Origin of the sequence: Streptomyces sp. NBC_00461 (assembly GCF_036013935.1) — a bacterium.
Classification (GTDB): Bacteria; Actinomycetota; Actinomycetes; order Streptomycetales; family Streptomycetaceae; genus Streptomyces.
Window position 1 is genome coordinate 5,352,539 of record NZ_CP107902.1, and the last position, 55,941, is coordinate 5,408,479.

At 71.3% G+C, this 55,941-nt stretch carries 57 protein-coding genes (2 of these 57 only partly in view); 36 read left to right on the forward strand and 21 right to left on the reverse strand.

What is annotated here, in order from left to right; genetic code table 11:
- The 5 genes from dnaK to OG870_RS25080 form a co-directional block, all read left to right on the forward strand.
- Positions 1-437: the final stretch of a molecular chaperone DnaK gene (dnaK, locus tag OG870_RS25060; protein WP_266518518.1), read on the forward strand. Its footprint begins 1,408 nt before the window's first position; 437 of the gene's 1,845 nt are visible here — the last part of the coding sequence; the start codon falls outside the window, past its left edge; the stop codon is at positions 435-437.
- Entirely contained in the window at positions 434-1,096 is a 663-nt protein-coding gene (gene grpE / locus OG870_RS25065; protein WP_266518521.1) for a nucleotide exchange factor GrpE, read from the forward strand. Before dnaK ends, grpE begins: the two co-directional genes overlap by 4 nt.
- A gap of 33 nt (positions 1,097-1,129) precedes the next feature.
- The gene (gene dnaJ, locus OG870_RS25070; protein WP_266925576.1) at positions 1,130-2,308 is read left to right on the forward strand and encodes a molecular chaperone DnaJ; all 1,179 of its coding nucleotides are present in this window, start codon (positions 1,130-1,132) and stop codon (positions 2,306-2,308) included.
- A gap of 5 nt (positions 2,309-2,313) precedes the next feature.
- Positions 2,314-2,763 (forward strand): heat shock protein transcriptional repressor HspR, encoded by a 450-nt coding sequence (locus OG870_RS25075; protein ID WP_266518527.1) that lies wholly within the window; start codon positions 2,314-2,316, stop codon positions 2,761-2,763.
- Positions 2,764-2,981: 218 nt separating this feature from the next.
- Positions 2,982-4,100, forward strand: a complete 1,119-nt coding sequence (locus OG870_RS25080) for a substrate-binding domain-containing protein (RefSeq protein ID WP_266518530.1) — start codon at positions 2,982-2,984, stop codon at positions 4,098-4,100.
- Between the two features lie 99 nt (positions 4,101-4,199).
- Here OG870_RS25080 and OG870_RS25085 read toward each other — a convergent pair whose 3' ends face one another.
- The 3 genes from OG870_RS25085 to OG870_RS25095 are packed head-to-tail and all read right to left on the reverse strand — an operon-like array spanning position 4,200 to position 7,517.
- The gene (locus tag OG870_RS25085; RefSeq protein WP_266518533.1) at positions 4,200-5,042 is read right to left on the reverse strand and encodes a transglutaminase family protein; all 843 of its coding nucleotides are present in this window, start codon (positions 5,040-5,042) and stop codon (positions 4,200-4,202) included.
- A 1-nt stretch (position 5,043) separates the two neighbouring features.
- Positions 5,044-5,976 (reverse strand): alpha-E domain-containing protein, encoded by a 933-nt coding sequence (locus tag OG870_RS25090; protein ID WP_266518536.1) that lies wholly within the window; start codon positions 5,974-5,976, stop codon positions 5,044-5,046.
- Positions 5,973-7,517, reverse strand: coding sequence for a circularly permuted type 2 ATP-grasp protein (locus OG870_RS25095; protein WP_266518539.1), 1,545 nt, complete (start codon positions 7,515-7,517; stop codon positions 5,973-5,975). The genes OG870_RS25090 and OG870_RS25095 overlap by 4 nt, the downstream gene beginning before the upstream one ends.
- A gap of 253 nt (positions 7,518-7,770) precedes the next feature.
- Between OG870_RS25095 and OG870_RS25100 the strand changes: the two genes are divergently transcribed.
- Positions 7,771-8,814, forward strand: a complete 1,044-nt coding sequence (locus OG870_RS25100) for a helix-turn-helix transcriptional regulator (RefSeq protein WP_266518542.1) — start codon at positions 7,771-7,773, stop codon at positions 8,812-8,814.
- On the opposite strand, the gene OG870_RS25105 is transcribed toward OG870_RS25100, so the two are convergent.
- Positions 8,777-9,754, reverse strand: a complete 978-nt coding sequence (locus tag OG870_RS25105) for a helix-turn-helix transcriptional regulator (protein WP_266588810.1) — start codon at positions 9,752-9,754, stop codon at positions 8,777-8,779. The genes OG870_RS25100 and OG870_RS25105 overlap by 38 nt on opposite strands.
- 82 nt (positions 9,755-9,836) lie before the next feature.
- Positions 9,837-10,817: a helix-turn-helix transcriptional regulator gene (locus tag OG870_RS25110; RefSeq protein WP_266588812.1), complete on the reverse strand. Its 981-nt coding sequence runs from the start codon at positions 10,815-10,817 to the stop codon at positions 9,837-9,839.
- Between the two features lie 146 nt (positions 10,818-10,963).
- On the opposite strand from OG870_RS25110, the gene OG870_RS25115 reads away from it, so the two are divergent.
- Together OG870_RS25115 and OG870_RS25120 are read left to right on the forward strand one after the other, a co-directional pair.
- Positions 10,964-11,209: a hypothetical protein gene (locus OG870_RS25115; protein WP_266518548.1), complete on the forward strand. Its 246-nt coding sequence runs from the start codon at positions 10,964-10,966 to the stop codon at positions 11,207-11,209.
- The gene (locus tag OG870_RS25120; protein ID WP_266518551.1) at positions 11,206-11,541 is read left to right on the forward strand and encodes a hypothetical protein; all 336 of its coding nucleotides are present in this window, start codon (positions 11,206-11,208) and stop codon (positions 11,539-11,541) included. The genes OG870_RS25115 and OG870_RS25120 overlap by 4 nt, the downstream gene beginning before the upstream one ends.
- A gap of 157 nt (positions 11,542-11,698) precedes the next feature.
- On the opposite strand, the gene OG870_RS25125 is transcribed toward OG870_RS25120, so the two are convergent.
- Positions 11,699-12,112, reverse strand: coding sequence for a pyridoxamine 5'-phosphate oxidase family protein (locus OG870_RS25125; RefSeq protein WP_266518554.1), 414 nt, complete (start codon positions 12,110-12,112; stop codon positions 11,699-11,701).
- A gap of 131 nt (positions 12,113-12,243) precedes the next feature.
- Here OG870_RS25125 and clpB point away from each other — a divergent pair, with 131 nt between their 5' ends.
- Positions 12,244-14,850, forward strand: coding sequence for an ATP-dependent chaperone ClpB (gene clpB / locus OG870_RS25130; protein ID WP_266518557.1), 2,607 nt, complete (start codon positions 12,244-12,246; stop codon positions 14,848-14,850).
- Between the two features lie 48 nt (positions 14,851-14,898).
- Here the strand turns inward: clpB and OG870_RS25135 are convergent, their stop codons facing one another.
- Positions 14,899-15,033: a hypothetical protein gene (locus OG870_RS25135; protein ID WP_266518560.1), complete on the reverse strand. Its 135-nt coding sequence runs from the start codon at positions 15,031-15,033 to the stop codon at positions 14,899-14,901.
- A gap of 148 nt (positions 15,034-15,181) precedes the next feature.
- On the opposite strand from OG870_RS25135, the gene OG870_RS25140 reads away from it, so the two are divergent.
- On the forward strand, positions 15,182-15,712 hold the full coding sequence (locus OG870_RS25140) for a YbjN domain-containing protein (protein WP_266518564.1): 531 nt from the start codon (positions 15,182-15,184) through the stop codon (positions 15,710-15,712).
- Between the two features lie 110 nt (positions 15,713-15,822).
- On the opposite strand, the gene OG870_RS25145 is transcribed toward OG870_RS25140, so the two are convergent.
- On the reverse strand, positions 15,823-17,013 hold the full coding sequence (locus OG870_RS25145; RefSeq protein ID WP_327691471.1) for a pyridoxal phosphate-dependent aminotransferase: 1,191 nt from the start codon (positions 17,011-17,013) through the stop codon (positions 15,823-15,825).
- Between the two features lie 106 nt (positions 17,014-17,119).
- Here OG870_RS25145 and OG870_RS25150 point away from each other — a divergent pair, with 106 nt between their 5' ends.
- From OG870_RS25150 to OG870_RS25240, 19 genes are all read left to right on the forward strand, one after another.
- The gene (locus tag OG870_RS25150) at positions 17,120-17,356 is read left to right on the forward strand and encodes a hypothetical protein (RefSeq protein ID WP_266588816.1); all 237 of its coding nucleotides are present in this window, start codon (positions 17,120-17,122) and stop codon (positions 17,354-17,356) included.
- Between the two features lie 171 nt (positions 17,357-17,527).
- A complete protein-coding gene (locus OG870_RS25155; RefSeq protein ID WP_266518575.1) occupies positions 17,528-17,815 on the forward strand; it encodes a hypothetical protein in 288 nt (95 codons plus the stop codon).
- A gap of 372 nt (positions 17,816-18,187) precedes the next feature.
- Positions 18,188-18,724: a DUF2617 family protein gene (locus tag OG870_RS25160; RefSeq protein WP_266588818.1), complete on the forward strand. Its 537-nt coding sequence runs from the start codon at positions 18,188-18,190 to the stop codon at positions 18,722-18,724.
- A gap of 99 nt (positions 18,725-18,823) precedes the next feature.
- Entirely contained in the window at positions 18,824-20,455 is a 1,632-nt protein-coding gene (locus tag OG870_RS25165) for a polyamine aminopropyltransferase (protein WP_266839056.1), read from the forward strand.
- A gap of 142 nt (positions 20,456-20,597) precedes the next feature.
- Positions 20,598-21,575 carry an SRPBCC domain-containing protein gene (locus OG870_RS25170; RefSeq protein ID WP_266588822.1) on the forward strand — a complete coding sequence of 326 codons (978 nt, stop codon included), beginning with the start codon at positions 20,598-20,600 and terminating at the stop codon, positions 21,573-21,575.
- A 42-nt stretch (positions 21,576-21,617) separates the two neighbouring features.
- Positions 21,618-22,406 carry an aldose epimerase family protein gene (locus OG870_RS25175; RefSeq protein WP_266518587.1) on the forward strand — a complete coding sequence of 263 codons (789 nt, stop codon included), beginning with the start codon at positions 21,618-21,620 and terminating at the stop codon, positions 22,404-22,406.
- A gap of 10 nt (positions 22,407-22,416) precedes the next feature.
- A complete protein-coding gene (gene pyrE / locus OG870_RS25180) occupies positions 22,417-22,965 on the forward strand; it encodes an orotate phosphoribosyltransferase (protein ID WP_327691473.1) in 549 nt (182 codons plus the stop codon).
- A 187-nt stretch (positions 22,966-23,152) separates the two neighbouring features.
- Positions 23,153-24,175 carry a class II fructose-bisphosphate aldolase gene (gene fbaA / locus OG870_RS25185; RefSeq protein WP_266518593.1) on the forward strand — a complete coding sequence of 341 codons (1,023 nt, stop codon included), beginning with the start codon at positions 23,153-23,155 and terminating at the stop codon, positions 24,173-24,175.
- A gap of 107 nt (positions 24,176-24,282) precedes the next feature.
- The gene (locus tag OG870_RS25190; RefSeq protein WP_266518596.1) at positions 24,283-25,749 is read left to right on the forward strand and encodes an MFS transporter; all 1,467 of its coding nucleotides are present in this window, start codon (positions 24,283-24,285) and stop codon (positions 25,747-25,749) included.
- Positions 25,750-25,928: 179 nt separating this feature from the next.
- A complete protein-coding gene (locus OG870_RS25195) occupies positions 25,929-26,342 on the forward strand; it encodes a DUF3151 domain-containing protein (protein ID WP_266518599.1) in 414 nt (137 codons plus the stop codon).
- Positions 26,343-26,492: 150 nt separating this feature from the next.
- The gene (locus OG870_RS25200) at positions 26,493-27,338 is read left to right on the forward strand and encodes a tryptophan 2,3-dioxygenase family protein (RefSeq protein ID WP_266588824.1); all 846 of its coding nucleotides are present in this window, start codon (positions 26,493-26,495) and stop codon (positions 27,336-27,338) included.
- Positions 27,331-28,554, forward strand: coding sequence for a kynureninase (kynU, locus tag OG870_RS25205; RefSeq protein WP_327691475.1), 1,224 nt, complete (start codon positions 27,331-27,333; stop codon positions 28,552-28,554). Before OG870_RS25200 ends, kynU begins: the two co-directional genes overlap by 8 nt.
- A gap of 234 nt (positions 28,555-28,788) precedes the next feature.
- Positions 28,789-29,676, forward strand: a complete 888-nt coding sequence (locus OG870_RS25210; protein ID WP_266588828.1) for an alpha/beta hydrolase — start codon at positions 28,789-28,791, stop codon at positions 29,674-29,676.
- Positions 29,677-29,908: 232 nt separating this feature from the next.
- Positions 29,909-30,946: an alpha/beta hydrolase gene (locus OG870_RS25215; protein ID WP_266588830.1), complete on the forward strand. Its 1,038-nt coding sequence runs from the start codon at positions 29,909-29,911 to the stop codon at positions 30,944-30,946.
- A 193-nt stretch (positions 30,947-31,139) separates the two neighbouring features.
- Positions 31,140-32,378, forward strand: coding sequence for an acyltransferase family protein (locus OG870_RS25220; RefSeq protein WP_406348977.1), 1,239 nt, complete (start codon positions 31,140-31,142; stop codon positions 32,376-32,378).
- A 40-nt stretch (positions 32,379-32,418) separates the two neighbouring features.
- Positions 32,419-33,855, forward strand: a complete 1,437-nt coding sequence (locus OG870_RS25225) for a sensor histidine kinase (RefSeq protein WP_266592412.1) — start codon at positions 32,419-32,421, stop codon at positions 33,853-33,855.
- Positions 33,852-34,532 (forward strand): response regulator, encoded by a 681-nt coding sequence (locus tag OG870_RS25230; protein WP_266518613.1) that lies wholly within the window; start codon positions 33,852-33,854, stop codon positions 34,530-34,532. The genes OG870_RS25225 and OG870_RS25230 overlap by 4 nt, the downstream gene beginning before the upstream one ends.
- Positions 34,533-34,666: 134 nt before the next feature.
- Positions 34,667-36,034 carry a sensor histidine kinase gene (locus tag OG870_RS25235; RefSeq protein WP_266588832.1) on the forward strand — a complete coding sequence of 456 codons (1,368 nt, stop codon included), beginning with the start codon at positions 34,667-34,669 and terminating at the stop codon, positions 36,032-36,034.
- Positions 36,031-36,696, forward strand: a complete 666-nt coding sequence (locus OG870_RS25240; RefSeq protein ID WP_266518618.1) for a response regulator — start codon at positions 36,031-36,033, stop codon at positions 36,694-36,696. Before OG870_RS25235 ends, OG870_RS25240 begins: the two co-directional genes overlap by 4 nt.
- A 57-nt stretch (positions 36,697-36,753) precedes the next feature.
- Here OG870_RS25240 and OG870_RS25245 read toward each other — a convergent pair whose 3' ends face one another.
- The 5 genes from OG870_RS25245 to OG870_RS25265 form a co-directional block, all read right to left on the reverse strand.
- Entirely contained in the window at positions 36,754-38,349 is a 1,596-nt protein-coding gene (locus OG870_RS25245) for a carboxylesterase/lipase family protein (protein WP_266839039.1), read from the reverse strand.
- A 102-nt stretch (positions 38,350-38,451) separates the two neighbouring features.
- The gene (locus tag OG870_RS25250; RefSeq protein WP_266839037.1) at positions 38,452-39,090 is read right to left on the reverse strand and encodes a GOLPH3/VPS74 family protein; all 639 of its coding nucleotides are present in this window, start codon (positions 39,088-39,090) and stop codon (positions 38,452-38,454) included.
- Between the two features lie 162 nt (positions 39,091-39,252).
- Positions 39,253-39,912, reverse strand: coding sequence for a response regulator (locus tag OG870_RS25255; RefSeq protein ID WP_266588838.1), 660 nt, complete (start codon positions 39,910-39,912; stop codon positions 39,253-39,255).
- Positions 39,909-41,087, reverse strand: a complete 1,179-nt coding sequence (locus tag OG870_RS25260) for a sensor histidine kinase (protein WP_266839033.1) — start codon at positions 41,085-41,087, stop codon at positions 39,909-39,911. The genes OG870_RS25255 and OG870_RS25260 overlap by 4 nt, the downstream gene beginning before the upstream one ends.
- Positions 41,084-41,503 carry an ATP-binding protein gene (locus OG870_RS25265; RefSeq protein ID WP_266588842.1) on the reverse strand — a complete coding sequence of 140 codons (420 nt, stop codon included), beginning with the start codon at positions 41,501-41,503 and terminating at the stop codon, positions 41,084-41,086. Before OG870_RS25265 ends, OG870_RS25260 begins: the two co-directional genes overlap by 4 nt.
- A 223-nt stretch (positions 41,504-41,726) precedes the next feature.
- Between OG870_RS25265 and OG870_RS25270 the strand changes: the two genes are divergently transcribed.
- Genes OG870_RS25270 through OG870_RS25280 form a run of 3 tightly spaced genes read left to right on the forward strand, consistent with a single transcriptional unit; the run spans position 41,727 to position 43,990 of the window.
- Positions 41,727-42,578 (forward strand): helix-turn-helix domain-containing protein, encoded by an 852-nt coding sequence (locus tag OG870_RS25270; RefSeq protein WP_266839028.1) that lies wholly within the window; start codon positions 41,727-41,729, stop codon positions 42,576-42,578.
- Positions 42,578-42,778: a DUF397 domain-containing protein gene (locus OG870_RS25275; RefSeq protein WP_266518632.1), complete on the forward strand. Its 201-nt coding sequence runs from the start codon at positions 42,578-42,580 to the stop codon at positions 42,776-42,778. The genes OG870_RS25270 and OG870_RS25275 overlap by 1 nt, the downstream gene beginning before the upstream one ends.
- A gap of 9 nt (positions 42,779-42,787) precedes the next feature.
- Complete coding sequence (locus OG870_RS25280; protein ID WP_266518634.1) at positions 42,788-43,990, forward strand: cytochrome P450; 1,203 nt, start codon at positions 42,788-42,790, stop codon at positions 43,988-43,990.
- Between the two features lies 1 nt (position 43,991).
- Here the strand turns inward: OG870_RS25280 and OG870_RS25285 are convergent, their stop codons facing one another.
- The 3 genes from OG870_RS25285 to OG870_RS25295 all read right to left on the reverse strand — a co-directional run bounded on the left by OG870_RS25285 (position 43,992) and on the right by OG870_RS25295 (position 46,791).
- On the reverse strand, positions 43,992-44,210 hold the full coding sequence (locus OG870_RS25285; RefSeq protein ID WP_266518636.1) for a hypothetical protein: 219 nt from the start codon (positions 44,208-44,210) through the stop codon (positions 43,992-43,994).
- Positions 44,211-44,281: 71 nt separating this feature from the next.
- A complete protein-coding gene (locus OG870_RS25290; protein WP_266839023.1) occupies positions 44,282-45,889 on the reverse strand; it encodes an ABC transporter permease in 1,608 nt (535 codons plus the stop codon).
- Complete coding sequence (locus tag OG870_RS25295) at positions 45,886-46,791, reverse strand: ABC transporter ATP-binding protein (protein WP_266588848.1); 906 nt, start codon at positions 46,789-46,791, stop codon at positions 45,886-45,888. The genes OG870_RS25290 and OG870_RS25295 overlap by 4 nt, the downstream gene beginning before the upstream one ends.
- A gap of 74 nt (positions 46,792-46,865) precedes the next feature.
- Here OG870_RS25295 and OG870_RS25300 point away from each other — a divergent pair, with 74 nt between their 5' ends.
- A complete protein-coding gene (locus tag OG870_RS25300) occupies positions 46,866-47,351 on the forward strand; it encodes a GbsR/MarR family transcriptional regulator (protein ID WP_266588850.1) in 486 nt (161 codons plus the stop codon).
- 12 nt (positions 47,352-47,363) lie between these two features.
- Here OG870_RS25300 and OG870_RS25305 read toward each other — a convergent pair whose 3' ends face one another.
- Both OG870_RS25305 and OG870_RS25310 read right to left on the reverse strand, forming a co-directional pair.
- On the reverse strand, positions 47,364-49,619 hold the full coding sequence (locus OG870_RS25305; RefSeq protein WP_266588852.1) for an NACHT domain-containing protein: 2,256 nt from the start codon (positions 49,617-49,619) through the stop codon (positions 47,364-47,366).
- Entirely contained in the window at positions 49,616-50,719 is a 1,104-nt protein-coding gene (locus OG870_RS25310) for an alpha/beta hydrolase (RefSeq protein WP_266588869.1), read from the reverse strand. Before OG870_RS25310 ends, OG870_RS25305 begins: the two co-directional genes overlap by 4 nt.
- A 268-nt stretch (positions 50,720-50,987) precedes the next feature.
- On the opposite strand from OG870_RS25310, the gene OG870_RS25315 reads away from it, so the two are divergent.
- Positions 50,988-51,377 carry a hypothetical protein gene (locus tag OG870_RS25315; RefSeq protein ID WP_266588871.1) on the forward strand — a complete coding sequence of 130 codons (390 nt, stop codon included), beginning with the start codon at positions 50,988-50,990 and terminating at the stop codon, positions 51,375-51,377.
- A 23-nt stretch (positions 51,378-51,400) separates the two neighbouring features.
- Here the strand turns inward: OG870_RS25315 and OG870_RS25320 are convergent, their stop codons facing one another.
- Together OG870_RS25320 and OG870_RS25325 are read right to left on the reverse strand one after the other, a co-directional pair.
- Positions 51,401-52,372, reverse strand: coding sequence for a DUF6801 domain-containing protein (locus OG870_RS25320; protein ID WP_266588873.1), 972 nt, complete (start codon positions 52,370-52,372; stop codon positions 51,401-51,403).
- A gap of 186 nt (positions 52,373-52,558) precedes the next feature.
- Positions 52,559-54,067, reverse strand: a complete 1,509-nt coding sequence (locus OG870_RS25325) for an APC family permease (RefSeq protein ID WP_266518652.1) — start codon at positions 54,065-54,067, stop codon at positions 52,559-52,561.
- Positions 54,068-54,246: 179 nt separating this feature from the next.
- Here OG870_RS25325 and OG870_RS25330 point away from each other — a divergent pair, with 179 nt between their 5' ends.
- The gene (locus OG870_RS25330; RefSeq protein WP_266518654.1) at positions 54,247-54,849 is read left to right on the forward strand and encodes a Uma2 family endonuclease; all 603 of its coding nucleotides are present in this window, start codon (positions 54,247-54,249) and stop codon (positions 54,847-54,849) included.
- On the opposite strand, the gene OG870_RS25335 is transcribed toward OG870_RS25330, so the two are convergent.
- Entirely contained in the window at positions 54,841-55,692 is an 852-nt protein-coding gene (locus tag OG870_RS25335; RefSeq protein WP_266588875.1) for a diacylglycerol kinase family protein, read from the reverse strand. The two genes, OG870_RS25330 and OG870_RS25335, sit on opposite strands and share 9 nt — an antisense overlap.
- 195 nt (positions 55,693-55,887) lie before the next feature.
- On the opposite strand from OG870_RS25335, the gene OG870_RS25340 reads away from it, so the two are divergent.
- A protein-coding gene (locus OG870_RS25340; RefSeq protein WP_266588878.1) for an adenylosuccinate synthase crosses the window boundary here: on the forward strand, positions 55,888-55,941 show its 5' portion. 1,230 nt of this gene lie beyond the right edge of the window; the window shows 54 of its 1,284 coding nt (coding positions 1-54); its start codon is at positions 55,888-55,890; its stop codon lies beyond the right edge, outside the window.

Genomic DNA, 55,941 nt, shown 5'->3' on the forward strand with positions numbered 1-55,941 from the left:
TGACCGTCACCGGCGGCTCCTCGCTGCCGAAGGACGAGGTCGACCGGATGCGCCAGGAGGCCGAGAAGTACGCGGAGGAGGACCACGCCCGCCGCGAGGCCGCCGAGTCCCGCAACCAGGGCGAGCAGCTCGTCTACCAGACGGAGAAGTTCCTCAAGGACAACGAGGACAAGGTCCCGGGCGAGATCAAGACCGAGGTCGAGGCGTCCGTCGAGGAGCTGAAGGCCGCGCTCAAGGGCGAGGACACCGCCGAGATCCGCACCGCCACCGAGAAGGTCGCGGCCGTCTCGCAGAAGCTGGGCCAGGCCATGTACGCCGACGCCCAGGCCTCGCAGGCCGCGGGCGGCGACGCTCCCGGTGCCGAGGCCCCCAAGGCCGACGACGACGTCGTCGACGCCGAGATCGTCGACGAGGACCGTAAGGACGGTGCCGCGTGACGGAGGAGACCCCGGGTTTCGACGAGAAGCCTGACGTCCCCTCCGGCGCCACCCCCGACGACGCCGAGCCGCAGGCCGCCTCCTCCTCTTCGGGGGAGGGGGCGGCCCCGGCCGGGGACGCAGCACAGATCGTCGGCCTGACGGCGCAGCTGGACCAGTCGCGCAAGGCGCTCGAAGAGCGCACCGCGGACCTCCAGCGGCTCCAGGCCGAGTTCCAGAACTACCGCCGCCGGGTCGAGCGGGACCGGATCACGGTCAAGGAGATCGCCATCGCGAACCTCCTGACCGAGCTCCTGCCCGTGGTCGACGACATCGGCCGCGCGCGGGAACACGGCGAACTCGTCGGCGGATTCAAGTCCGTCGCGGAGTCGCTGGAGACCGTCGCGGCGAAGATGGGACTGCAGGCGTTCGGCAAGGAGGGCGAGCCCTTCGACCCGACGATCCACGAGGCCCTCATGCACTCGTACGCGCCGGACGTCACCGAGACGACCTGCGTGGCGATCCTGCAGCCCGGGTATCGCATCGGCGAGCGCACCATCCGCCCCGCGCGGGTGGCCGTGGCCGAACCCCAGCCGGGGGCGCAGACCGTCAAGGCGGACTCCCCGGAGTCCGGCGAGGCGGCCGACGACAAGGAGAGCGGTGGCCCGGACGAGGGCTGAGCTTGAACCGATGAGAAAGGAGGGGCGTCGAGGATGAGCACCAAGGACTTCATCGAGAAGGACTACTACAAGGTCCTCGGCGTCCCCAAGGACGCCACCGAGGCCGAGATCAAGAAGGCGTACCGGAAGCTCGCCCGCGAGTTCCACCCGGACGCCAACAAGGGCAACGCCAAGGCCGAGGAGCGCTTCAAGGAGATCTCCGAGGCCAACGACATCCTCGGAGACCCCAAGAAGCGCAAGGAGTACGACGAGGCCCGCACCCTCTTCGGCAACGGCGGCTACCGCCCGGGGCCGGGCGGCGCGGGCGGCTCGTTCAACTTCGACCTGGGCGACCTCTTCGGAGGCAACCCCCAGGGCGCCGGGGGTTCCGGGGGCTTCGGCGGCGGAATCGGTGACGTCTTCGGGGGCCTGTTCAACCGCGGCAGCTCCGGCACCACGCGGGTGCAGCCCAGGCGCGGCCAGGACATCGACACCGAGGTCAGCCTCAGCTTCACCGAGGCGATCGAGGGGGCGACGGTCCCGCTGCGCATGTCCTCGCAGTCACCCTGCAAGGCCTGCTCCGGCACCGGCGACGCGAACGGCAACCCGCGGGTGTGCCCGACGTGCGTCGGCACCGGCCAGGTGGCGCGGGGCTCCGGCGGCGGCTTCTCGCTGACCGACCCCTGCCCGGACTGCAAGGGCCGCGGCCTGATCGCGGAGAACCCCTGCGAGGTCTGCAAGGGCAGCGGCCGCGCCAAGTCGTCCAGGACCATGCAGGTCCGCATCCCGGCCGGGGTGTCGGACGGCCAGCGCATCCGCCTGCGCGGCAAGGGCGCCCCGGGCGAACGGGGCGGCCCGGCGGGCGACTTGTACGTCACCGTGCACGTCGAAGCGCACCCGGTGTTCGGCCGCAGGGACGACAACCTCACCGTCACCGTCCCGGTGACGTTCGCGGAGGCGGCCCTCGGCGGCGAGGTCAGGGTTCCCACCCTGGGCGGCCCTCCCGTCACCCTGAAGCTGCCTCCGGGCACGCCCAACGGCCGCACCATGCGTGCCCGGGGCAAGGGCGCGGTCCGCAAGGACGGCACCCGCGGCGACCTCCTGGTCACCGTCGAGGTGAGTGTTCCGGTGGACCTGACGGGGAAGGCTCGTGACGCGCTGGAGGCGTATCGCGAGGCGACCGCGGGCGAGGACCCGCGGGCGGAGCTGTTCCAGGCCGCGAAGGGAGCTTGACAGAGATGGACGGCCGTCGACGCAACCCGTACGAACTGACCGAGGAAACCCCGGTCTACGTCATTTCGGTGGCGGCCCAGCTCTCCGGCCTGCACCCGCAGACCCTGCGCCAGTACGACCGCCTCGGCCTGGTCTCCCCGGACCGCACGCCCGGCCGCGGCCGCCGCTACTCGGCCCGCGACATCGAACTGCTGCGCACCGTGCAGCAGTTGTCGCAGGACGAGGGCATCAACCTGGCCGGCATCAAGCGGATCATCGAACTGGAGAACCAGGTCGCCGCGCTCCAGCAGCGCGTCGCCGAACTCCAGTCGGCGGTCGAGGGCGCGGCGGCGGCGATGCAGCAGCGTGAGGCGGCGGTGCACGCGTCGTACCGCCGCGATCTGGTCCCGTACCAGGAGGTGCAGCAGACCAGTGCGTTGGTGGTGTGGCGGCCGAAGCGGCAGCAGTCCGACTGACGTCCTCGCGGCAGGTCGTGGAAGGGGCTCGGAGACATTCCGGGCCCCTTCGCCATGTTCGGGCCTTCGGGTGACAGACCGACACGTAGTGGCCTGACTCTAACGTTGACGTCTCATTACCCGGTTATTCCTTGACGATCGTGTGAAGAAAGCGTTGGCTTCCTTCACCTGGGCCGCGTGAAGCACCCTGGTTCGGAAGGTGTCGGAAGGTAAGCGCAGTGAACACCCGTAGCCGTCGTATCGCCCTGTGCGTGGCAGTCGCCACGACCGCCCTCTCGCTCTCCTCCTGCGGGGTGCTGAACGTGTCGGGGGACGGCAAGTCGGCGAGCCCCACGAAGGGCAACGACGTCACCATCGGGCTGCTGCTGCCGGAGACGGCCAACACCCGGTACGAGAACTTCGACTACCCGATCATCAAGGAGCAGGTCGCCTCGCTCACCAAGAACCAGGGCAAGGTCGACTACGTCAACGCCGGCCAGAGCGCGGACAAGCAGGCGTCCCAGATGCAGAAGATGATCGATGACGGGGTCGACACCATCCTGCTGGACGCGGTGGACGCGCACGCCATCGCCGGTGAGGTGAAGAAGGCGAAGGACGCCGGTATCCCGGTCATCGCCTACGACCGGCTGGCCGAGGGCCCCATCGACGCGTACATCTCCTTCGACAACGAACTCGTCGGCGAGGTCCAGGCCCGCTCCCTGCTCGACGCGCTGGGCAGCGGCGTCGACACCTCCGACAAGATCGTCATGATGAACGGCTCGCCCACCGACCCGAACGCCAAGCAGTTCAAGGCGGGCGCCCTGTCCGAACTCAACGGCAAGGTGACGATCGCCGAGTCGTACGACACCAAGGACTGGGACCCGAAGAACGCCGAGTCCAACATGACCGAGGCGATCAACGCGATCGGCAAGGACAACATCGCGGGCGTCTACTCCGCCAACGACGGCATGGCCGGCGGCATCGTCAAGGCCATGGAGGACGCCGGCATCACCAGCCTGCCGCCGCTCACCGGTCAGGACGCGGAACTGGCTGCCGTGCAGCGGATCGTGGCAGGCCAGCAGTACATGAGCGTGTACAAGTCGTACCCGCAGGAGGCCCAGGCCGCCGCGCAGATGGCCGTGGCCAAGGTGCAGGGCAAGGACATCGAGTTCGACGCCCTCACCCAGGACACGGTCGACAGCCCCACGGACAAGGGCATCCCCGCGCAGCTCGTCACCGTGACCGCCCTGACGAAGAAGAACATCAAGGCGACGGTCGTCGCCGACGGCATCTACAAGATCTCCCAGATCTGCACGTCGAAGTACGCCTCGAAGTGCGCGGCGATCGGCCTCAAGTAGGCCGGTTGTCGACCGTCTCCCTCGTGTGCCGCGCGGACGACGCGAACCCGGTGCCGGCCAGGTTCGCGTCGTACGTGGAGCAGCCGCCCGAGCCTGGGTTCACGCCACCCGGGTGAACTCCACCGACACCTCCGGCGGCCCGCCGGCCACACCCCGGTAGATGCCCTTGTGCGGGGTGACGTCGTCGTAGTCGCGGCCTCGGGCCACCACGACGTGGGACTCGTCGGCCCGGGTGCTGTTGGTGGGGTCGTAGCCGCACCAGTCGCCCGCCCAGTACTCGATCCAGGCGTGGCTCTGCCCGGCGACGGGACGGTGGAGTTCGGCCTCGCGGTCGGGGTGGAGGTAGCCGGAGACATAGCGGGCCGGCAGTCCCACGCCCCGCAGCAGGGCGACGGTGAGGTGGGTGATGTCCTGGCAGACGCCCGCGCCCTGCTCCCAGGCCTCCGCGGGGGACGTGTTCACGCTGGTGGCGCCGGGCAGGTAGGACACCCGGCCGGCGACCAGCGCGGACACGGCCGTCGCCGTGTCGTGCGGGTCGAGGCCGGCCGCCGCCTTGCGCGCCTTCTTGACGAGCTTCGCCGGGACCGTCGTACGGACCGTCGGGCTCGTGAACTCCAACAGGCGTGAGTTGACCGTGAGTTCGGCCAGTTTCGCCCAAGTGGGCGCCGCCGGGAGCGCGTCGGCAGGTGACGTCTCGACCAGGCTGGAGGCGGTGATGGTGAGGTTGCCGTGCGGGTCCATCAGGTCGAAGCCGGTGACCTGGGTGCCCCAGTAATCCCAGTACGACCAGGTGGCCGTCGCGGGGCTCACGGTGACGCGGGCGTCCAGGGTGGTCTGGCCGGGCAGCGTCAGCGGGGTCATACGGACCTCGTTGTGCGAGGAGGCCGCGGGCTGGGCGTAGGAGACCCGGGTGGTGTGCTTGATACGAAGGCGACGAGCCATCTCAGGCTCCTTCCTGGGCCCACTCGACGGGCCCCTGGTACGGGAAGAACCGCTCCGCCACCGCGTCCGCGGACGCCAGACAGGCCTGCTGCAGATCCCGCAGCAGGACCGGGAGCTGGTCTTCGAGGGCGTGCCTGTCCAGGTATTCGAGACGGGTGCGCAGCCGGCCGATGGGGCGGCGCGCCGGGTCCTGGCGGGGGCGGCCGAGCGCGGTGAGGCACTCCTCCGCCGTGGTCAGCGCGTGCAGCGCCGAGCGCGGGAAGTCCCGGTCCAGGAGCAGGAATTCGGCCACCCGAGGGGTGTCGCCGAAACCGCCGTACACGCGCGCGTACGCCTCGTCGGCGCCGGACGCGCTCAGCAGCGTCGGCCAGTCGGGCGCGTGCGCGGCGTCCAGCACCCGCACCGACAGCAGCCGTACGGTCATGTCGACCCGCTCCAGGCTGCGGCCCAGGACGACGAACCGCCAGCTGTCGTCCCGGCTCATGGTCGAGTCCGCGAGGCCGAAGAAGAGGGCGGCCCGGCGCCGTACCAGTTCCAGATAGGCGTACGGGCCCGTACGCCGCGCCGCGAGCCGCTGGTCGGCGAGCGCGTGCCATGTCGAGTTGAGGCACTCCCACATCTCGGAGGAGACGGCCTCACGGGCACTGCGCGCGTTCAACCGGGCGGCGCCCAGCGCCCCTTCGATGGAGCCCGTGGAGCGGGCGTCGAAGGCCAGCTGGTCCAGGACCTGCTGCATGTCCACGCGCTCGTCCCCGGCGTCCATGCCGAGGATCGCGTACAGCGACCGGCAGGCGGCGTCCTCGTCGCGCCAGGGGTCCTCCAGCATGCGGTGCAGATACGCGTCGAGGATGCGGCCGGTGGCGTCCGCCCGCTCGACGTAGCGGCCGGTCCAGCTCAGGGCCTCGGCTATCCGGGAGAGGATCACGTCGTTCACTGCTGCTGGGCCCCTTCCTGTACGACGGCACGGGTGCCGTCGGGTCCGAGCCGGCGCGGGGCGACGGCGGGGATCGCGGCGGCCGGCTCGGGCGCCGGCTGCTCGGACTGGCCCTCGGCGAGCACCCAGGTGTCCTTGGAGCCGCCGCCCTGGCTGGAGTTGACGATCAGGTTGCCCTCCTGGAGGGCGACGCGGGTCAGCCCGCCGGGCAGCACCCAGACGTCGTTGCCGTCGTTCACCGCGAACGGCCTGAGGTCGATGTGGCGCGGTGCCATCCGCTCGCCCGCGAGGGTGGGGGAGGTGGACAGGGCGACGGGCCGCTGCGCGATGTAGCCGCGCGGGTCGGCGATGACGGCTTTGCGAGTGCGTTCGAGAGTGTCCTTGTCGGCCTTCGGGCCGATGACGATGCCCTGGCCGCCCGCGCCGTCCACGGGTTTGATGACGAGCTGGTCGATCTGGTCGAGGACGGCCTCCAACTGTCCTGGCTCGTCGGGCCGGTAGGACTCCACATTGGGGAGAATCGGTTCCTCGGAGAGGTAGTAGCGGATCAGGTCCGGGACGTAGGTGTAAAGCAGCTTGTCGTCCGCGATCCCGTTGCCGACGGCGTTCGCGAGTGTGACGTTGCCCGCCATGGCCGCGCCCATGATGCCGGGGCAGCCGATCACCGAGTCGGGGCGGCAGTGGAGCGGGTCGAGGAAGTCGTCGTCCAGGCGCCGGTATACGACGTGGACGGGCACCTCGCCGCGCGTGGTGCGCATCCACACCCGGTTGCCGCGGCAGACCAGGTCGTGCCCCTCGACCAGCTGCACACCCATCAGGCGGGCGAGCAGGGCGTGTTCGAAGTAGGCGGCGTTGCTGGGGCCGGGGGTCAGGACGACGACCCTCGGGTCCTGCACCCCGTCGGGCGCGGCGGCGCGCAGGGCGGCCAGGAGCCGGTGGCAGTAGCCGTCGACGGGCAGGACGTGCTGTTCGGTGAAGAGGGACGGGAAGATCCGGGTCATGGCCCGGCGGTTCTCGATGACGTACGAAACCCCGCTGGGCACCCGCACGTTGTCCTCAAGCACCCGGAAGTCCCCGGCCTCGTCGCGTACGAGGTCGATGCCGGCGACGTGGATGCGTACGCCGCCCGGTGGTTCGACCCCCTGCGCGGATCGGTGGAAGTGGGGGGAGTTGAGCAGCAGCCGCCAGGGCACGACACCGTCCTCGAAGGCGCGGCAGTGCCCGTAGGCGTCGGCGAGATAGGCCTCCAGGGCTCTGACCCGCTGGCTCACCCCGCGTTGTATGAGATCCCATTCGAGGGCGTCGAGGATGCGGGGCACGAGGTCCAGCGGCCAGGGCCGCTCCTCGCCCGCGAAGGCGTACGTCACGCCGCGGTCCGTGAAGGCACGGGCCATCTGATCCGCCCGGAACCTGAGTTCACTCGGTTCGATCGGCTGCAGCGCCGCCAGCACCGGCTCATAGGCGGTCCTGACCTCACCCGGCCGCTCAAACATCTCGTCCCACGCATCGGCCAACGCGTATGCGTCAAATATGTCCGCCATGAGGGGACGTTAGAGGCGGGGTGTAACGCGACGATCACTCCGGTATTTCCGGGAGCTTGCGTGCCCGGACGGGGCGGGCGGGGTGCCCGGGACCACCCCCAGCTTGTTGCAGGACGACGGCAGGAGGACGGTAGGAAACGGGAGTTATAGGTGGTTAACCACCGGGACCTTTGGTCGAGCCGTGTTGCGGAGCCGGTCGCGTCCGCGCATAGTTGCGCTGCGGAAGGCGGCGAAACCGGGGGTGGGATGGGCGATGGCCGGGCACGGGACGGATGAGCATCCACACGGTGCTGACCGACTGTGCGAGGCCGGGGATCGCGTGTATTCCCGGGCCGTACGGCGGGGCCGCGTGCCGCGCCTGGACGCCGGACCGGTGCCGTGTCTGCTGGAGTTGGCCCTGCTGCACCCGGACCCCGACGACATGGACTGGCTGGTCCCGACGTCCCCGCAGGAGGTCATGACCCGGCTGCTGCGCGGGGTGTACGACGAGGTCAGCGCGAGCCAGCGGAAGGTGGGCGCGGCGGTCACCGCCGTCGAGCGGTACGCCGGCCTCGGGCCCGCCACACAGGCGGCCTCCGGCCCGGCGGAGGGTGCCGCGATCCGTGTCCTGGACGGGCTGTCCCGTATCCAGGCCGCGATGGACGCGGCGACCCAGGCGTGCACGACGGAGGTCCTGACGGTGCAGCCGGGCGGCATCCGCCCCGAGCACGAGCTGACGGAGGGGCTGCACCGGGCGCTGGCCCTGCGAGGGCGCGGCGTGCGCATGCGCGACCTGTACACGCATGTGGCCCGGCACGGGCAGGGCCTGCTCAACTACCTGGAGCTGATGGGCGGTTCGGTCGAGGCGCGCACCCTCGACGAGGTGATCGACCGCCTCATCCTCTTCGACCGCACGGTGGCCTTCATCCCCGCGAACGCGGACCGCACCCTCGCGCTGGAGCTGCGCCACCCCGCCCTGGTCGAGTATCTGGTCACCGTCTTCGACCGGCTGTGGCGGCTGGCGATCCCACTGACCGCGCCGCTGCCCGACACCGGCATCGAGGGCATCTCCCACCGCGAGCAGTCCATCGCGGCGCTGCTGGCGGAGGGCCACCAGGACGCGGTGATCGCGGAGCGGCTCGGCATAAGCGTCCGCACCTGCCGCGCCCACATCGCCCGGCTCTCCGAGACCCTCGGCGCGGCCAGCCGCACCCAACTCGGCGTCCGCATCGCCCAGGTGGGCCTCGACGGCCCGCGTCATTCCGCCGACGTCGCCCCGGTCACTCTTCCCGGTCAAGAATCCCCGACCGTCCGATGAGATAGCCGAGCTGGGCCCGGCTCTCGCTGCCCAGGGTGGCCGCCAGCTTGGCGATGTGCACCCGGGCGGTGCGGACGTTCATGCCGAGGCGCTCGGCGATGACGGTGTCGGTGTGGCCCTCGACGAGGAGGGCGGCTATGGCGTGTTGGCGGGGGGTGATGCCGTTGAAGGCGACGCGGGTGGGGGCCATGGGGTGCATGGGCGTGGCCATGTGCCACAGGCGGTCGAAGGTGATGGCGAAGTATTCGATCAGGACCGGGTGCCGGACTTCGAGGGCGAGCGTGCGGTCCGCGTTCGCGGGGATGAAGGCCACCGCATGGTCGATCACGATGAGGCGCTCGGTGATCTGGTCGAGGGTGCGCGCCTCGGCGTCACCGGTCAGCTGCTCGTAGCGGGCGATCACGGCGGGGGAGTGGCGCTGCGTGTGCTGGTAGAGCGTGCGGATACGGCCGCCGCGGTCCAGCAGGTCCTGGTCGCGGCCCAGGCTCTTGGCCAGGCGGGCGGCCGGACTGCGGCCGTCGTAGGGCTGGATGGCGAGCAGTTCGCGGGAGGCGTCGGCCATGGCCGCGGCGATGGCCTCGTTGATCCGGTCGAGTCCGCCGAGGACGCTGATGGTCGGCGGGCCGGGTGCCGCGGTGAGCTGCCCGTCGATGTGCATGAGAGGCGCGAACGTCTCGGCGAGCCGCTGCTCGCGCCGGCGTTCGGCGGCGATGCGGTCCGCCGACGTACGCAGCAGGCGGTGGAGTGCGAGGGCCGGGGCGACGGGCTCCAGACGGCCCGGGTCGGTGACGGCGGGGTGCAGCAGGCCGGAGTCGGTGAGGCAGGGGGCCGCTTCGGCCTCCGTGCCGCTCAGACGGCCTTCGCGCAGAGCGCGGCCGTACAGTTCCAGGCCCGCTTCGCACAGCTCCTCCGGGCCGTGCGGGTGCGCCTGCGTCGTCACGAATGACCCTTTTCTTCCGGGTGGGTTCAGCGTTTCTGCCTCAGCGTTCCTGCTTCAGGACTCCTGCCTCAGCGTTCCTGCCTCAGGGTTCCTGTTTCAGGATCCCCGACTGCGCGATGAGGAAGCCGAGCTGGGCGCGGCTGCCGCTGCCCAGGGACGTGGCGAGCTTGGCGATGTGGGCGCGGCAGGTGCGGACGTTCATGCCCAGGCGCCGGGCGATCGCCTCGTCGACGTGCCCCTCGATGAGGAGCTTGGCGATGGAGTGCTGGATCTCCGTGATGCCGTCGGGGGCGGTCTCGTAGGGGGCGCCGGCGCTCAGCGGGACCGCACGCGTCCACATGAACTCGAAGACCTTGATCAGATAGCGCACGAGCCCCGGATGGCGGAGTTCCAGGGCCACCGCCCCGTCGTCGCGCGTCGGGATGAAGGCCACGGTCTCGTCGCAGATGATCAGCCGCTCGACGAGTTCGTCGATGGTGCGGTACTCCACCTTGCCGTCGGTGAACTGAGCCACGTAGGCGAGCGTTTCCGGGCTGTAGCGGGCCGGGTGCTGGTAGAGCGTCCGGATGCGGCAGCCCCGTTCGATCAGGGGCCGGTCGCGGTTGAGTCCCTGGGCGAGGGTGTGCTCCAGGCGGCGGCGGCTCGGCTGGACGGTGAGCATCTCCGTCCGGCACTGGGTGGTGGCCAGATCGAGTGCCGAGTTGATCCGGTCGAGGCCCTCCAGCACGGTGATCGAGTGGGTGTTCGCCGTCGACTGGGCGCTGAGGGTCATGAACGGCTCGAAAGCGTCGGCGAGTTCGATGGACTGCCGTCGGCGCTGGGTGATCTCGTTCTCGATCGGGTTGAGCCGCTGGGCCAGAGCGATCGAAGGGGGTACGGGACGCAGCCAGGTCGGGTCGTCGGGATCGGGATGAAGGAGGGCGAACTCCATCAAGCAGGGCGCGGGCTCGACATCCGCACGGGCGATGCGGCCCGTCCGGAGAGCGTTGCCGTAGAGGCGGCGTCCGTCCTCGCACAGGTCGGTCAACCCATGGGGATGTGTCCGCTTAGTCTCATTTATCACCAGATCTCCACCCCCCAGGGTCCTGAACGTGCAGGAACATGATGCATCGTTTGTGTGGCCATGACGTGCCGGAATGGGCCATCGTCGTATTCGGACGGGGGAGAGGTGACCTTCAAATGAGGACGAAGCCGACTATGCATAAGAGAATGCTTCGCTCGGCGCTTGTCGCCGCCTTCTCCGCGGCCTTGGCTTTCGGAGCGCTGGGCGGCCTCGCGGGGGCCAAGGGCGATGCCGCGCAGGACAGCACCTGGAACAAGACGACTTCCGTGTCTGCCGCCGGCGCCGGTGACAGTACGTGGATCGTCACGGCGTCCGGCGTCACGGCGTCCGGCGTCCCGGGTGACAGCACATGGCTTGCTCCGACCGACAGCACGTGGGTCGCCGAGTCATGACCACCCCACCCGACGACCGCTCCTTCCGCCGCGAAATGGCCACCGCCTACCGCTCCGGCTGGCACTTCATCGATCTGGTCACCGCGATCCCCCACACCGGTGACTCGTTGATGGTGACTGTCTTCGGTGAGCCGGTCGTCGTCACGCGCGACGAGGACGAGGACGTACGGGCGTACCGGTGTCTGCGGCGGCCTCGGGGGGCGCCGCAGCCCGTGCGATGTGCCATCCGGTACGGAATGATCTTTGTGAACCTTGACCAGCGAGACCATCGGCTGGTGGAACCGGAAACCCCCCAAGTTCGGACCATCTCAGCCACCCCCCGCAGTGCCTGACGCGATTCCCCCGTCGCAACAGATCGCTCAGGTGCTTCCCCCCGCAGCGGCGTCACCGTGACCTGAACACGGTGACGCCGCTGCAGTTTTACGGGACATTTCCGGGTATCGGCCTATTCGGCCACAGTCGAGCACTGGCCGAAAATCATCGGTGCCGTCATCCGAGCCCCATCGCCCGCGTCAGCTCGATCTCGATCACCACGCGTGACGGGTTCGGCGCCGGCGTCCGCTCGTAACGCTCGGCATAGCGCCGCTCCGCCTCCGCGACCCGCTCCCGGTCGGTCCGTACGAAGGCCCGGCCCTCCAACGTCGCCCAGCGCCGGCCGTCCACCTGGCACACCGCCACGCGGGCGCCCTCCGGCCCGGCGGCCAGCACGTTCGCCACCTTCGTGCTCGTCTTGTTCGTGATGACCCGGGCCAGTCGGGCGCCGGGATCGTAGGTCACCCCGACGGGCACGACGTGCGGGCTGCCGTCCGGGCGCGGGGTCGTCAGCGTGCACAGGTGCCGCTCCCGCCAGAAGCTGAGGTACGTGGCGTCGGGGGCGCCGGGATCCTGCGAATAGGTCGCCATACCCACGGGAACTTAGCCGCCGGACCGCCCCCGCTCCCGCCTTGAGTGGAATAGACTCAACTTTGTGTACGCTGATTGAGTCAGCAATGGGAGACGTGGCGGAGAGCTGACATCAGGAGGAGAAAGCGAACGTGGACGCCGAGCTGACCAACCGGAGCCGGGACGCGATCAGGGCGGCCGAGCAGCGGGCCGTGACCGACGGGCACGCCGACCTGACCCCCGCGCACCTGCTGCTGGCCCTGCTCCAGGGCCGGGGCCAACAAGGGAACGAGAACATCACCGACCTGCTGGCCGCGGTCGACGCCGACCAGGCGGCCGTGCGCGCCGGTGCGGAGAAGATCCTCGCCGGGCTGCCCAGCGTGACCGGCTCGACCGTCGCGCCCCCGCAGCCCAGCCGCGAGCTGCTCGCCGTGATCGCGGACGCCGGCGAGCGTGCCGCGGCCCTGGGCGACGAGTACCTCTCCACCGAGCACCTGCTCATCGGCATCGCCGCGAAGGGCGGCGCCGCCGGTGACGTACTGTCCGGGCAGGGGGCCGGTGCGAAGAAGCTGCAGGACGCGTTCCAGCAGGCGAGGGGAGGACGCCGGGTGACCACACCCGACCCGGAGGGTCAGTACAAGGCACTGGAGAAGTTCGGCACGGACTTCACGGCCGCGGCGCGCGAGGGCCGGCTCGACCCGGTCATCGGCCGGGACCAGGAGATCCGCCGCGTCGTACAGGTGCTGTCGCGCCGTACGAAGAACAACCCCGTCCTCATCGGCGAGCCCGGCGTCGGCAAGACCGCCGTCGTCGAGGGACTCGCCCAGCGCATCGTCAAGGGCGACGTGCCGGAGTCCCTCAAGAACAAGCGGCTGGTCGCGCTGGACCTGGGTGCGATGGTCGCGGGTGCGAAGTACCGCGGCGAGTTCGAGGAGCGGCTCAAGACCGTCCTGGCCGAGATCAAGGACTCCGACGGCCAGATCATCACCTTCATCGACGAACTGCACACCGTCGTGGGCGCGGGCGCCGGCGGCGACTCCGCGATGGACGCCGGCAACATGCTGAAGCCGATGCTCGCCCGCGGCGAGCTGCGCATGGTCGGTGCGACGACGCTGGACGAGTACCGCGAGCGGATCGAGAAGGACCCGGCGCTGGAGCGCCGCTTCCAGCAGGTGCTGGTGGCGGAGCCCACGGTCGAGGACTCGATCGCGATCCTGCGCGGGCTCAAGGGCCGCTACGAGGCCCACCACAAGGTCCAGATCGCCGACAGCGCGCTGGTGGCGGCCGCGACCCTCTCCGACCGCTACATCACCTCCCGCTTCCTGCCCGACAAGGCCATCGACCTCGTCGACGAGGCGGCCTCCCGCCTGCGCATGGAGATCGACTCGTCCCCCGTCGAGATCGACGAACTCCAGCGCGCCGTCGACCGGTTCAAGATGGAGGAGCTGGCGCTGGAGAAGGAGACGGACCCCGCCTCCCGGCAGCGCCTGGAGAAGCTGCGCCGCGACCTCGCCGACCGGGAGGAGGAGCTGCGGGGCCTGACCGCCCGCTGGGAGAAGGAGAAGCAGTCCCTCAACCGCGTCGGTGAGCTCAAGGAGAAGCTGGACGAGCTGCGCGGCACGGCCGAACGCGCGCAGCGCGACGGCGACTTCGACACCGCCTCCAAGCTTCTCTACGCCGAGATCCCGGAGCTGGAGAAGGAGTTGGAGGCCGCCTCGGAGGCCGAGGAGGAGGTCTCCAAGGACACCATGGTCAAGGACGAGGTCGGCTCCGACGACATCGCGGACGTCGTCGCCGCCTGGACCGGCATCCCCGCCGGCCGCCTGCTGGAGGGCGAGACGCAGAAACTCCTGCGCATGGAGGACGAGTTGGGCAAGCGCCTGATCGGCCAGCAGGAGGCCGTGCAGGCGGTGTCCGACGCGGTACGGCGCACCCGCGCCGGCATCGCCGACCCGGACCGCCCCACCGGCTCCTTCCTCTTCCTCGGCCCGACGGGCGTCGGCAAGACCGAACTAGCCAAGGCCCTGGCCGACTTCCTCTTCGACGACGAGCGGGCGATGGTCCGCATCGACATGTCGGAGTACGGCGAGAAGCACAGCGTGTCCCGCCTGGTCGGCGCCCCGCCCGGCTACGTCGGCTACGAGGAGGGCGGCCAGCTCACGGAGGCGGTGCGCAGGCGCCCGTACAGCGTGGTCCTGCTGGACGAGGTGGAGAAGGCACACCCCGAGGTCTTCGACGTCCTCCTCCAGGTGCTGGACGACGGCCGCCTGACGGACGGTCAGGGTCGTACCGTCGACTTCCGCAACACGATCCTGGTGCTGACGTCGAACCTGGGCAGCCAGTTCCTGGTGGACCCGCTGACCGGCGAGGAGGAGAAGAAGGAGCAGGTCCTGGAGGTCGTCCGGACCTCCTTCAAGCCGGAGTTCCTCAACCGGCTCGACGACCTGGTCGTCTTCTCGGCCCTGAGCAAGGACGAGCTGAGCCGTATCGCCCGCCTGCAGATCGGCCGCCTCGCGAAGCGGCTCGCGGAACGCCGGCTCACCCTGGAGATCACCGACGAGGCCCTGGCCTGGCTCGCCGACGAGGGCAACGACCCGGCCTACGGCGCCCGCCCGCTGCGCCGCCTCGTCCAGACCGCCATCGGCGACCGCCTCGCCAAGGAGATCCTCTCCGGCGAGGTCAAGGACGGCGACACGGTCCGGGTGGACGCCTTCGGGGACGGGCTGATCGTGGGACCGGCGACCGGCAAGACGCTGTAACCGGACACATGCCGCACGGGCCCGCCACCCTTTCGGTGACGGGCCCGTTCAGTTCTGCAACTGGTTGAGCTGCATGCCGTCCACCCACAGCATGATCACGGCCACGACGAACCAGACGGCGACCACCAGGCACACCAGCCACAGACCCCACAGCAGCCACCGCAGCTCTTTCCTCATCCGCATGCCGTGATCATGCCGCCCGCTGGTCATGGCACCGTCACTCCCAGGTGACCGGATCGTGTCAGCCGGCGGCTGACAGGGCCGACCGGGCTTGCCACCCCCCTCCCCGGATGAGGGAGGATGACTGAATCCGTACGAAGGGAAAATCACGGTGAGCATCGACCCGTCCTCGATTCCGAACTTCGGGGGCCAGCCCGAGCCGCAGCCCGGCGGACCGGCGGGCCCCGTCGTCCCGGATCAGGACCTCGTGAAGCAGCTCCTCGACCAGATGGAGCTCAAGTATGTCGTCGACGACGAGGGTGACCTCGCGGCGCCGTGGGAGCAGTTCCGTACGTACTTCATGTTCCGTGGCGAAGGGGACCAGCAGGTCTTCTCCGTTCGGACGTTCTACGACCGCCCCCACCAGATCGACGAGAAGCCCACGCTGCTGGAGTCCATCGACGACTGGAACCGGCGGACGCTGTGGCCCAAGGTCTACAGCCACACCCACGACGACGGCACCGTCCGCCTGATCGGCGAGGCGCAGATGCTGATCGGCACCGGCGTCGCCCTGGAGCACTTCGTGTCCTCCACGGTCAGCTGGGTGCGCGCCGCCATCGAGTTCGACAAGTGGCTCGTCGAGCAGCTCGGCATCGAGCAGGAGATCAACGAGGCGGACAAGCCCGAGGACGACGAGGAGTAGTCCTCGCCCCGTAGCCGCACGAGAGCCCGGCCAGGGCACCGACCCCAGGGTCGAGTGCCGGGGCCGGGCTCTCGCCGTCCACAGCCTGTGGAAACCTCCGACGCCGCGCCTCAGCCGGCCAGCGCCTTGAGCCGCTGCACCGCCTCCTGCAGCACCCCTGTCTGCTTGCAGAACGCGAACCGCACGAAGGGGGCGCCCGCCTCCCGGTGGTCGTAGAAGACCGCGTTGGGGATGGCGACGACGCCGGCGCGCTCCGGCAGGGCGCGGCAGAAGGCGAAGCCGTCGCTCTCGCCCAGGGGCCGGATGTCGGTGGTGATGAAGTACGTGCCGGCCGGCTTGAAGACGGTGAATCCCGCGTCCGCCAGACCGGCCGCGAGCAGGTCACGCTTGGCGAGCATGTCCTCCCGGAAGTCGGCGAAGTAGCTGTCGGGCAGGGCGAGCGCCTCCGCGACCGCGTACTGGAACGGTCCCGAGGCGACGTACGTCAGGAACTGCTTCGCCGAGCGCACCGCCGTGACCAGCTCGGGCGCCGCCGTCACCCAGCCCACCTTCCAGCCGGTGAAGGAGAAGGTCTTGCCGGCCGAGCCGATCGTGACCGTCCGCTCCCGCATCCCCGGGAAGGTCGCGAGCGGCAGGTGCGCGGCCTCGTCGAAGACCAGGTGCTCGTACACCTCGTCCGTGACGACGAGCAGGTCCCGCTCGACGGCCAGCTCGGCGATCGCGGTCAGCTCCTCGCGGGTGAGGACCGTGCCGGTGGGGTTGTGCGGGGTGTTGATGAGCAGCAGGCGGGTGCGGTCGGTGACGGCCGCGCGCAGCTCGTCGAGGTCCAGGCGGAAGGAACCCTCGTGCGGGCGCAGGGTCACCGGCACCCGGGTCCCGCCCGCCATCGCGATGCAGGCCGCGTACGAGTCGTAGTACGGCTCCAGGGCGATCACCTCGTCGCCCGGCTCCAGCAGGGCGAGCAGCGACGCGGCGATGGCCTCCGTGGCGCCGGCGGTGACCAGGACCTCGGCGTCGGGGTCGTACGACAGCCCGTACCGCCGCTCCTGGTGCGCGGCGATCGCGGTGCGCAGCTCGGGGACGCCGGGGCCCGGCGGGTACTGGTTGCCACGCCCGTCACGCAGCGCCCGCACGGCCGCCTCCCGGACCTCCTCCGGGCCGTCCGTGTCGGGAAAGCCCTGGCCCAGGTTGATGGAGCCCGTCTGCAGCGCCAGTGCCGACATCTCGGCGAAGATCGTCGTCCCGAACTCGGTGAGGCGGCGGTTGAGGAGGGGGCGGTTACTGGAGGTCATGCGGCTCATCCTGCGCCGAAGCCGCGGAGTTCCTCAACCTGCGTCCGGGGGTCGGCAACTGCGGCGGCACCTCGCGCACCGGATGGGCACAGGCGTGGGTGGGCATCGTCATCTCATGTCTCAGTTGCTCACAGCAGGCCTCGCCATAGCCGCCGTGATCCTCTCGGGGCTGGTCGTCGTGGTCCTGGCGCTGACTGTCAGAGCGTGGGACGCCTGGTGGGCCAGATCGGCCCACGCCTTGGTCGTCCTGGCGGCCGCGGCAGCCGTGGCGTTCGGGATCCACTGGGGAATCCATGCCCTGCCGCGGGACGGATGCGCGCACCATGCATGCGTGACCGCGCCCGGCGACTAGCGGCCCCTGACCTGCCATTCTGTGCAGGTCAGGGGCTTTTTTTCGGGGAGAACCCTCTGAAGTTCCTCAACTCTGCTTTGGCCGGGCGGGCGGCAGGGCATTCCCCGTTCACGCAAGACGCGAGGCACCCACGGGGGGCTGCTTCGGGAAACCCGAAAGGACGGTGACGCCATGTTCACAGGCTTCATCGTGGCGGCGGTCGTGATCGTGTTCGTGGCGATCGTCGTATCGGCAGTACGCAACGGCGGCTCGAAGTCGTACGGCGCGGGGAGCCGCAGCAGTGGGACCAGCAGCTGGTGGGCCGGCGGGGGAGACGGCGGCTCGTCGGGCGGGCATCACGGCGGGCACCACGGGGGCCACTCCTGCGGCGGCGGCCACTCCTCCTGCGGCGGGGGCTCGTCCTGCGGTGGCGGAGGGGGATGCGGTGGTGGCGGTGGCGGATGCGGTGGAGGCAGCTGACACGGGGCAGCCGAGCTCCACAAGGGGGAACCGCATCCCCTTCCGTCACTCCGGTCGAGCACCCGTCGGGGCCCACGCCCCGACGGGTGCTCGCACGCTCCGGCGTACGCCATGGCCGCCGTGGCGCACGCCCTGGTTGAACAATTGAGCAGGGGAGCCCTCTGAGGGATGGAAACCCCACGAACTTGGGTAAAAACGCTGTGGCGGCGCCAGAGTTCATGATTCCCTCTAAATCGCCAAGGCAGCTCCTCGGGCGTCCTGCGGAACCTTCCTGACCTCCCGACTGGGCTGACCGGGCCGATCCCCCGGCATCGCCGGGGTGTGCCGGACCCCCACACCTCCCTTCTTTGCGTGCCAGCGGAGAGCCGACCCATGCTCACGACCCTGAACACCTCATACACCGACACGCGCGCGGCCGACCTCGCCTGGGCCCTGGGGCGCGAGCCGCTTCCCGCGCTGGCCACGCTCGATTTCGAACTGGCCGGGGCCAAGCTGCAGTTGAGACTCCTCGGGGCGTCCCACCAGGTACTCCTGGAGGAGGAGCGGGGCACTTGTTCGGAGACGGTGGCGTGCATCTCCGGCAGCAGCACCCCGCTGCCGCTGGGCGTCGCCAAACGGGCGGGCGACTGGGAGTACGAGTTCGCGGCCCGCGTGGAAGTCCTCTCGCCGGGGTTGTTCGCGGGGCGCGCGCAGGAGTTGCTCGCGCTGGTCTCCGACCATCCGCACGGACTGGCGGGCGTCTTCCCGGGCAGCCCGCACGCCTTCACCGCGCTGCTGGCCCAGCGGCACGAGGGCCAGGTCCACTGGCGGACCTGGCACGCCTACCCGCAGGACGGGCAGTTGGTGGCGACGCGGACCCGGGTGGGAGTCCGGATGCCGGTGGCGCACGGCAGACTGCTGGACGTCTGACCGGGACGCGTGATCTCAAACACGGGACGCCGAACTGCCCGACAGTTCCACACGTGTGGGTGACGAAGGGTGACTCAGGAGTGACGTAACGTCGCAGTCGTGATCGAACCGCACGCGCCGGCACCACCCGCCCCCTCGCCCCCTTGGGCGGCCCCGGCGCCGCTGCCCGTGCAGCCGGACACCGGACGGTTCCTCGTGCTCGCCTGCGTCTTCGTATGCGCGGCCTGCGGACTCGTGTACGAACTCGAACTCGTCGCCCTGGCCTCGTACTTGATCGGCGACTCGGTCACCCAGGCCTCCGTCGTCCTGTCGGTCATGGTCTTCGCCATGGGCATCGGCTCGCTGGCCGCGAAACGCCTGCGCTGGCGGGCCGCGGCCGGCTTCGGCGCGATCGAGGCGACACTCGCGCTCGTCGGCGGCTGCAGCGCGATGGCCCTGTACGCCGTCTTCGCCTGGACCGGCGACTGGGGCGGCCTGTGGGGTCCGCGCTGGCTCCTGGTCGCCTTCTCCCTGACGATCGGCCTGCTGATCGGCGCGGAGGTTCCCCTCCTGATGGAGCTGATCCAGCGCATCCGGCGCCAGGACGCGGGCGGCGCGGTGGCCGACCTGTTCGCGGCGGACTACGTCGGCGCGCTCGTCGGCGGCCTAGCCTTCCCCTTCCTTCTCCTGCCCCTCCTGGGCCAGTTGACCGGCGCCCTGATCACCGGCACCGTCAACGCGATCGCGGGCGGCACCCTCGTCCTCGGCCTGTTCCGCCGCGATCTCACCCCCCGCGCCCGCTGGCTGCTCCTGATCGCCAACCTCACCGTCCTCACCGTCCTCGCTTCCGCGGCCGTCCTGGTCGACGACTTCGAGCGGGCCGCACGGCACGCGGTGTACGGCAAGGACGTCCGCGTGGCGCTGCAGACCGGCATCCAGGAGATCGTCCTCACCGGAGGCACCGACGGCCGTCCCCTGTCCCTCTACCTGGACGGCCGCCTCAGGGTGAGCGGCCGCGACGAACACCGCTACCACGAAGCCCTGGTCCACCCCGCGATGAACGGCCCCCACGCGCGCGTACTCATCCTCGGCGGCGGTGACGGACTCGCCGCCCGCGAAGTGCTGCGCCACCCGGGCGTGCGACGCGTGGACATCGTCGAACTCGACCCGGAAGTCGTGCGGCTGGCCCGCCGCGACCCGGCCCTGTCGAAGCTGAACGGCCACGCCCACGGCGACCCACGCGTGCACGTGACCACGGACGACGCCTTCCGCCGACTGCGCACGGCGCCCGCCTCGACGTACGACGTCGTCATCTCGGACCTGCCCGACCCGGGCATCACGGCCAGCACCAAGCTGTACTCCCAGGAGTTCTACGGCCTCGCCCGACGTGCCCTCGCACCCGGTGGCCGGCTCGTCGTGCACGCGGGCCCGTTCGCCACCCGCCCGCGCGTGTTCTGGACGGTCGAGGCGACCATGCGCGCCGCCGGTCTGCACACCGCGCCCTACCGCGTGGGCGGGCGGGACGCCGGCTTCGCCGCGGGCCCCGACCGCACCGCCGGCTCGTCCCGGGCCCCGCGCGACTGGGGCTTCGTCCTGGCCTGTGCCGACGCCCGCCCGCGGCTTCGCCTGGACCCGCATGAGCCACGCCTGCGCACCCTCACCCAGACGGTCCTGACGGCGGACGCCGAAGCCGTGACCGCCGGGCGCATCGACGGGCTGCCGGCGTCGACGCTGGTGCACCCGCGCTACTGACGTGCCCTGCTGGTGCACCCGCGCGCACCCGCGTCGCTGACGTGCCGTACCTACGTGCCTTCGTCGTCGGCCGGCGCCGACGCGCGGTCACTTTCGACCAACCGGGGTGCATGACCCGGCCTCCTGGGTAGGCTCGGCCGACATGGAGCATGAGGTGTTCGTTCCGGTTCCGGCCCGGCGGCTGAAGGAGACCCTCGCCGACCCCGCGAGGGTGGCCCGGGCTGTCCCCGGGCTCCAGCAGGACGCGGGCGCCGAGCCCGTCACCGGACGGCTGAAGGTGCGCGTCGGCAGTCACTCCGTCACCTATCGGGGGACCGTCCGTGTCACCCCGCAGGACGACGGTTCGTACGCCGCCGAGGGGGACGTCACCGAGACCCGTGGCGCCGGCTCGGTCAAGCTCGCCCTCACGCTCCGCGTCGAGGAGACGGACGGCGGCTCCCGGCTCGCCTTCGAGGGCACGGCCTCCGCGACCGGCCGGCTCACGGAGCTGCCGGCCGAGCAGGTCGCCTCGGCCGCGACCCGCCTGCTGAACCGTTTCGCGGAGAACCTGGCCGCGGCGCCGGAACCCGAAAGGTCTGCCGAACGCGCGACGCCCGGGGAATCCGAGCCCCTCGTCACCCAGGAGTTCGAGCCCAAGGCGACCAGCGACTTCGAGACGACGCCCGACGCCGACGACGCTCCCGCTCCCTCTCCCGCCGCCGAGTCGGGTTCCGAGTCCACGGAGCACACCTCGGTCTTCGACACCGAGGTCCCGCCACCGTCCCTCGACCCGCTCGCCGACCAGGAAGACGAGGAAGAGGGAAAGGGAGAAGCAGAGGCGGAGTCCGAGGCCGCGCCTGCGTCCCGGCCGGAGGGCGCCGCCCCCGCCGACCGCGCCCCCGCCGACCTCACCCCGCCCGCCGAACCCCCCGCCCCCGCCGAAGCCGCGCACGCGCGCCGCACGATGATCGGCCGCAGCGCGGAGGAGGTCGACCACGCCCCGCCCCGTGGCCGCTACGCCCCGGTCCCCGCCCCGCAGACGGTGTCCGCCGGTTCCCCCCTGCGCTGGGCGGCCCCGGCGGCGGCCCTCGTACTCGCGTCGGCGATCGTCGTCGGCCGTGCGCTGCGCAGGCGCCACTGAGCGAGGGGCCTGGGGGCTTGATCGCCCCAGTAGGGTCGTCCCGTGAGTAACGAAGACATCACGCTGACCGCGGGCGACGCGGAGGTGACCGTACAGCCGGGCAACGGCGGCCGGGTCTCAGGGCTGCGCGTCGGCGGCACGGAACTGCTCCGCCAGGGCGAACGCTTCGGCTGCTTCCCGATGGTTCCCTGGTGCGGGCGGACCAGGGACGGCCGCTTCCGGGACGGCGCGGCCGTTCACCAGATGCCGCTCAACTCCCCGCCGCACGCCATCCACGGCACCGTCCGCGACGGCGCCTGGCGCACCGCGCGCGTGAACACCGACGAGGCGGTCATCACCTACGAACTGGTGGAGCCCTGGCCCTACACCGGCCTCGTCACCCAGCAGATCGCCCTCACGCCGGGCGGGTTGACGCTGACGATGTCCGTGGAGACGTACGACTCCTCCTTCCCGGCGCAGATCGGCTGGCACCCCTGGTTCAACCGCAACCTGGGCGGCGAGGACGCGACGCTCGCCTTCACTCCCGCCTGGCAGGAGGAGCGCGGCGACGACCATCTGCCCACCGGCAACCGGATCGACCCCCGCCCCGGCCCCTGGGACGACTGCTTCGGCATGCCCGGCGGCGTCGACGTCACCCTCACCTGGCCCGGCCAGCTGCAGTTGAAGGTGACCAGCCGTGAGGAGTGGGTCGTGGTGTACGACGAGCAGGAGGCGGCCGTGTGCGTGGAACCGCAGACCGGGCCGCCCGACGGCCTGAACAGCCTGCCCCGCACGGTCACCCCGCTGGAGCCCCTCGAAGCGACGACCACGTGGACTTGGCACCCCCTTTAAGCTGACTGGCATGACGGACGTACGTGGCGCACTGCTGCAGCAGATCAAGGACAAGGCCGTGGTGCACGGCAAGGTGACCCTGTCGTCGGGGCTGGAGGCCGACTACTACGTCGACCTGCGCCGCATCACCCTCGACGGCGAGGCCGCCCCGCTGGTCGGCCAGGTGCTCCTGGACCTGACCGCCGACCTCGACTTCGACGCGGTCGGCGGTCTGACCATGGGCGCCGACCCGGTCGCGGCCAGCATGCTGCACGCGGCCGCCGCGCGGGGGAAGAAGGTGGACGCCTTCGTCGTACGCAAGGCGGCGAAGGCGCACGGGCTGCAGCGGCGGGTCGAGGGGCCGGAGATCGCGGGCCGCCGCGTCCTGGTCGTCGAGGACACCTCCACCACCGGCGGTTCCCCGCTGGAGGCCGTCCAGGCGGTGCGTGAGGCGGGCGCGGAGGTCGTCGCCGTGGCGACGATCGTGGACCGGACGACCGGTGCCGCCGAGAAGATCCAGGAGGGGGCCGGGGTGCCGTACCTCTACGCGTACTCCAAGGACGACCTGGGCCTCGACTGAGCTTCGACGGAACCTGGGGCGAGCCTCAACCGCCTTGTCCACAGGCCGTTGTCCACAAGCCGGACAGGACGGGCAAAGCATCCGGCCGAGTCTGGGAGGATGGCGCCGACGACGACGTCACCCCCAAGGTCTAGGTCAGGGCCGTAGTACGCAGAAAGCCAACCCGCAGATACCAAGGAGCGGACAGATGCCCATCGCAACTCCCGAGGTCTACAACGAGATGCTGGACCGGGCGAAGGCAGGCAAGTTCGCCTACCCGGCGATCAACGTGACCTCGACCCAGACCCTGCACGCGGCCCTGCGCGGTTTCGCTGAGGCGGAGAGCGACGGCATCATCCAGATCTCCACGGGTGGCGCCGAGTTCCTGGGCGGTCAGTACAGCAAGGAAATGGTGACGGGTTCCGTCGCCCTGGCCGAGTTCGCGCACATCGTCGCCGAGAAGTACCCGGTCACGGTCGCCCTGCACACGGACCACTGCCCGAAGGACAAGCTCGACGGGTACGTACGTCCGCTGCTCGCGATCTCCGAGAAGCGCGTCGAGGCCGGCCTCACCCCGCTCTTCCAGTCGCACATGTGGGACGGCTCCGCCGAGACCCTCGCCGACAACCTGTCCATCGCGCAGGAGCTCCTCGCGCAGGCCCGCCGGGCGAACATCATCCTTGAGGTGGAGATCACCCCGACCGGTGGCGAGGAGGACGGCGTCTCGCACGAGATCAACGACTCCCTCTACACGACGGTCGACGACGCGATCCGTACCGCGGAGGCCCTGGGCCTGGGCGAGAAGGGCCGCTACCTCCTGGCCGCGTCCTTCGGCAACGTGCACGGCGTGTACAAGCCGGGCAACGTAGTGCTGCGCCCGGAGCTGCTGAAGGAGCTGAACGAAGGCGTGGGCGCCAAGTTCGGCAAGCAGTCCCCGTTCGACTTCGTCTTCCACGGCGGCTCCGGCTCCACCGAGCAGGAGATCCGCACCGCGCTGGAGAACGGCGTGGTCAAGATGAACATCGACACGGACACCCAGTACGCCTTCACGCGTCCCGTCGCCGACCACATGTTCCGGAACTACGACGGCGTCCTGAAGGTCGACGGCGAGGTCGGCTCCAAGAAGACCTACGACCCGCGCACCTGGGGCAAGCTGGCCGAGGCGAGCATGGCGGCGCGCGTGACGGAGGCCTGCGGCAACCTGCGCTCGACCGGCACCAGGATCAAGTAACGCCTCGGAGATCTCACGAGCGGGAACGCACGAGCGGGAACTCCCGAGCGGGAACGCACGAGCCCGGCGTCTGTCGACGGCGCCGGGCTCGCTGTATACCTGGGGACATGCCCGACGTCCGGATCTCCTCCCCGCAGGGTAAGTGGATCCTGCTGACCACGGTGCTCGGCTCCAGCATGGCCATGCTGGACTCGACCGTCGTCAATGTGGCCCTCCCGCGCATCGGCCGTGACCTGGACGCGAACCTCGCCGCGCTGCAGTGGACGGCCAACGCGTACATGGTGACGCTGGCCGGCCTGATCCTGCTGGGCGGCTCCCTGGGCGACCACTACGGCCGCCGCAAGGTCTTCGTGATCGGTGTGGTGTGGTTCGCGGCGGCCTCCCTGCTGTGCGGGGTGGCGCCCAGCGCCGGTGTGCTCGTCGCGGCCCGCGCCCTGCAGGGCATCGGCGGTGCCCTGCTCACGCCGGGTTCCCTGGCGTTGATCCAGGCGTCCTTCCACCCGGACGACCGCGGTCGGGCGGTCGGCCTCTGGTCCGGTTTCGGCGGGATCGGTGCGGCGGTCGGGCCGTTCCTGGGCGGCTGGCTGGTGGACGGCCCCGGCTGGCGCTGGGTCTTCCTCCTCAACGTGCCGCTGGCGCTGCTGTGCGCCCCCATCGCCGTGCGTCACGTCCCCGAGTCGGCGGACGGCCGCGCCCACGGCCGCTTCGACGTGCTGGGCGCGGTGCTCGGCGCCGCGGCCCTGGCCCTGGTCACCTACGCCCTGATCGAGGCCCACCAGGGCTCGCTGGTCGTCGTCGTCACCGCGCTGGCCGGCCTGGCGGCGGGCGTCGCCTTCGTCTACGTCGAGAAGCACCGCCCGGACCCGATGCTGCCGCTGGACATCTTCGCCTCCCGCCAGTTCACGGCGGTCAACCTCGTCACCCTGTGCGTGTACGCGGCCTTCGGCGGCTTCTTCTTCCTCACCGCCCTCCAACTGCAGGTCGCCGTCGGCTGGTCCCCCCTCGCCGCGGGTACGGCGCTGCTGCCGACGACCATCCTGATGCTGCTGTTCTCGGCCCGCTCGGGCGCCCTCGCCGACCGCATCGGCCCGCGCATCCCGCTCACCGTCGGCCCGCTGCTGTGCGCGGCCGGCATGCTGCTGATGCTGCGGGTCGGTCCGGGCGCCTCGTACGTGGCCGACGTCCTGCCCGCCGTACTGGTCCTCGGCACCGGCATGGTCACCCTGGTGGCACCGCTGACGGCCACCGTCCTGGCCTCCGTGGACACCTCGCGGGCGGGCCTGGCCAGCGGCATCAACAACGCGGCGGCCCGCGCGGCCGGCCTGATCGCGGTGGCCGCGCTGCCGCTGCTCGCCGGAATGGGCCCGGAGGCCTACCGCTCCCCGGACGCCTTCGACGACGCCTTCCACCGGGCGATGCTCCTGTGCGCGGGCATCCTGGCACTCGGCTCGGCGGTCGCTTTCACGACGGTACGTTCCCTCCCACCGGGCTGCCGCCGCCCGGAGTGCCGCACACACGGATCGATCACGACTCCGCCGCTGGAGGGAGAACGGGCCCGGGGCCGAATCGCGTAGCGACCCCTCGCCCAGGACACCCCCTCGCCCAGGACACCCGTCCGGCACCCCTCACCCGGTCCCGCATCTCAGCCGGACCCGCATTTCTCAGCCCGTCCGGCGTTTGAGGACAAGGCCCCTTCAGGGCCGATGGGGGGGCCTGGGGGCGGCGGCAGCCGGTACGCGGGACACTGGTTCACATGTCGATTCACGAGAACCTCCTCGGGGGCCCGCCCCCGACCCACCTCCCCGACGACCCCGCGCCCCGCGAGCTCCTGGCGAACGGCACCGCGCCGGCGGACGTCGCCGCCAAGTACCCGACGTCCTCGCTGGCCTGGGCCCAGCTGGCCGACGATGCGTTCGAGCGGGGCAGCGTCGTGGAGTCGTACGCCTATGCCCGTACGGGCTACCACCGTGGCCTGGACTCCCTGCGCCGCAGCGGCTGGAAGGGCCACGGCCCGGTGCCCTGGGAGCACGAGCCCAATCGCGGTTTTCTGCGCGCCCTGCACGCCCTCGCCCGCGCCGCGCAGGCGATCGGCGAGCAGGAGGAGTACGAGCGCTGCAGCCAGTTCCTGAAGGACTCCTCGCCGGCGGCGGCCCAGACACTGGGCTGACCGGGGCGCGTGTGTGCAGGTCCGCCTGGTGTGACCGGGCGGACCTTGCGGTTTCGGGGGACGATTGTGGAAGATGCCGTTGGGGACCGGGGCCACCGTGTCGATAACGGCAGGGGCGGACCGCTACCCGGAGTACAGCAGGAGACAGCGATGTCCCTTCAGGCTCAGCCCAACGAGGCTTCGGAGCCCGAGACCCCGCATCTCGACTTCCAGGGCACCACCCCGTACGAGGACTACGTCCAGGCGGACGTGCTCACCCACCTCCAGCACACCCTCTCCGACGACCCCGGAGAGATGGTCTTCCTGGTCACGACCCAGGTGATGGAGTTGTGGTTCACCGTCATCGTCCACGAGTGGGAGACCGCGGCGCGGGCCCTGCGCGAGGACCGGGTGCCGGTGGCGGTCGACGCGCTGAAGCGGTCGGTACGGGAGCTGGAGGCGCTGAACGCCTCCTGGAAGCCCCTCGGCCAGCTCACCCCGGCCCAGTTCAACTCCTACCGCTCGGCGCTCGGTGAGGGCTCCGGCTTCCAGTCGGCGATGTACCGCCGCATGGAGTTCCTGCTCGCCGAGAAGTCCGCGTCCATGCTCGTCCCGCACCGCGGCGCCCCGCGTGTCCACGCCGAGCTGGAGAAGGCGCTGCACGAGCCGAGCCTGTACGACGAGGTGCTGCGCCTGCTCGCCCGGCGCGGCCACGCGATCCCCGCCTCGGTCCTGCGGCGCGACGTCTCCGGGCGCTACGAGCCGAGCGAGGCGGTCGAGGCCGTTTGGACCGCGATCTACTCCGGCGACGAGAACGCCGAACTCGCCCGCCTGGGCGAGGCGTTGACGGACGTCGCCGAGCTGGTGTGGCGATGGCGCAACGACCATCTGGTCGCCACCCGGCGCGCGATGGGCGCCAAGACCGGCACCGGCGGCTCGGCGGGCGTCGCCTGGCTGGAGAAGCGTGCGCAGAAGAACGTGTTCCCGGAGCTGTGGACGGCGCGGTCCCATGTCTGAACTCATCGTGCGTGCAGGGGAGTTGGACGCCTCCGACGAACTGGCCGGTTCGCGCAAGCAGTTCGTGCTCGACGAGGTGGTCTACCTGGACGGGAACTCCCTCGGCGCGCTGCCGACGGCGGTCCCGGGGCGGGTGGACGACGTCGTACGGCGTCAGTGGGGCGAGCTGCGTATCCGGTCCTGGGACGAGAGCGGCTGGTGGACGGCGCCCGAGCGGATCGGCGACCGGATCGCACCGCTGGTCGGCGCGGCGGCCGGGCAGATCGTCGTCGGCGACTCGACAAGTGTCAATGTTTTCAAGGCACTTGTGGGCGCGGTACGGCTCTCGGGGCCGTCGGAGACGTCGGAGCAGTCCTCGGGTGGCCGGGACGAGATCCTCGTGGACGCGACGACCTTCCCCACGGACGGGTACATCGCCGGATCGGCGGCCCGGATGACGGGGTGCACGCTGCGTCCGGTGACCCCGGCCGAGGTGCCGGGCGCGCTGTCCGGCCGTACGGCTGCCGTCCTGCTGAACCACGTCGACTACCGCACCGGCCGGCTGCACGACCTGCCGGGCCTGACCGCCGCCGTGCACGCGGCGGGCGCGGTGGCCGTCTGGGACCTGTGCCACAGCGCGGGCGCGCTGCCGGTCGGGCTGGACGAGCACGGGGTCGACCTGGCGGTCGGCTGCACGTACAAGTACCTGAACGGCGGCCCTGGTTCACCGGCGTACCTCTACGTCCGCGGCGATCTGCAGGACCGCTTCGACTCCCCGCTGCCCGGCTGGAACTCCCACGCGGAGCCCTTCGGGATGCGGTCCGAGTACGCACCGGCCGGCGGCGCGCTGCGCGGGCGCGTCGGCACCCCGGACATCCTGTCCATGCTCGCCCTGGAAGCGGCGCTCGACGTCTGGGACGGCGTCCCGATCGAGGCGGTGCGCGCCAAGTCCCTCGCCCTGACGGACTTCTTCCTGGAGTGCGTGCGGGAGTACGTGCCGGCGGGGCGCGTGGAGTCGCTGACTCCGGTGGCCCATGAGGAGCGCGGCAGCCAGGTGGCGCTCCGGTGCGCGGACGCCGCGGACGCCGCGGACGTCATGAAGCGGCTGATCGAACGGGGCGTGGTCGGGGACTTCCGGCGCCCGGACGTCCTCCGGTTCGGTTTCACACCGTTGTACGTCGGGTTCGCGGACGTGGAGCGGGCGGCCCGGGTGTTGGGAGAGACGCTCGCCGGATAGCCCCGGCGGGCCCCGGTGGTTGTGGCGTGCGGGCCGGGCAGGGTGCGGAACTCCCCGGCCCGCGGGTCACAGAACCGTTTCTCCTCACCGAGCGTCACATCCCCGTGTCCGCGCACGTCACCGGCCTGATACCGTCCCCGCCAACGGCCCGATTTTCTCTCCTGGCCCGCCAAACCCTCCCCCAGTGCAGAAAAAGCCCGGGAGGTGCCCCCATCGTCGCTGAGAGGTTGGAGCATGCCGGACGACGCCGCAGCAGCCCGGGCCGCCACCGAAGAGGAGTCGGCGTTCTCGCATCCGGCGGTCGAGCCCGACTCCACCGCCGCTTACGGTGACCACCCCGACCAGCTGATCGACTTCTACGCCCCTCGCGTCGATCCGACTCCCGGCACTCCCGTGCCGCTGGTGGTCGTCCTGCACGGCGGCGCGTGGCGGGCGGCGTACGACCGACGCCACATCTCTCCGTTCGCGGACTTCCTCGCCCGGCGGGGGTTCGCGGTGGCCAGCGTCGAGTACCGGCGGGGGAGCGTGATCCCGGCCCAGGGCGGCGCGGGCGGTCCCCTCGCGGGCCGGTGGCCGGAGACCTTCGACGACGTCGCGGCCGCGCTGGACGCACTGCCCGCGCTCGTGCGCGAGGCCCTTCCGGGGGCCGACCCGCGCCGCATGGTGGTCACCGGGCACTCGGCCGGCGGCCACCTCGCCCTGTGGGTGGCGGCCCGCCATCTGCTCCCCGCCGACGCCGCCTGGCGCATCGACCGTCCCGCGCCCCTGCGCGGGGTCGTCGCCCTGGCCCCGATCGCGGACTTCGAGGTGGCCGACAAACTCGACGTGTGCGGCGGGGCCGCGCGTCAACTGCTGGGCGGCGAGGAGAAGTTCGCCGAGCGCCGGCCGTACGTCGACCCGTCGCTCCTGCTCCCGACCGGCATCGCGACCACCCTGGTCCAGGGCCGCAGCGACATCGACGTCCCGCAGGCGGTCGCCGAGGCGTACGCCGACGCGGCGGCCAAGGCCGGTGAAGTCGTGGGCTTCACGCTGCTGGAGGACGTCGGCCACTTCCCGCTGATCGACCCGTCGGCGGACGCGTGCGCGGTGGTGGCGGAGGAGATCGCACAGCTGGCGTGGTGAGCCGTCCGCGGTGCGCCCCGGCCAGTGAGCCGGCTCCCCGGTGCGCGGGCCCTTCGGCGCGCCGGCGTCCCTGATGCGCAGGCGCCTTCGTACGCCTGCCCCTTCATACCCGTAGTACCTGAGAGCTACGTCCCGGAAGAGCTCCCTGGCGGGACGCGGACGACGCCTCACGGTCCGTAACTTCCCTACCGGACAAGCCCGATGGCCGGGCGGACCGGGAGGGACGAGGACCATGGAGCTGGAGACGGGGGCGGTCGCCGAGCAGACCGCGGCAGTGACTCGGGCGACCGGAAAGCGCTCCGACAGGCGGCGCGGTGCGGGCAGATGGCGTCGAGGCGCCTTCGGCGCTCTCATCGCCGGCGCCGTGGTCCTCCCGCTCGCGGGGGCCGCCCGGCCCGCCGTTCCCGCCCCGGCCCCGGCGTCCCTCGCCCCCCTGACGGCATCGACCCTGGACGCCGCCTACATGGCGAACCGTGCCAACGCCGCCGAAGCCTCCCGTATGGCCGCCGCTGACGGCAACGACGAGCGGGCCGCGGCTGATCGCTCCATGGCCGACCCCTCCCGCCGCTTCCTCTCCTTCGACGGCCGCGGTCCGGGACAGGCGACGGAGGTCTTCGGCGACCTCGCCCACGCCGACCGCGTCGCGGTCCTGGTCCCGGGCTCCGACACCTCCGTCGACACCTACGACCGGTTTCGCGCGGGTGCCCTCGCGCTGCACGAACGCCTGGTGAGGGAGGCCCCCGAGGGCGTACGGACGGCGGTCGTGGCCTGGCTCGGCTACCGGACGCCGGACACGGTCAGCGCCACGGTCCTCACCGCGGGCCGCGCCGAGCAAGCGGCCCCGCGCCTGCGCGAGTTCATCGGCGAACTGCGCCGCACCGCAGGCCCGAACGCGGACATCTCGCTGCTCTGCCACTCCTACGGCACGGTCGTCTGCGGCCGTGCGGCGGCCGGTCTGGACGTGTCCGACATCGCCCTCGTCGGCAGCCCCGGCACGGGCGCGGACTCGGCGGCGGCCCTGCACACGCCGGCCCGCGTCTGGGCGGCGCGCGGCGGCGACGACTGGATCGCGGAGGTCCCGCACGTCGAGGCCGACCTGTTCGGCACGACCGTCGGCTTCGGTACCGATCCCGTCTCACCGGCCTTCGGCGCCCATGTCTTCGCGGCGGGTTCCGGCGGCCACAGCGACTACTTCAGGCCGGGCTCGGCGTCCCTGGCCAACCTCACCCGGATCGTCCTGGGCGACACGAAGGCGGTGACCCGTGCGTGAGCCGAAGCAGGGTGCGCGAGGTCCGCTGCGGTTGGGCGGCGCTCTGAAGGGGCGCGGAGCTGTGACGTGTGCGGCTCCGTCGCGAGGGCGCGACCGGCTACGACGGTGCGACCAAACACGTCAGCGCAACCAGCTACGACGGTGCCGCAACGAATCGACGGCAGAGCGCGGCACATCCCGCGGAGCACTTCGCGTGCGCCGCGCGTGGAACGGCATACGGCACTGGGACGGCTTACGACCGTGGGACGGCATACGACAGGGCGCCGACCGGATCGAGGCCGCCACTCCCGTGGGCCGGGACCGGGCCGTGGACGCCTTGCGCGCGCTCGCGATCCTCGGGGTGGTCCTGGGCCACTGGCTGGTCACTGCCCTGGTGGCGGACGGCGGCGCCCTGCACGCGTCGAGCCCCCTGCAGCCCATGCCGTGGCTGGCCCCGATCTCCTGGGCCTTCCAGACCCTGGCCGTGTTCCTCCTGGTGGGCGGCCACGTGGCGACCCGCAGCTACGCGGCGGCCCGAGCGAAGGGCACGCCGTACCGGCAGTGGCTGTCCGCCCGGCTGTCGCGGCTGTTCAAACCGGTGGCGGCGGTAGTGGCCCTCTGGACGGTCGCCGCGACGGCCCTGTTCCTTTCGGGCGCGGAGTTCGGGACGATCCGCACCCTGGTCAAGCCGGCTCTCTCGCCCCTGTGCTTCCTGGTGGTGTTCGCGGCGCTGACGGCGGCGACCCCGCTCGTCACCCGGCTCAACCCTCTGTGGCCGCTGGCCGTCGTCCTTCACGTGGACCTTCTCCGTTTCGGCCTCGGCGCCCCGCAGAGCCTCGGCTGGGTGAACCTGGCGGCGGGCTGGCTGGTGCCGTACACCCTGGGCGCGGCCTGGACCCGCGGCGAACTGGACAGCCGCCGGGCGGCCTTGACCCTGCTCGCCGGGGGTACGGCGGCGACGGCCGCGCTGGTCGCCCTCGCCCACTACCCGGCCTCGATGGTCGGCGTCCCGGGGGCGGCGATCTCGAACTTCAACCCGCCGACCCTGGCAGCGGTCACGTTCGGCCTCGCCCAGTGCGGCCTGGCGTTGCTCCTGCGTGACCGCCTGCGCCGGACCATGCGGCGGCCCCTGGCCTGGGCGGCGGTGGCCTTCGTGAACCTCTCCGCGATGACGATCTTCCTCTGGCACCAGACGGCCCTGATGGCGACCACGGCCGCCACCCTCCCGGCGGGCCACCTCCCCGGCCTGCACACACCGCCCGACCACCTCGCCTGGGTCGGCTTCCGCCTGGCCTGGCTGCCCGTCTTCGCCCTGGCCCTCACGGTCTGCTGGACGGCCTTCCACTCGTACGAGCGTCGGGGCCCGCGGCGCACCGGTACCCGCCCGTCGCAGGTGGTCCGCGCCCACCTCGGCAGGCGCGAGACATCGGCGGGGGCGGTCCGACGTGCCTAGGGTTGGCCGCGTGACGGAGACGGGGACCGGGCGGCCGGGCATCGGGCGGACGGGGGTCAGGCGGGTGCTCGCCGGCGGCCTGCACTGGCTGCGCGTGTTGGGCGAGGACCTGGGGACGGTCCGCTGGGACCCGCTGCCCGCCTTCGGCCGGCTGCGCCGGCTGCCGCACGCCGTGCTGTACATCGCCGCGTTCGGGATCATGCTCGGCGGCACCGCGCAGCTCACGGACAACGGCCTGCTGGGCGCCGGCTTGGCTTTCGTGGTCGGGCCCGCGCTGGGCGGCGCGGTGATTCTCGGCATGCGGCGGCCGGTCCCGGCCTGGTGGCTGTCGACGGTGGCCTCCGTGGTGGCGGCCGTCGCGGTGCACGCCAAGCTGGCCGCCGGAGTGGTGCACCAGTTCACCTGGCCCTGGACCACGGCCGGGATCATCGCCCAGCTGCTCGTACTGCTGCTGCTCGCCCTGCGCGTGCGGGTCCGCGTGGCCGTTGAGGCGCTGGCCCTGACCCTGCTCGTCACCTATGTCCTGGAGGGCGTCTGGGGTGCGCCCGACCACCAGTCCACCGGCGTGATCACGAGCATCCTGTCGAGCGTCGTCGTACTGCTCGGCATCACGCTGCGCAGCCGGCGCGAGGCGCGCGCGGAGCTGGGACGGCTGGCCATGGTCACCGCCGAGGAGCGGGCGCGGCGCACGCTCCTGGAGGAGCGCAACCGCATCGCGCGCGAGCTGCACGACGTGGTCGCCCATCACATGTCCGTCATCTCCATCCAGGCACAGGTCGCCCCCCATCTCGTCGAGAACCCTTCCGAAGAGCTCAAGGAGAACCTTGAGGGCATCCGGCACAACGCTCTGGAGGCGCTGACCGAGCTGCGCCGGGTACTGGGCGTGCTGCGCTCGGAGGACCCCGACTCACGGGACGCGCTCGACGGCACCGGCAACGGCCCGCACACCCCGCAGCCCACCCTCGACCGGCTCGGCACGCTCGTCGAGAACACGCGGGCGGCCGGTCTGCGCGTGACCGTCGAGACCGTCGGCAGGCGCCGCCCGATGCCACCCGGCGTGGAGCTGTCGGCGTACCGGATCGTGCAGGAGGCGCTGAGCAACGTCCTGCGCCACGCACCGGGCGCGAGCGCCGCCGTCGTCGTCGACTACGGTCCCTACGGACTGCAGGTGAAAGTGACCAACTCGCCGCCGGACCGCCCCGCTCCCCAGTCGCCGGGTGCGGGACACGGGCTGCTCGGCATGCGGGAGCGGGCCGCGATGCTCGGCGGTGTTCTGAACGCGCGCGCGATGCCGGACGGGGGGTACAAGGTCGACGCCTTCATCCCGGTGCCCATGCGCGCCGAAGACCTGCTTGCCGAGGCGGCGCAGGACCCCGACGACGCGCAGGCCCGTGACGGCGGCCGGGCTCCCGCCCCCGACCACGCCCCCGACCACGCTTCCGACCACGCCCCCGACCTGAAGGACGACACCGTATGACGAGCAGCCGTAGCCCCATCCGCGTACTGATCGCCGACGACCAGCAGATGGTCCGGCAGGGCTTCACCGTGCTGCTCAACACCAAAGCTGACATCGAGGTGGTCGGCCAGGCGGTCGACGGCCTGGACGCCGTGGCCAAGGTCGCCGAGTTCGTCCCGGACGTCGTCCTGATGGACATCCGGATGCCCGAGCTCGACGGTATCGAGGCCACCCGCCGCATCACCGGGGCGACGCCCCACATCAAGGTGCTGGTGCTCACCACCTTCGACCTCGACGAGTACGTGTACGAAGCGCTGCGCGCGGGAGCGTCCGGGTTCCTCCTGAAGGACGCGTCGGCGGACCAGCTGGCCGAGGCGGTGCGGGTGGTGGCGGCCGGCGACGCGCTGCTGGCACCGGGCATCACCCGACGGCTGATCGACCAGTTCTCCCGCCTGGACGGCCGGCCTCGCACCCCCCTCAAGGAGCGGGTCGGCGATCTGACCGAGCGCGAGACGGAGGTCCTCGCACTGATCGCGGAGGGGTTGTCGAACGCGGAGATCGCCGAGCGCCTGGTCGTCGCCGAGCAGACGGTGAAGACCCATGTGGGCCGGATCCTGGTGAAGCTGGGCCTCAGGGACCGCACGCAGGCGGCGGTGTTCGCGTACGAGTCGGGGCTGGTACGGCCGTCCGGCTACTGACGGCCGTCCGGCCACTGACCAGGAGCCTGCGTCGGCGGCCGTGTCGCGCCGTACCCGTAGTACCTGAGAGGGAGGCGGAAGGACCCTTCTCACTGGTGACGACCGCGCGCCCGCCACCGCCTACCGTTTTCATCGTGACCGACACGACCCAGACGCAGCCGACGCCACCGGAGCCGCCGGACGGCGCCTTCGAGCCGTACAAGCCGCGCAGCCCCGAGTTCCGGGCGGCGATGGACGCCCTGGGCGGGCTGCGGCAGGACCTGTTCCATGACGCGTTCGCCTACCGCCCGCTGCCTCGTGCGAGCGCTGACGGCCGTTTCGCCCGGCGGCTGTCCGGCCGGATGCGCGAGTACGTGACGTGGGCGCCGCACGCCCTGATCACGGCGGCCGGCCTCTTGGCGATGCTCATCGCCTCCAACGTCGGCTTCCGTGGCGCGGGCATCAACCTGGCGCTCGGGCTGCTCGCGCTGGCCCCGGTCCTGCTGACCATGGTCCGGCCGGTGGGCGCGTTCTGGCTGTCGATGGCCGCGACCCCGGTCGCAGCGGTGTTCGACGGCTCCTGGGACGCTGACTGGCCGTGGCCGGCCGGCAGCTTCGCCTGCCAGCTGATGGTGCTCACGATCGTGGCCATCCGCACCAGGCCGCGCACGGCCGCCTGGATGTGGGCGCTGACGGGGGTGTACGGGTTCCTGGCCGGCAGCTTCGGCGGCGGCCACTACTTCGGCTCGAACACCGTGGAGCTGTTGTTCGTCTCGGCCATCGCCCTCCTCGCCGTCACCGTCTGGCACATTCGCCGGGACGCCCGGCAGGAGGTGACCGCGCAGCAGACGGTGACCGCGCACGAGCGTTCCCGGCGCACCCTGCTGGAGGAGCGCACGACGATCGCGCGCGAGCTGCACGACGTGGTCGCGCACCACATGTCGGTCGTCGCCATCCAGGCGGAGGCCGCCCCCTACCGGGTGGAGAACCCGCCGCCGGAGCTGGAGCGCGCCTTCGTCACCATCCGGGAGAACGCGGTCGCGGCGCTCGCCGAACTGCGCCGCGTGCTGGGCGTCGTCCGCGCCGAGGACTACGAGGCACCCGACGCCCCGCAGCCCACCCTCGGGGACCTGGACGCACTGCTCGCCAATGTGCGGGACGCGGGCCTGAGCGTCGACAAGGCGGTGACCGGGGCGGTGCGCGAACTCCCGCAGGGCGTCGAGCTGTCGGCGTACCGCATCGTCCAGGAGGCGCTCAGCAACAGTCTGCGGCACGCGCCGGGTGCGAGCGCCAAGGTGGAGGTCTCCTACGTCCTCGGCGGCCTGGGCCTGCGCATAGTCAACGGCCCGCCGCCCGCGCCGAACCTGGTGAAGCCCTCGCCGGGTGCCGGGCACGGCATCACCGGCATGCGCGAGCGCGTCTCGATGCTGAACGGCGAGATGACGGCGGCCCGTACGAACGAGGGAGGCTACGAGGTGGCGGTGTTCCTGCCGGTCGCCGGCGTGACGGAGGGTGAGGCATGACCATCCGCGTCCTGATCGCGGACGATCAGATGATGGTGCGCGAGGGCTTCTCGGTCCTGCTGAACGCGATGCCGGACATCGAGGTCGTGGGCGAGGCGGTCAACGGCCGCGAGGCGGTCGACCGCGTCCGTGAACTGGCCCCCGACGTGGTCCTGATGGACATCCGCATGCCCGAAATGAACGGCATCGAGGCGACCCGGGAGATCGTGGCCGCCGACAGCCCGTCGAAGGTCCTCGTCCTCACGACCTTCGACCTCGACGAGTACGTGTACCAGGCGCTGCGCGCGGGAGCCTCCGGCTTCCTCCTCAAGGACGCCTCGGCCCGCCAACTCGCGGACGGCGTAAGGGTGGTGGCCTCCGGTGAGGCACTCCTCGCACCGACCGTCACCAAGCGGCTGATCACGGAGTTCTCGAAGCTGTCCACGTCCCCTCGCCTCATGCAGTCCGCCCAGGCGGCGTACGGCGATCTGACCGAGCGTGAGACGGAGGTCCTGGTCCTGATCGCGCAGGGCCTGTCGAACGCGGAGATCGCCGGGCGCCTCGTGGTCGCCGAGTCGACGATCAAGACCCACGTCAGCCGCATCCTGGTCAAGCTGGGCCTCAGGGACCGCACACAGGCTGCGGTGTTCGCGTACGAGGCGCGACTGGTGACACCGGGCTGACCGGCGGGCCGGCCGCCGGGGTGGCGGTCCCCGGCTGGCTGACCGGTGGGGTGGTGCTCAGGGCAGGCCGTTCCAGAAGGCGCAGTGGTGGTGGGTGGTGGTCTGGGTGGGGCCCGTGTGGTTCGGGGCCAGGGACTGGACGGCGTCGCTCGGCCAGTGCGGCGTACCGGTGGCGTTGGGGTCGCCGGTGCGGGCGAAGCGGGTCCAGTAGTCGATCATGGTGTCGGCCAGGTGGTGCTGGGCCGGGGTCATGGTGCGGGGGCGGCCGCCGAGGTCGTACAGGTAGGGAAGCTCACTGGCATGGGGTGCGCCGAGGGGGAACGGTGGCGTGCCCGGGGTGAGCGGCGGGGCGTGCTCGTCGGCGAACTCGTAGCGCCAGACGGGGACTTGGGCGCCGAGCAGGTCGCCGGTGCGCAGGGTGGGGCAGGCGAAGTCGGCGTCGCCGATGACCGCGCCGAACACTGGGCCGCCGTTCGACGGAGTCACCGGGTACTCGTGGACGATCGCGCTCGCCCGGTCCCGGCCGGGGAAGAAGGTGGCGGCGACGTCGGGCCAGGTCTCGGGGGTGACGGGGTTACCGGCCTGGATGATGCCGGCGGCCCAGCCGTTGCCCTCGTCGTGGTTGCCGCCGATGAGCACGGGCACGTGCGGGAAGCGGCCGGCGGCGACGGCGGTCGCGGGGTCGTGGGGCAGCAACGGCGTTCCGTAGGCGGGCTGTTGGTCGGTGGCCTGGGCGGCCAGCACACGGGAGACGCTCTTCCCGCGCAGACAGGCCAGGACGTGCCGGGCGGAGGAGCAGCCGGCCTTGGCCGCGAACCGTGCGCCGGTCTCACGCGCTGTGGGCAGTGAGGCGGCGGACGGGGCGAACGGCCGGTCCGGGCGGCCGGTGCACGGCCCGCTCTGGATGATCGCCCGCTGGAAGAGCCCCACGGCGGCGGGCGAGGCGAGTTGGGCGCAGACGCTGTAGCCGCCGGCCGACTCGCCGGCCAGCGTCACGTTGCGCGGGTCGCCGCCGAAGGCGCCGATGCCGTCCCTGACCCAGCGCAGTGCCGCCTGCTGGTCGGCCAGGCCGAAGGTGCCGGAGCCGGGCAGTCCGGCGTGGGCGAGGAAACCGAGGGCGCCGAGGCGGTAGTTGACCGTGACGACCACGGCGTCGCCGCGGGTGGCCATGCGATGGGCGTCGTAGGAGCTGCCCGCGCCGGTCGTGAAGCCGCCGCCGTGCAGCCAGACGATCACCGGCCGCGGGTGCCGCGGGGTGGCGGCGTCCGGCGCGGTGACGTTCAGGTGGAGGCAGTCCTCGTCGGTGCTGCCACCGGGCACCTCGCCCGCCGCCTGCGGGCAGGCGCTCGCGGGCCGGGTCGCGTCCCGGGTCCCCGTCCAGGGCCTTGCCGGCTGGGGCGGCGCCCAGCGCAGGCGGCCCTCCGGAGGCGCCGCGTAGGGCAGGCCCTCGAAGGTGCGGTAGCCGTCGTGGGCGGTGCCCCGCACGGCGCCGTCGTGGGTGCGGACCACCGTCCCGACGGCCGGACGATCCACCTGTCGCGCCGACAGGGCAGGCTGCGTCCGCAGCGCGGGCCCGGCGGCCGTGGCGAACACGGCGGTCAGCGCGCAGGCAGCCAGGCTGGTCAGGCTGGTCAGGACACGGCGCGTGTTCATACGTTTCCCCCGTTTCATACGTTTCCCCCGTTTCATGCGTTTCCCCGTCTCTTGGATCGCCCGGCTTCCTGGCCCCGGGTTCTCGGGTTCTGGTGCTGTCGGTCAGCCGCCGCCCATCCCGCCCTGGGCGGCGATCATGGTCATGGACAGTCCGCGTACGGTCTTCTCCAGGCCGGGGGCGAGGGTGCCGAGGCGGCCGGTGCAGGCGTCGATGCGGTCCCGCAGCTCTCGGGCGTCCTGCCGCGAGACCACCGACCGGTTCTTGCCGGCCGCGGCCAGTGCCGCCAGAGCGGCGTCGGCGACGGGAATCCCGGCGACGGGTGCGTTGCCGTGCAGGACGGCCGACACACGGTCGCGCACCGCCCGGAGCGTGCCCGGATCCGACACGGTCACGCGCCGTCCGCCCAGGCGAAGCCGCGACGACTCGACGGTGAGGAGCCCCAGCGCGGCCAGCTGGTCCTCCACCGCCGTCAGGGTGCGCCCGCTGTGCCGCCGGACCAGCTGCTTCCAGCCGTGCCCGGGAGCCTCCCGCAGCATCTCGTCCAGAACGGGATCCCCCGTCGATCCCGTTCCGGCGACCGCCACGCTGCCGCCGCCGGTCTCCACCAGCCGCCCGCGCAGGGCGAGTTCGACCAGGACGGCGGTCCGGACGAGCAGCCCGGTCCGGGAGCGGTCGTACGGCCCCCGGGCCTCTTCGTCGTAGGCGAGCAGGTACATGCGGTGATGGAGCGATTCGGTCATACCGATGACGCTACGGTCCGGCGGCGCGCCGTTGATCGGCCGCGCGAACGGATCCGCTCTGGGAGCACAGGAGGGAGCGGCGCGGTTTCTCCTCCTCAAGGATGAGCCGCCCCGCGGTCCCGCAAGCCGCGCTCAGGGGTTTCTCGCTCAGCAGTTTCCCGCTCACGGGTCTCTCGGCCGGACGAGGCCGTGATCGTACGCGGCGACCACGGCCTGTACCCGGTCCCGCAGGCCCAGCTTGCGCAGTACGCCGGTGACGTGGTTCTTGACGGTGGCCTCCGACAGGTCCAGCCGCCGGGCGATCTCCGCGTTCGACAGGGCCTGCCCGATCAGGGTGAGCACCTCCCGTTCCCGGCCGGACAGGCGCTCCAGGTCCGGCGGCGGCCGCAGGTCGGGCGCGGTGCGCAGGAAGCGGTCCAGGACACGGCGCGTCACCGAGGGCGCCAGCAGGGCGTCCCCGCGGGCCGTGAGACGGATCGCCTCCACGAGTTCGGCGGGCCGGATGTCCTTCAGCAGGAACCCGCTGGCCCCGGCACGCAACGCCGCGACCACGTGCGTGTCGAGATCCCAGGTGGTCAGTACGAGCACGCGGGCCGGGCTGCCGCAGGCCACGATCTCCCGGGTCGCCTCGATGCCGTCCCGCACGGGCATCCGTACGTCCATCAGCACCACGTCCGGCCGCAGTTCCCGCGTCAGCCGCACGGCCTCCTGGCCGTCGGACGCCTCGCCGACCACCTCCAGGTCGTCCCGCGCGTCGATGATCATCCGGAAGCCGGTACGCACCAGGGCCTGGTCGTCGGCCACCACCACGCGAAGGGTCACGACGCGTACTCCATCGGCAGTTCCGCCTCCACCGCGAACCCGCCCCCGGCGGCCGGGCCCGCCCGCAGGCTCCCGCCCAGCATGCGGGCCCGTTCCCGCATCCCCACCAGGCCCCGTCCCGCGCCCGCCCTGGCGGACCGGGCGGGCGGCGTACGCCCGTTGTCGGCCACGGTGATCCGGATCCGCCCACCGTCGGCCGTCACCGACAGGCGCACCTCGTCGGCGCCGACGGCGTGCCGCAGCGCGTTGGTCACGGCCTCCTGCGCGATCCGGTACGCCGCGAGGTCCACGGCCGCCGGCAGACCACCGGCCGGAACGCCCTCACGGTCCAGACGCACCGTCATGCCCGCCGCCCGCACGGCATCGGCAAGCTCGTCCAGCCGCGCGAGCCCGGGTCGCGGAGCCCGCTCCCCGTCGACGGGATCCCCCTCCGCCGGATCCTCCGCCGCCGAATCCCCGGCCTCCGGATCTCTCTCCTCCGGATCTCTCTCCTCCGGATCCCTCTCCTCCGGACCGAACGCCCGCAGCAGCAACCGCAGTTCGTCCAGCGCCGAGCGCCCCGCGGTGTCGATCGCCCGCAATGCCTGCCGGGCCTGCTCGGGACGATCACCGAACACGTCCTCCGCGGCGCCCGCCTGAATGACCATCACCGACAGGGTGTGAGCGACCACGTCGTGCACCTCCCGCGCGATACGGGCCCGTTCCTCCGCGACCGCCCGTCGTGTCTCCGCCGCCGCTCGCGCCCGTTGCGCCCGGCGCCACTGCCCCACGGTCCATGCCAGCAGCACCGCCAGCAGACAGATGGCCACGGCCCCCGGGCCACCGGAGACGAACCCGAGCCCCGACAGGGCGCACATCCCCGCAAGCGCCGCCACCGACACCCGCCTCGGCCGCGTGGCCGACAGCACGCACAACGCGACCTGCGCCGCGAGCAGCGCCCCAGTCAACGTCACTGCGGGAAGCAGCGCCCACACGGCGACACCCGTGATCACACCGACGCCCAGTACGGCGAGGGGCCCGCGCAGCACCCACCTCAGAGAACCGGCCTGCGCGACGACCAGAACGACCCCCGCGGCCAGCCGCCAGCCCGTGCCGACGGCGAGCACCGACGTGCCGAGCACCCCGAGCACCAGACCGGCCGACCCGCACCACAGCCAACGCGCGTCCCGACTCACGCCCCGACCCTACCGAGCAGTTCGCACCAGACGTACTTGCCACGGTTGCCGAATCTGGACAGCGGCTGCCAGCCCCAGAGGTCGGAGCAGGCCCGTACGAGGGTGAGGCCCCGGCCGCCCTCGGCGGTGAGGTCCGCCGCCTCGGCCGGGGAGTCGGGCGGTTCGGGGTCCGCGTCCCATGCGCCGAGGCGGAGTACGCCGGGGGAGTAGCGGACGCGGAGGGCGGCGGGGCCCTTGGTGTGCAGTACGGCGTTGGAGATCAGCTCGGTTGCGAGGAGCTCCGCGGTGTCGACCAACGTGATCAGGCCGTGCATGGTCAGGATCAGACGGAGGGTGCGACGACACACGGTGACGGCGCGGGGGTCGTTGGGGATGTAGAGGGAGTACTCCCAGGACTCGGGATCGTTTTCGGGCACGGCTGAACTCCTGTGGGGCAGAGGGGAGTTGAGGAGGGGGCAGGTGGCAGTGCCGCCGCCGTCGTGGCAGGACGGTGCGGTGCGCTTCCGGCACCCCGGGGTTTCGCAGCGTGTGCGTCGCGTCACTGACGGTATGGCATCAATTCGTGCCAGCGCAACCGGCTGTCGTAACCTGACACCCGAACGTGCCGTACCGGCAGAGGCGTTGAGAGCAGGAGGGTGCATGCCGCCGAGGAGTAACCCCACTGCGCGTCAGGTGCGGTTGGGGACCGAACTGCGCAGGCTGCGCGAGGCTGCCGGGCTGAAGGCGCGGGATGCGGCGGCATTCCTCAACTCGACTTCGGGCCAGATGAGTCACGTGGAGCTGGGCATCGCGGCCATCAGCCCGGAGCGGGTTCGCAGGCTTGCCGCCTACTACGCCTGCATGGACGATGCGTTGATCGAAGCGCTGGTGGTGATGGCGACCGATCGGACGCGTGGCTGGTGGGAGGAGTACAGGGGCGTTCTGTCGCAGGTGAACCTGGACGTGGCCGAGGCCGAATACCACGCGAGATACATGCGGGACATCGTCATCACCCGTATCCCGGGGCTCCTGCAGACCCCCGACTACGCCCGAGCGGTGTTTGCCTACATGAATCCGGGGCTCCCCGAGAGGGAAGTGGACGCCAAGGTGGAGTTCCGCATGAGGCGTCGTACCGCTGTCGACGGCGACGACCCCGTCCCGTACGAGGCGATCATTCACGAGATCGCACTGCGGCTCCGGGTCTCCGGCCGTGAGGTCTCGCGTGCCCAACTGCGGCAAATCTTGGACCTGGTGGAGCAGGGGCACGCCACTGTGCGCGTTATCCCCATCGACCAGGACGGCTTCGCCGGTTCAGGAGCATCGATGATGTACGCGGGCGGCCCCATTCCGCAGCTGGACACGGTGCTACGGGACTCGCCCGCCGGCGTCGGTTTCATTGATGCCGAAGCCCAGCTGAATCGACTGCGGACGTTGATTCATAGGGTGGAGGAGGCGTCGCTGGACCCCATGGCGTCGCGCGACTTCATTCACCGCCTGGCGAAGGAAATCTGATGAATTGGCGTAAGTCCACGTACTCCGATGGCGGCGAGGGCGACACCTGCGTCGAGGTAGCCCCCCTCCCTACCCGAATAGCCATCCGCGACTCCAAGGCCCCGGCCCGAGCCACCCTCACCTTCCCCACCCCCGCTTTCACCGCCCTGATCGACCACCTGAAGGAACACCCCTGGTCAGAGACGGGGATCCCGGGCTAGCGTCCCTGCATGGCTGTCTTTGATCCCTGGGACCCGGCGTTCCTCGCCGACCCGTACCCCGCCTACGCCGAGCTGCGTGCCAAGGGCCGTGTGCACTACTTCGAGCCCACGGGCCAGTGGCTGGTGCCGCACCATGCCGATGTCTCGGCGCTGCTCAGGGACCGGCGCCTCGGGCGGACGTATCTGCACCGGTTCAGCCATGAGGACTTCGGACGGACCGCGCCCCCGGCGGAGCACGAGCCGTTCCACACGCTCAACGACCACGGGATGCTCGACCTGGAGCCCCCGGACCACACCAGGATCCGGCGCCTGGTGTCGAAGGCGTTCACGCCGCGGACGGTCGAGCAGCTCAAGCCGTATGTCACCGACCTCGCCGCGGACCTCGTGGACCGGCTCGTCGAGAAGGGCGGCGGGGACCTGCTCAGCGATGTCGCCGAGCCGCTCCCCGTCGCCGTCATCGCAGAGATGCTGGGTATCCCGGAGTCGGACCGGGCCCCGCTGCGGCCCTGGTCTGCGGACATCTGCGGGATGTACGAGCTGAACCCGCCGCGGGAGACGGCGCGGAAGGCGGTGCGGGCCTCGGTCGAGTTCTCGGAGTATCTGCGGGAACTGATCGCCGAGCGGCGCAAGGAGCCCGGCGAGGACCTCATCTCCGGGCTGATCGCCGCGTACGACGAGGGGGACCGCCTCACCGAGCAGGAGATGATCTCGACCTGCGTGCTGCTCCTGAACGCCGGTCACGAGGCCACCGTGAACTCCACCGTCAACGGCTGGTACGCCCTCTTCCGCAACCCCGACCAGCTCGCGGCCCTGCGCGCCGACCGCTCCCTCGTCCCGTCCGCCGTCGAAGAGCTGATGCGCTACGACACCCCGCTCCAGCTCTTCGAGCGCTGGGTGCTGGACGAGATCGAGATCGACGGGACCACGATCCCCCGGGGCGCGGAGATCGCGATGCTCTTCGGCTCGGCGAATCACGACCCTGCGGTGTTCCAGAACCCCGGGCGGCTCGACCTCACCCGTCAGGACAACCCGCACATCTCCTTCAGCGCCGGCCTCCACTACTGCATCGGCGCCCCGCTCGCCCGTATCGAACTGGCGGCGTCCATGACGGCCCTCCTCGACCGGGCCCCGACACTGACCCTCGCCGCCGAGCCGGAGCGGAAGCCGAACTTCGTGATCCGGGGGCTGGAGGGGCTCGCCGTCACGGTCTGAGTCACGGCCTGAGACGTCGGACCAGCGCCCACACGACCAGGGACGCGGCGGTTCCGCCGAGGATCGCCAGCGGCAGTTCGGCGTAGAGCACGCTCCAGTCCGGGCTCTGTTCGAACCGCCACAGCCGCGCCCGGACGTCGACCGCCCACACCGCGAGCCCGGCGCCCGCGCCCACGGCCGCGGTCAGACAGCCCGCGGCGGCCTGCATGCGTTGTCCCATGTCCGGCATGGACGCCCGCAGGCCGCTCGGGGGTTCCCCGCACAGGTCAGCTCGTGGTCGGTCGTGCCTGCTCAGCTCGTGAGGTCCCGGCGTCGTAGACCGGCCAGTCCCGCGGTCACCAGCGCCGCCGCCACCCCGAGCAGGATCAGTACCGGGCCCCACTCCATCGCCCCGCCGGGCAGCTTCGGCAGGTGGCCGAAGGGGGACACGTCGAGCACCGCCTGCGGGACGTCCAGTGCGGGGCCGACCCAGCCGATCAGCAGCACCGCCCCCGCGACTCCCCAGGCCGCCAGCGCCAGCCGAGGCGCCACGCCGTACAGCAGCACCGCGATCCCGCCGATCACCCACACCCCGGCGACCTGCACCAGGCACGCCCCCAGGATCGACCCGACCTCCTTGCCGTAGCCGACGGTGAAGCCGAGGCCCGTCAGGAGCATGAGCAGTACGGATCCGCCGAAGGCGATCACCAGGTGGCCGGCGGCCCACCGCACGCGCCCCACCGCGTTCGCCAGGACCGGCTCCGCCCGGCCCGACGTCTCCTCGCCGTTCAGGCGCAGGACCGAGCCGACGACGTACAGCGCGGCGATCAGGCCCATCATCCCGACCATGGATGCCAGGAACGCGTCCGTGATCCCGCTCCGGCCGCCCATCCGCTCGAAGATCTCGCGGGCCTTCTCGTTGTCGCCGACCAGGTCGGCCACGCCGTCCGCCAGGCCGCCGTAGACGACGCCGACGACGAAGAAGGCGATGCCCCAGCCGTACACGCTGCCCCGCTGCAGCCGCCACGCCAGCGCGCCCGCCGTGCCGAGCCGGCCGACCGCCGGTCCGGGGCGGGTCGGCAGGAAGCTCATGCCGATGTCCCGGCGGCCCGCGAGCCCGTAGGCCACCGCGCCCTGGAGCAGTACCGCCCCCGCGAACAGCAGCAGCACCCACCAGCGTTCGTCGGCGTACGGGCGCAGGTTCTCCAGCCAGCCCAGCGGCGACAGCCAGGTCAGTACCGAGGAGCCGTCGTCCGCCGCCGAGTCGCCCGCCGCGCGCAGGACGAAGGCCAGGCCGAGCACCGCCGCCGTCAGGCCACGGGCCAGCCGCGCGCTCTCCGTGAGCTGGGCGACGATCGCCGCCATCGTGGCGAAGACCAGGCCCACCGCCGCGAGCCCGAGGCCCAAGGCCACGGCCCCGGTCGTTCCCTGCCCGGCCAGGCCACCGGCAACCAGCAGCGCCAGTACGGCATTCGCGACCGCCGCCGCGAGGAGGGCCGCCGTCAGGGAGGCCCGGCGACCCACCATCCCGGACGCCACCAGCTCCTGGCGGCCGCTCTCCTCCTCGTCCCGGGTGTGCCGTACGACGACCATCAGACTCATCGCCGCCGCGAGCGCACCCGCGTACACGCCGACGCGCCAGGCCGTCAGTGCACCGACCGAGGTGTCGAAGACCGGGCCGATCAGCGCGCGGAAGGAAGCGTTGGTCGCCACCTGGTGGATCAGGTCGGCGCGTTCGGCCGGGGTGCCGTAGAGGTTCTTCAGCGTGTTCGGCATGGAGAGGACCATGAGCGCGTTCACGCCGACCCAGACCGGGATCATCACGCGGTCACGGCGCAGGGCGAAGCGCAACAGGGTTGCGGTGCCCGCGAGTTGGCGGCTGCCCGACCTCGGTGCCGAGAGCGTCGTCATCGTGGTCATCGGGCCGCCACCTCCTCCTGCCCGTCCTGGTAGTGCCGCAGGAACAGCTCCTCGAGGGTCGGCGGGGTCGAGGTCAGTGACCGTACGCCCGACTCGCTCAGCGAGCGCAGCACGGCGTCCAGCTTGTCGGTGTCGACCTGGAGGCGGACCCGACGGCCCTGCACGTCGAGGTCATGGACGCCGGGCAGGTGCGCCAACCCGTTGGGCGCGCCCGCGAGTTCGGCCGTCACGCTCGTCCGGGTCAGATGGCGCAGCTCGGCCAGCGAGCCGCTCTCCACCGTGCGGCCCTTGCGGATGATGCTCACCCGGTCGCAGAGCTCCTCGACCTCGCTGAGGATGTGCGACGACAGGAGAATGGTCCTGCCCCGGTCCCGCTCCTCCTCCACGCAGCGCTGGAAGACCTCCTCCATCAGCGGGTCCAGGCCCGAGGTCGGCTCGTCCAGGATCAGCAGGTCCACGTCCGAGGCGAACGCCGCGACCAGGGCGACCTTCTGGCGGTTGCCCTTGGAGTACGTGCGGCCCTTCTTGGTGGGGTCCAGCTCGAACCGTTCGATCAGGTCGGCACGGCGGGCCGGGTCCAGACCTCCGCGCAGACGGCCGTAGAGGTCGATGACCTCACCGCCCGACAGGTTCCTCCAGAGCGTCACGTCGCCGGGGACGTACGCGATCCGGCGGCGCACCTCCACCGCGTCCTGCCACGGGTCGCGGCCGAGCACCTGGGTGGCGCCGGCGTCGGCACGCAGCAGGCCGAGCAGGACGCGGATGGTGGTGGACTTGCCGGCGCCGTTCGGGCCGAGGAAGCCGTGGACCTCGCCGGTGTCGACGTCCAGGTCGAGGCCGTCCAGGGCGTGGGTCCCGCCGAACGACTTGTGGAGCCCGGAGACGGTGATTGCCTTCGTCATGATTCTGAACGTACGCTTCTTTCAGAAATTTGTGAAGTTAAGGAAGCGTATAAAGCCCGGATAGGGTGGTGACCATGGATGAGGTGGGGCGTGACCAGGAGGCGGTCTCGAAGTTCGTCGAGTCCTTCGCGGCGCAGCTCGTCGAGGCCGGGATGCAGCGCATGCCCGCCCGGGTCTTCGCCGCGCTGCTCTCCTCCGACGAGGGCGTGATGACCTCCGCCGACCTGGGTGAGCAACTGCGGATCAGCCCCGCCGCCGTATCCGGGGCGGTGCGCTATCTGGCCCAGACGCACATGGTCTCGCGCGAGCGGGAGCCGGGCTCGCGCCGCGAGCGCTACCGGGTGCACGGCGACCAGTGGTACGAGGCCCTGACCAACCGTGAGGCCCTCATCAAGCGCTGGGAGGGGGCTCTGCGCGAAGGCGTGGACAGTCTCGGCGCCACGACGCCGGCCGGACGCCGCATGGCCGAGACGCTCGCCTTCTTCGAGTTCATCGAGGGCGAGATCTCGGCCATGATGGAGCGCTGGCGGGTGCACCGGGAGAAGACGTTCGGCGCGTGAGCGGTCGTCGCGTCAGGGCCTGGTGATGCGGTCGCGGAGTCGGGCGTGGCGGAACTGGTAGACGGCCCCTGCCTGGCGCAGGACGCCTCTGCGGTGGGCGTCTTCCAGGAAGGCGCCCGGGTTTCGGGGCAGTCGGCCGGTCAGCGGTAGCCAGATGCGGGCGAGGGTCACCCAGTGGCCCCAGGCGGTGAGGCCGAGGCCGAATGCGAGGCCGAGCCCGAGGCCGCCCATGGTGGTGAAGATCAGCCAGTCCACGAACTGGCCGTTGAGTCCGTAGAAGAGCCCTCCCACGAGCCCGAACACCAGCGTGCTCACGAGCGATCGATGGAGCATCGTCCTGCGGTCGGTCTTCAGGAGGTCGGAGGGGCTGACCGCGGAACTGACCGGGATCGGGTCGGCGAGTGCGACCGCCAGGCCGTACACGAGCCCGACCACGAGGCCGTATCCGAGTCCGCTCCTGAGTCCGAATTCGAGTGAGTCCATCAGCAGGGACGTGAATCCGCCCGGGGTTCCCAGCGCGAGCCCGAACGCGAGCGTGTCCACGAACCAGAACGCGAACCCGACCCCGAACCCGGCCGCGAGCCCGATCGCCAGCCGGGGCGCGATCCGCTCACGGAACTCCCTCATGCCGTCCGCGAACCGCAGGGGCTCGTCCGACGGCTCACTCGCTCCGCCCGCGTACGCGAACCCCAGGAGCAACCCGCTGACGAGACCGCCGATGACGCCGTTCAGCAGCCCGTACAGGAGCAGCGCCATGGGGGTCGACCCCGACAGGAGCCCGTACGCCAGCCAGTTCACGAGCCAGGACACGAACCCGAATCCGAACCCGCCCGTGAAACCGGCCGACAGGCGCGGGAGATACGTCTTGCGAGACCGAGTCCTCCTGCCGAGGATCCGCATGCGCACGCGCGACGGTTCGCGTGCCGCACCCCCGTCCAGGAGCCCGTACGCCAGCCCGAAGGCCAGGCCCGACACCAGCCCGAAGACGGCCCCGTTCGCGAGTCCGATCAGGAGCCCGTCCACGGGACCGTACGGCAACACGAACCAGGCCAGGGACCAGCCCACGAGCGTGTCCATCCACCCGAAGACCAGCCCGGTCACCAGCCCCACGACCGTCATGCGCACCGGCCGCCGCAGGGTGCTGCCCAGCTGCCACCACTTGAGGTCGGTCGTGTCGAGCAGTTCGAGGTGGCGGGCGAGGTGGGCGAGCCAGTCCTGGACGCGTTCGCGCTGGGCGAGGGGCCTGTCGCGGTAGACGGTCGGGACGAAGCTGTCGAGGAGATGGTTCTCCAGGGCTTCGGTGGTCGGGAACAGGTCGGTGAGCAGGTCGCGTGGGTCGTTGTCGGGGACGTCGCTGTAGACGGTGCGGGCGAGGGCGACCATCAGGGGAGTCCTCAGGGCCGTGGCCGCCGGGCCTTCGGGGTCCTCACGCAGGCGTTGCAGGACCTCGTTCCACTCGGTTGTCCTGGCGCCCGCGCTGGTGTACGGCAGGTATGTCTCCAGGTCGTCCAGGGAGAGTTTCTCCAGTTCGATCGTCGCGGCGGACAGAACACGACCGGTTGTGGGGTATCCGTCGTCGCGACTGGTCAGCAGCAGCGGCATCTTGGAGCTGGCGGTATCGCTGAGCTTGACCAGGGCGGACGGCCGCAGACCTTCGGCGATCTCGTCGAAGCCGTCCAGGACGGGCAGGATGCGGCCGTGGCCGACCAGTGCCGCGGCCAGCGTCGAGTTGCCGGGGCCGTCCGCCGCCAGACCGGGATGGTCGCGCTTCAGCTGTGCGGCCAGCCAGTCCCGTAGAGGCGTCTCGGGGTCCCAGGAGCCAAGGCTGAAGATCACTGGTACGACGGCGACACGGGTGTCGGGGGACCCCAGCATCTCCAGCGCGAACCGTATGGCCAGGGCCGACTTGCCCGATCCCGCCCGGCCCAGCACCACCAGCCGCTTGGTGGGCACCTGACTGTAGAGATCCGTGATCCCGCGCAACTCACCGTCCGGCGGCAGCGGCGCGTCGTCCGGTGAGCGGCGGACCGTCCGCCAGCGGACCGGCAGCGAGTCCGGGGCCCACAGCCGCTGCCGTTCCGATTCCCTCCACCACTGCTCGCGCAGCGCCTGGGCGAGTTCGGCCGCGGCATCGTCCAGGGCGATCGTGGTGCTGGAGCGCGGGGGATGGGCGATGTTGATGGTGGTGTCGCGGATGTCCCGGCCCATGAAGACCGGGCCGTGCGCGACGCCGGAGAACTCGCCGTGCACGTCGCCCGGCCCGGTCACGGGTGTTGCAGCCGCTTCATGAACAGGCCCACGAAGTCGTTCATGTCGGCTTGCAGACAGGCATCTTGGGCGTGCTTGCCGGTGCAGCCCTTGGCCCAGGTGCTGCCGTCGCCGTAGTCCGCGAAGCGGTACGGGATACCTGTCGCGTCGAGATCGGCCGCGGTCGTCAAGGCCGTCTGCCGGACTGCCTTCTCGCTCAGCGCCTGGACGTCCTCGTTCGGGTCGAGGGTCAGTGCGCCGCCGTCGCCCGCGTACATCGCGACGCCCATACCGCGCAGCTTCGCGACGTGCTGGGCGGGGCTCACCTTGTTCCACACGCCGTCAAGGGGCCAGACCGGCGGCCCGAAGACCGCGTCGGGGGCGGCGATCGGGCTGCCGAAGCCCGGCAGCAGCTCGCTGCCGGTGACGGCGGCGCGCATCACCGGATCCCGCATATCGAGGTCGCCGGAGAAACTGCCCACGTAGCTGAACAGTTCGGGCCGGTCCTCGGCGTAGTGGAAGGCGCCGAAGCCGCCCATCGAGTGGCCGGTGATCGCCCGGCCCTGCCGGGTGGGGACGGTCCTCAGGTTGGCGTCGATGAACGGGATCACCTGGTCGAGGTGGAAGGTCTCCCAGTTCTGGGAGCCCCGTGAGCCGGGCTTCACCCAGTTCGTGTACCAGCCGCGGCCGGAGCCGTTCGGCGTGACGGTGATCAGCGGGACGTCCTTGGTCGCCCCCTCGGCCATGCCCATGTACCGGGTGCTGTTCGGGAGTTCGCCGGCTCCGTGCAGGTCGTACAGCACGGGGTAGCGGGTGCTCGCGGCGCCGTCGTATCCCCTCGGCAGGGTGACCATGACGACGTGCTCGCCGGAGACCTGGCCGGACATCGCGCCGTAGGCCGGGACCTGGGCGGACCTCACGGTGAGGACGAAGGTGCGGTGGTTGTCGTCCGCCCATTTCGGCTGGCCCACGACGCTGATGCCGTGGCCGTTCGCGAAGTGCGGTGGCGCCGGTGACGTCCGGGCGGAGGCGGCTGGTGCGAAGAACAGGCCCATGAGGGCGGCGAGGCCGAGGACTACGGGGGTGCGGCTGCGTAAGACGGCCTTGGACAGGGTCTGCATACGACGTCTCCCGTTGTGCGGGCAGGCCAGGCCGAAGCTCTCACCGGCGTGGTGTGCCGGGAGCACCGGCAGCGCGGGGTGGTGCGGTGCGGTGCTGCCGTGACTGGCCTGACGTGGATCTCAGATGGTGCGGCGGTCCGCCATGTTGAGTCAACTGCCTTGTGTGGTAAGGAAGTTGAGGTGTGGTGAGGAAATCGTCGACGGATGGACACCGACGTTCTTCTGGCGGTCAATGGGAGAGGGGCAACATCCGAGCCCGGAGGTGTTCGTGGAAACGATCGCGGTGGGACTGCTCATGGCCTTCGCGGGCAGTACGGCGAGTGCGGCGGGTCAGCAGGCGTGGCAGTCGCTGCGTGGTCTGGTGACGCGGCGCTCGGAGGAGGACGGGGGCGAAGCGACCGGCGGGCGGCGGGAGTTGGCGGCCCTGGACGAGCAGCCGGACAGCGTGGAGCGTGCCCGGGCGTTGGCGCATGCGCTGGCGGTGCGAGCCGAGCGGGATCGCGAGTTCGCGCGGCAGTTGCAGGTGTGGCGGCAGGAGGCCGAGGCGGCGCGCGGCGAGCAGACCGGCGCGGGCGACGTGCACGTCGAGTTCTCCGGCACCTCGAACGGTCCGGTCGTCGTGGGCCGGGACTTCCACGGAACGATCAACCTCGGCTGAGCCGGTACGGAGCCAGGGCACCGCTACCGGCCCCTGGCACGGATCCGCCGCAGGCCCCACCAGCCGCACCCCAGCACCCCCGCCCCCACGGCCAGGGACACCGCGAGCACCCGCAACGGCCCCACGGCGCCGGTGCCGTCGGCCTCGGCTGCCGCCGGGGAGGCCGTGCCGGGTGCGCCGGGGCGCGAGGCCGCCGACGTACCGCCGGGTGCGCCCGCGGACGCCGCGCCCTGCGCGGACACGGAAGCGGACACGGAAGCGGAGGCCGAATCCGATGCCGAGCCGCTTTGCTGGCCGGACCCTTGGCCGGATACCCGACCGGATCCCGCCCTGCCCGAGCCGTTCGCCGAGTCGTCCGCCGAGCCGTCGCCCCGCGGCGAGCGTCCCGGTCCCTGCGACGTCTTCGACCTCCCCGGGGCGGTCGGCTCGCCGGCAGTCGGCTGGATGGTGAAGGTCCCCACCACCCCGTCCTGCCCGGAGTTCAGGTGGCACGGTGCGTCGATCCTGCCCACCGGAGTCCCGCCGCCCGAGTCCCTGGGCGTGAGGTGCAGGTCGATGCCGCCGAAGACCAGCTTCGCCCTGCCCGCCCGGGCGAAGGTGAGCGAGGGCAGGGACCCGCTCGCGTCGACGCTCAGCGGCCCGGACTGCGGGATGGCGGTCCTGGGCACGTCGAAGGTCAGGGTGACGGGGATGTCGCCCCCGGGCGCGGCCACGACGGCGTGTACGTCCGCCGAGCCCTCGACTGTTGCCGCCCCGACCATCCGGAGCGACTGGCTGACGTTCCCGCCGACCGCCGCCGGGGCGTCGACGGGTGACCGGGGGGCGGCCCGTCCGGCCACGTACGTGCGTGCGGCGGTCCACGTGACCGATGCCTTCATCGGCTTGTCGCCGATGAAGGGGAACGCACAGCTGTAGGTGAGAGAGCGCGGAGCCGGGGCCGCCGTCGCGGACCCGGCTCCGAGAAACCCGGCGCTTCCCAAGAGGGCAACTGCCATGACGTACCGGGTGACGTGCCGCCGTGAGCCGGCGGACGGTAAACCAGCGACCATGCTTCGCAGGGTACGAAGCCCTGCCCGCCCGGCACTACCGGAACGCCGGAGCCCTTACGGCTCCCCCGTAACCTCTACGGCTCCTGCGCCACCCCGCTTGCGCCTGCCGCCCCCGCGTCACCGCACCCGCACCTACCGCTCCTTGGTCTCCTCCAGCACCGTCCGCCCCAGCAGCGCGTACCGCTCGGGAGCGCGGCGCTTGAGGTACTGGGCGTAGCCGACGCCGGTCGCCGCGACCAGGGCGACCAGCCAGGGCGTCGCCTTCAGCACCAGCGAGCCGGACTCGGCGCCCGCCGCGACCCCCATGTTGGACACCAGCAGGACGACCACGGCGAGCATCGCGATGCCGCCGACCAGCGGAGCGGTGAAGGTCCTGAACCAGTGCCGGCTCTCGGGGTGGTGGGTGCGGAAGTAGACCAGCACCGCGAACGAGCACACCGCCTGCACGATGAGGATCGCCATCGTGCCGAGGATGGCCAGCAGCACGTAGAGCGCGTTGTACGGGTCCTTGCCCGCGGCCCAGAACGCGCCGATCAGGACGGCGGAGACGACGGTCTGGACCAGGCCCGCGATGTGCGGGGAGCCGTGCCGGGCGTGGGTGCGGCCGACCGTGTTCTTCAGCGAGGGGAGCACGCCCTCGCGGCCCAGCGCGTACATGTAGCGGGCGGCGCAGTTGTGGAAGGCCATGCCGCAGGCGAGCGAGCCGGTGATCATCAGCCACTGCATGACGTCCACGGCCCAGTGACCGACGTAGCGCTCGGTGGGGTTGAAGAAGAGCGCGAGGGGGTTGTCGGTGGCGACCTTCACGGCGTTCGCCTCGCCCGTGCCGGAGATGGCCATCCAGGAGACGAAGACGTAGAAGACGCCGACGCCCAGGACGGAGATCATCGTCGCCCTGGGGATGATCTTCTTCGGGTTGCGGGACTCCTCGCCGTACATCGCCGTCGACTCGAAGCCGACCCACGACCAGAAGGCGAAGAAGAGGCCGAGCCCCGCGGACGTCCCCTTGAAGGCGTTGACCGGGTTGACCGGGTCGAGGCTGAAGCCGTGCGGGCCGCCGCCGTGCAGGGCGACCGAGATCGCCATCGCGGCGAGGACGGTCACCTCCGTCGCCAGGAGGACGACGAGCAGCTTCTCGGCGACCGAGACGCCGAACCAGGTGCCGGTCGCGTTGATGACGAGCATCAGGGCCGCGAAGGCCCACCAGGGGATGTCAAGTCCCGTCTGGTCCTTGAGGGTTGTGGTGGCGAACGTCGAGAAGATACCGATGAGGGCCGGTTCGAAGACGGCGTAGGCGAAGGTGGCGAGCAGTCCCGACGCCAGGCCCGCGGTGCGGCCGAGGCCGTAGGAGATGAAGCCGTAGAAGGCGCCGGTGGAGGTGATGTGCTTCGCCATCGACGTGAATCCGATGGAAAAGATTGCCAGGACGACCATTGCGACGAGGTAGCTCGCGGGGGCGCCGATGCCGTTTCCTGACGACACCATGAAGGGCACGTTCCCGGTCATCGCGGTGATCGGGGCGGCGGTCGCGACGGCCATGAACACCACGCCGAGCAGCCCAACTGCGTTGGGTTTGAGCCGGTGAACCGTGCTGTCGTCCTCCGCTTTCGCCGCCGGGGCGACGCCCTCGTCCACTGCCATCGGGTGGCCCCTCTCCCTGGTGGTCCACTGGTGCACTGGACCGGAACTCTGTAGCCCGAATGAGTCGGTCAAGAGTGCCGAGGGGTTAAATGTTTGTCAACCATACCTTTAAGAGGGAGATGTGTGACTGATCGGCTACTCTGGGTGGCGGCTGGTCTGCATCCAGGGGAGGGCGCATCATGACGTTGATGACTGAGCGACCGACGACAAGCGGCACTGAGCCCTGCAGCGGTTTCGAGGAACTCCTGGACCTCCTCGACGAGCTGAATGTGCCCGACGGCTACAAAGCAGAGATCATCAGGGGGAACATCGTTGTGTCGCCGTGGTCGAAGGGCTACTACACCCGCGTGATGCGTCTGGTCTGCCGCCGGTTGGAGTCGCGTCTGCCCGAGGGGCACCAGATGGATTACGCACCTCTCCTGTTCGTCTTCCCCGGGGAAGCAAGTGCATTCGGGCCGGACATCTACGCAGCACACGAACAGGTCTTGGAGACGGAGAGCAGTCACTTGGACGGCGAAGGTCTCTCCTTCGCCGCCGAACTCACCTCTCCGTCCACCCGGAACAACGACCTGACCGTCAAGGCCGACGTCTATGCCAGGGTGGGCGTCCCGGTCTATCTGCTCCTCGACATGCAGGAGGAGCAGGCCACAGTCTTCTGGACTCCTTCCGTCAAGGGCTACGAGTCCCATTGCACGATGCCGTTCGGGGGGATGCTGCCCATGCCTGCCCCCTTCGACTGCACCCTCGACACCGCAGGGTTCCAGGCACCTGGCTCACGTTGACGGCACCGTAAGCCCCCAAGCCCCCTCCCAGACCGTCCACGTCCGCCTCCGTACGGGCCCCCACACCCCCGCGTCCGCCCGGTACCGGAAGTCCGCGCCGGACACGCTCACCAGCCGCCCCTGAGCGAATACGGGCGACGCCTCCGCGCCCACCGACAGCGGCCGCACCTCGATCTGGGCCATCCCCGCCTCCCCGGGCGTCACCGACACCGCCTCGACCGGCTGGTCCAGGTCCACCAGCGTGACCCCGTCGACCTCCACCCGCAGCCGGGCGGGCCGGGGCCCGGGGACCGTGGCCTCGCGGGCGGGCACCAGGGTTCGTACGAGGGACTGGGCGGTGCGCAGCCATGGGTGTCCGGACTCCAGTGACGGTGCCTGTGTCCGCGCCTGCGCCTGCGACTGCGGGGTCAGCGGGGGAATCCGCAGCGCGCCGAGCACCACCCCGTCGCTGTCGTCCACCAGCAGGTCCAGTCGCCGCTCCACCCCTTCGAGCACGGCCCGCGCCGCCGCGACCGCCCCCATGGGCACCCCCAGCGACCGCGCCACCGACAGCGCGCCGCCCACGGGCACCATCGACAGCGCACATCCGGCCAGCTCCCGCTGCCGGTGCAGGAGGGAGACCGCACGCACCAGCGCGCGGTCGTCGCCCACCACCACGGGCCGGCGCGAGCCCCGCCGGGCCAGCGCCCGGGCGAATTCCTCCGGCCCGTCCGGCAGGCACACCTTCGCCCGCGCACCCGCGCTGAGCACGTCTTTTGCGATGCGTACCGACTCCCCGTCCGTTCGCCGGGCGACCGGATCGATGACCACCAGGAGCTGATCGGAAGTCGCGGAAGTCGCCACCTCGGTCCTGCCTCGCTTCCTCGGGTAGCATCTTTGTGCAAGAGCCCCTTGCGCTATTGCGCCAGGGGCTTCGTCTATTCCGGGGCATCCGGTCCGACGGTTTGCGGCCAACGACGGTCGCGGTGCACGCGGCGGTGAACCCTACGCGTACGCCCCTGACCTTGGACATGCCCCGCCCGGAAGGGGTGTACGCGCGTGCCCGCACTTGTGCTGCTCGGTGCTCAGTGGGGTGACGAAGGCAAGGGAAAG

Bases quoted from the DNA above. Each gene is read 5' to 3' on its own strand.
- dnaJ (WP_266925576.1), top strand. From the start codon at position 1,130: ATGAGCACCAAGGACTTCATCGAGAAGGACTACTACAAGGTCCTCGGC.
- OG870_RS25075 (WP_266518527.1), top strand. From the start codon at position 2,314: ATGGACGGCCGTCGACGCAACCCGTACGAACTGACCGAGGAAACCCCG.
- OG870_RS25085 (WP_266518533.1), bottom strand. From the start codon at position 5,042: ATGGCTCGTCGCCTTCGTATCAAGCACACCACCCGGGTCTCCTACGCC.
- OG870_RS25095 (WP_266518539.1), bottom strand. From the start codon at position 7,517: ATGGCGGACATATTTGACGCATACGCGTTGGCCGATGCGTGGGACGAG.
- OG870_RS25100 (WP_266518542.1), top strand. From the start codon at position 7,771: ATGGCCGGGCACGGGACGGATGAGCATCCACACGGTGCTGACCGACTG.
- OG870_RS25115 (WP_266518548.1), top strand. From the start codon at position 10,964: ATGCTTCGCTCGGCGCTTGTCGCCGCCTTCTCCGCGGCCTTGGCTTTC.
- OG870_RS25120 (WP_266518551.1), top strand. From the start codon at position 11,206: ATGACCACCCCACCCGACGACCGCTCCTTCCGCCGCGAAATGGCCACC.
- OG870_RS25125 (WP_266518554.1), bottom strand. From the start codon at position 12,112: ATGGCGACCTATTCGCAGGATCCCGGCGCCCCCGACGCCACGTACCTC.
- OG870_RS25135 (WP_266518560.1), bottom strand. From the start codon at position 15,033: ATGCGGATGAGGAAAGAGCTGCGGTGGCTGCTGTGGGGTCTGTGGCTG.
- OG870_RS25145 (WP_327691471.1), bottom strand. From the start codon at position 17,013: ATGAGCCGCATGACCTCCAGTAACCGCCCCCTCCTCAACCGCCGCCTC.
- OG870_RS25150 (WP_266588816.1), top strand. From the start codon at position 17,120: ATGTCTCAGTTGCTCACAGCAGGCCTCGCCATAGCCGCCGTGATCCTC.
- OG870_RS25155 (WP_266518575.1), top strand. From the start codon at position 17,528: ATGTTCACAGGCTTCATCGTGGCGGCGGTCGTGATCGTGTTCGTGGCG.
- OG870_RS25160 (WP_266588818.1), top strand. From the start codon at position 18,188: ATGCTCACGACCCTGAACACCTCATACACCGACACGCGCGCGGCCGAC.
- OG870_RS25170 (WP_266588822.1), top strand. From the start codon at position 20,598: ATGGAGCATGAGGTGTTCGTTCCGGTTCCGGCCCGGCGGCTGAAGGAG.
- pyrE (WP_327691473.1), top strand. From the start codon at position 22,417: ATGACGGACGTACGTGGCGCACTGCTGCAGCAGATCAAGGACAAGGCC.
- fbaA (WP_266518593.1), top strand. From the start codon at position 23,153: ATGCCCATCGCAACTCCCGAGGTCTACAACGAGATGCTGGACCGGGCG.
- OG870_RS25190 (WP_266518596.1), top strand. From the start codon at position 24,283: ATGCCCGACGTCCGGATCTCCTCCCCGCAGGGTAAGTGGATCCTGCTG.
- OG870_RS25195 (WP_266518599.1), top strand. From the start codon at position 25,929: ATGTCGATTCACGAGAACCTCCTCGGGGGCCCGCCCCCGACCCACCTC.
- OG870_RS25200 (WP_266588824.1), top strand. From the start codon at position 26,493: ATGTCCCTTCAGGCTCAGCCCAACGAGGCTTCGGAGCCCGAGACCCCG.
- kynU (WP_327691475.1), top strand. From the start codon at position 27,331: ATGTCTGAACTCATCGTGCGTGCAGGGGAGTTGGACGCCTCCGACGAA.
- OG870_RS25210 (WP_266588828.1), top strand. From the start codon at position 28,789: ATGCCGGACGACGCCGCAGCAGCCCGGGCCGCCACCGAAGAGGAGTCG.
- OG870_RS25215 (WP_266588830.1), top strand. From the start codon at position 29,909: ATGGAGCTGGAGACGGGGGCGGTCGCCGAGCAGACCGCGGCAGTGACT.
- OG870_RS25230 (WP_266518613.1), top strand. From the start codon at position 33,852: ATGACGAGCAGCCGTAGCCCCATCCGCGTACTGATCGCCGACGACCAG.
- OG870_RS25240 (WP_266518618.1), top strand. From the start codon at position 36,031: ATGACCATCCGCGTCCTGATCGCGGACGATCAGATGATGGTGCGCGAG.
- OG870_RS25245 (WP_266839039.1), bottom strand. From the start codon at position 38,349: ATGAACACGCGCCGTGTCCTGACCAGCCTGACCAGCCTGGCTGCCTGC.
- OG870_RS25250 (WP_266839037.1), bottom strand. From the start codon at position 39,090: ATGACCGAATCGCTCCATCACCGCATGTACCTGCTCGCCTACGACGAA.
- OG870_RS25270 (WP_266839028.1), top strand. From the start codon at position 41,727: ATGCCGCCGAGGAGTAACCCCACTGCGCGTCAGGTGCGGTTGGGGACC.
- OG870_RS25275 (WP_266518632.1), top strand. From the start codon at position 42,578: ATGAATTGGCGTAAGTCCACGTACTCCGATGGCGGCGAGGGCGACACC.
- OG870_RS25280 (WP_266518634.1), top strand. From the start codon at position 42,788: ATGGCTGTCTTTGATCCCTGGGACCCGGCGTTCCTCGCCGACCCGTAC.
- OG870_RS25285 (WP_266518636.1), bottom strand. From the start codon at position 44,210: ATGGGACAACGCATGCAGGCCGCCGCGGGCTGTCTGACCGCGGCCGTG.
- OG870_RS25290 (WP_266839023.1), bottom strand. From the start codon at position 45,889: ATGACCACGATGACGACGCTCTCGGCACCGAGGTCGGGCAGCCGCCAA.
- OG870_RS25295 (WP_266588848.1), bottom strand. From the start codon at position 46,791: ATGACGAAGGCAATCACCGTCTCCGGGCTCCACAAGTCGTTCGGCGGG.
- OG870_RS25300 (WP_266588850.1), top strand. From the start codon at position 46,866: ATGGATGAGGTGGGGCGTGACCAGGAGGCGGTCTCGAAGTTCGTCGAG.
- OG870_RS25310 (WP_266588869.1), bottom strand. From the start codon at position 50,719: ATGCAGACCCTGTCCAAGGCCGTCTTACGCAGCCGCACCCCCGTAGTC.
- OG870_RS25320 (WP_266588873.1), bottom strand. From the start codon at position 52,372: ATGGCAGTTGCCCTCTTGGGAAGCGCCGGGTTTCTCGGAGCCGGGTCC.
- OG870_RS25325 (WP_266518652.1), bottom strand. From the start codon at position 54,067: ATGGCAGTGGACGAGGGCGTCGCCCCGGCGGCGAAAGCGGAGGACGAC.
- OG870_RS25330 (WP_266518654.1), top strand. From the start codon at position 54,247: ATGACGTTGATGACTGAGCGACCGACGACAAGCGGCACTGAGCCCTGC.